The 48,923-nt window shown below is 46.4% G+C and carries 37 protein-coding genes; 18 read left to right on the top strand and 19 right to left on the bottom strand.

Annotated elements, in window-relative coordinates:
* Positions 1 to 70 precede the first annotated feature (70 nt).
* The 4 genes from IQ257_RS11925 to IQ257_RS11910 all read right to left on the bottom strand — a co-directional run bounded on the left by IQ257_RS11925 (position 71) and on the right by IQ257_RS11910 (position 6,217).
* On the bottom strand, positions 71 to 3,655 hold the full coding sequence (locus tag IQ257_RS11925) for a methyl-accepting chemotaxis protein (RefSeq protein WP_193873491.1): 3,585 nt from the start codon (positions 3,653 to 3,655) through the stop codon (positions 71 to 73).
* Positions 3,656 to 4,160: 505 nt separating this feature from the next.
* Entirely contained in the window at positions 4,161 to 4,475 is a 315-nt protein-coding gene (locus tag IQ257_RS11920) for a hypothetical protein (RefSeq protein ID WP_193873490.1), read from the bottom strand.
* Positions 4,476 to 4,735: 260 nt separating this feature from the next.
* A complete protein-coding gene (locus tag IQ257_RS11915) occupies positions 4,736 to 5,041 on the bottom strand; it encodes a hypothetical protein (protein ID WP_193873489.1) in 306 nt (101 codons plus the stop codon).
* 303 nt (positions 5,042 to 5,344) lie between these two features.
* On the bottom strand, positions 5,345 to 6,217 hold the full coding sequence (locus IQ257_RS11910) for an alpha/beta fold hydrolase (protein ID WP_193873496.1): 873 nt from the start codon (positions 6,215 to 6,217) through the stop codon (positions 5,345 to 5,347).
* 464 nt (positions 6,218 to 6,681) lie between these two features.
* Between IQ257_RS11910 and IQ257_RS11905 the strand changes: the two genes are divergently transcribed.
* Positions 6,682 to 7,839, top strand: coding sequence for a response regulator (locus IQ257_RS11905; RefSeq protein WP_193873488.1), 1,158 nt, complete (start codon positions 6,682 to 6,684; stop codon positions 7,837 to 7,839).
* 154 nt (positions 7,840 to 7,993) lie between these two features.
* Here IQ257_RS11905 and IQ257_RS11900 read toward each other — a convergent pair whose 3' ends face one another.
* On the bottom strand, positions 7,994 to 8,380 hold the full coding sequence (locus IQ257_RS11900; RefSeq protein WP_193873487.1) for a hypothetical protein: 387 nt from the start codon (positions 8,378 to 8,380) through the stop codon (positions 7,994 to 7,996).
* Positions 8,381 to 8,738: 358 nt separating this feature from the next.
* Here IQ257_RS11900 and IQ257_RS11895 point away from each other — a divergent pair, with 358 nt between their 5' ends.
* Complete coding sequence (locus IQ257_RS11895; RefSeq protein WP_193873486.1) at positions 8,739 to 9,287, top strand: hypothetical protein; 549 nt, start codon at positions 8,739 to 8,741, stop codon at positions 9,285 to 9,287.
* A gap of 47 nt (positions 9,288 to 9,334) precedes the next feature.
* On the opposite strand, the gene IQ257_RS11890 is transcribed toward IQ257_RS11895, so the two are convergent.
* The 13 genes from IQ257_RS11890 to gltB form a co-directional block, all read right to left on the bottom strand.
* Entirely contained in the window at positions 9,335 to 11,065 is a 1,731-nt protein-coding gene (locus tag IQ257_RS11890) for an ABC transporter permease (RefSeq protein ID WP_193873485.1), read from the bottom strand.
* Between the two features lie 238 nt (positions 11,066 to 11,303).
* Positions 11,304 to 12,851, bottom strand: coding sequence for a hypothetical protein (locus IQ257_RS11885; protein WP_193873484.1), 1,548 nt, complete (start codon positions 12,849 to 12,851; stop codon positions 11,304 to 11,306).
* A 134-nt stretch (positions 12,852 to 12,985) separates the two neighbouring features.
* Positions 12,986 to 14,803, bottom strand: a complete 1,818-nt coding sequence (locus IQ257_RS11880) for an ABC transporter permease subunit (RefSeq protein WP_193873483.1) — start codon at positions 14,801 to 14,803, stop codon at positions 12,986 to 12,988.
* 78 nt (positions 14,804 to 14,881) lie between these two features.
* A complete protein-coding gene (locus IQ257_RS11875) occupies positions 14,882 to 15,832 on the bottom strand; it encodes an ABC transporter ATP-binding protein (RefSeq protein WP_193873495.1) in 951 nt (316 codons plus the stop codon).
* 304 nt (positions 15,833 to 16,136) lie between these two features.
* Positions 16,137 to 17,621: a glutamate synthase small subunit gene (gltD, locus tag IQ257_RS11870; protein WP_193873482.1), complete on the bottom strand. Its 1,485-nt coding sequence runs from the start codon at positions 17,619 to 17,621 to the stop codon at positions 16,137 to 16,139.
* A 45-nt stretch (positions 17,622 to 17,666) separates the two neighbouring features.
* Complete coding sequence (locus IQ257_RS11865) at positions 17,667 to 18,233, bottom strand: Uma2 family endonuclease (RefSeq protein ID WP_193873494.1); 567 nt, start codon at positions 18,231 to 18,233, stop codon at positions 17,667 to 17,669.
* A gap of 200 nt (positions 18,234 to 18,433) precedes the next feature.
* On the bottom strand, positions 18,434 to 18,769 hold the full coding sequence (locus tag IQ257_RS11860) for a DUF5615 family PIN-like protein (RefSeq protein ID WP_193873481.1): 336 nt from the start codon (positions 18,767 to 18,769) through the stop codon (positions 18,434 to 18,436).
* A complete protein-coding gene (locus IQ257_RS11855) occupies positions 18,766 to 18,990 on the bottom strand; it encodes a DUF433 domain-containing protein (protein ID WP_193873480.1) in 225 nt (74 codons plus the stop codon). The genes IQ257_RS11860 and IQ257_RS11855 overlap by 4 nt, the downstream gene beginning before the upstream one ends.
* Positions 18,991 to 19,028: 38 nt before the next feature.
* Positions 19,029 to 19,379 (bottom strand): DUF5615 family PIN-like protein, encoded by a 351-nt coding sequence (locus IQ257_RS11850; RefSeq protein WP_193873479.1) that lies wholly within the window; start codon positions 19,377 to 19,379, stop codon positions 19,029 to 19,031.
* The gene (locus IQ257_RS11845) at positions 19,376 to 19,699 is read right to left on the bottom strand and encodes a DUF433 domain-containing protein (protein ID WP_193873478.1); all 324 of its coding nucleotides are present in this window, start codon (positions 19,697 to 19,699) and stop codon (positions 19,376 to 19,378) included. The genes IQ257_RS11850 and IQ257_RS11845 overlap by 4 nt, the downstream gene beginning before the upstream one ends.
* A gap of 162 nt (positions 19,700 to 19,861) precedes the next feature.
* On the bottom strand, positions 19,862 to 20,440 hold the full coding sequence (locus IQ257_RS11840) for a Uma2 family endonuclease (protein ID WP_193873477.1): 579 nt from the start codon (positions 20,438 to 20,440) through the stop codon (positions 19,862 to 19,864).
* Between the two features lie 81 nt (positions 20,441 to 20,521).
* Positions 20,522 to 21,181, bottom strand: a complete 660-nt coding sequence (locus tag IQ257_RS11835) for a class I SAM-dependent methyltransferase (RefSeq protein WP_193873476.1) — start codon at positions 21,179 to 21,181, stop codon at positions 20,522 to 20,524.
* Positions 21,182 to 21,297: 116 nt separating this feature from the next.
* Positions 21,298 to 25,902, bottom strand: a complete 4,605-nt coding sequence (gene gltB / locus IQ257_RS11830) for a glutamate synthase large subunit (RefSeq protein ID WP_193873475.1) — start codon at positions 25,900 to 25,902, stop codon at positions 21,298 to 21,300.
* 337 nt (positions 25,903 to 26,239) lie between these two features.
* Here gltB and IQ257_RS11825 point away from each other — a divergent pair, with 337 nt between their 5' ends.
* The 12 genes from IQ257_RS11825 to IQ257_RS11770 all read left to right on the top strand — a co-directional run bounded on the left by IQ257_RS11825 (position 26,240) and on the right by IQ257_RS11770 (position 40,557).
* Positions 26,240 to 28,876 (top strand): tetratricopeptide repeat protein, encoded by a 2,637-nt coding sequence (locus tag IQ257_RS11825; protein WP_193873474.1) that lies wholly within the window; start codon positions 26,240 to 26,242, stop codon positions 28,874 to 28,876.
* Between the two features lie 25 nt (positions 28,877 to 28,901).
* Positions 28,902 to 30,521: an ArnT family glycosyltransferase gene (locus IQ257_RS11820; RefSeq protein ID WP_322744298.1), complete on the top strand. Its 1,620-nt coding sequence runs from the start codon at positions 28,902 to 28,904 to the stop codon at positions 30,519 to 30,521.
* On the top strand, positions 30,514 to 31,494 hold the full coding sequence (locus IQ257_RS11815; protein WP_193873472.1) for a M48 family metallopeptidase: 981 nt from the start codon (positions 30,514 to 30,516) through the stop codon (positions 31,492 to 31,494). The genes IQ257_RS11820 and IQ257_RS11815 overlap by 8 nt, the downstream gene beginning before the upstream one ends.
* Positions 31,495 to 31,654: 160 nt before the next feature.
* Positions 31,655 to 33,103 (top strand): hypothetical protein, encoded by a 1,449-nt coding sequence (locus IQ257_RS11810; protein WP_228060639.1) that lies wholly within the window; start codon positions 31,655 to 31,657, stop codon positions 33,101 to 33,103.
* Positions 33,103 to 33,240 (top strand): hypothetical protein, encoded by a 138-nt coding sequence (locus tag IQ257_RS11805; RefSeq protein WP_193873471.1) that lies wholly within the window; start codon positions 33,103 to 33,105, stop codon positions 33,238 to 33,240. Before IQ257_RS11810 ends, IQ257_RS11805 begins: the two co-directional genes overlap by 1 nt.
* 178 nt (positions 33,241 to 33,418) lie before the next feature.
* Entirely contained in the window at positions 33,419 to 34,024 is a 606-nt protein-coding gene (locus IQ257_RS11800) for a DUF6658 family protein (RefSeq protein ID WP_193873470.1), read from the top strand.
* A gap of 175 nt (positions 34,025 to 34,199) precedes the next feature.
* Positions 34,200 to 35,111, top strand: coding sequence for a pentapeptide repeat-containing protein (locus IQ257_RS11795; RefSeq protein WP_193873469.1), 912 nt, complete (start codon positions 34,200 to 34,202; stop codon positions 35,109 to 35,111).
* A gap of 13 nt (positions 35,112 to 35,124) precedes the next feature.
* Positions 35,125 to 36,762, top strand: a complete 1,638-nt coding sequence (locus IQ257_RS11790) for an AAA family ATPase (protein ID WP_193873468.1) — start codon at positions 35,125 to 35,127, stop codon at positions 36,760 to 36,762.
* A 264-nt stretch (positions 36,763 to 37,026) separates the two neighbouring features.
* The gene (locus IQ257_RS11785; protein ID WP_193873467.1) at positions 37,027 to 37,401 is read left to right on the top strand and encodes a DUF1257 domain-containing protein; all 375 of its coding nucleotides are present in this window, start codon (positions 37,027 to 37,029) and stop codon (positions 37,399 to 37,401) included.
* A gap of 775 nt (positions 37,402 to 38,176) precedes the next feature.
* Positions 38,177 to 39,427: a response regulator gene (locus tag IQ257_RS11780; RefSeq protein WP_193873466.1), complete on the top strand. Its 1,251-nt coding sequence runs from the start codon at positions 38,177 to 38,179 to the stop codon at positions 39,425 to 39,427.
* 69 nt (positions 39,428 to 39,496) lie between these two features.
* Complete coding sequence (locus IQ257_RS11775) at positions 39,497 to 39,862, top strand: response regulator transcription factor (RefSeq protein WP_193873465.1); 366 nt, start codon at positions 39,497 to 39,499, stop codon at positions 39,860 to 39,862.
* A gap of 125 nt (positions 39,863 to 39,987) precedes the next feature.
* Positions 39,988 to 40,557, top strand: a complete 570-nt coding sequence (locus IQ257_RS11770; RefSeq protein ID WP_193873464.1) for a chemotaxis protein CheW — start codon at positions 39,988 to 39,990, stop codon at positions 40,555 to 40,557.
* Between the two features lie 29 nt (positions 40,558 to 40,586).
* Here the strand turns inward: IQ257_RS11770 and IQ257_RS11765 are convergent, their stop codons facing one another.
* Complete coding sequence (locus tag IQ257_RS11765) at positions 40,587 to 40,727, bottom strand: hypothetical protein (RefSeq protein WP_193873463.1); 141 nt, start codon at positions 40,725 to 40,727, stop codon at positions 40,587 to 40,589.
* Between the two features lie 74 nt (positions 40,728 to 40,801).
* Here IQ257_RS11765 and IQ257_RS11760 point away from each other — a divergent pair, with 74 nt between their 5' ends.
* The 4 genes from IQ257_RS11760 to IQ257_RS11745 all read left to right on the top strand — a co-directional run bounded on the left by IQ257_RS11760 (position 40,802) and on the right by IQ257_RS11745 (position 48,887).
* Positions 40,802 to 43,690 (top strand): methyl-accepting chemotaxis protein, encoded by a 2,889-nt coding sequence (locus IQ257_RS11760; RefSeq protein WP_228060638.1) that lies wholly within the window; start codon positions 40,802 to 40,804, stop codon positions 43,688 to 43,690.
* Between the two features lie 70 nt (positions 43,691 to 43,760).
* Complete coding sequence (locus IQ257_RS11755) at positions 43,761 to 47,072, top strand: hybrid sensor histidine kinase/response regulator (protein ID WP_193873462.1); 3,312 nt, start codon at positions 43,761 to 43,763, stop codon at positions 47,070 to 47,072.
* 121 nt (positions 47,073 to 47,193) lie between these two features.
* Positions 47,194 to 47,709 (top strand): chemotaxis protein CheW, encoded by a 516-nt coding sequence (locus tag IQ257_RS11750; protein WP_193882769.1) that lies wholly within the window; start codon positions 47,194 to 47,196, stop codon positions 47,707 to 47,709.
* A 593-nt stretch (positions 47,710 to 48,302) separates the two neighbouring features.
* On the top strand, positions 48,303 to 48,887 hold the full coding sequence (locus IQ257_RS11745) for a thioredoxin family protein (protein WP_193882766.1): 585 nt from the start codon (positions 48,303 to 48,305) through the stop codon (positions 48,885 to 48,887).
* The last annotated feature ends 36 nt before the right edge of the window (positions 48,888 to 48,923 follow it).

The raw sequence follows: 48,923 nt of genomic DNA, 5'->3' as shown, positions 1-48,923 counted from the left end.
GGGAGAAGAGAATACCTCACAAATTCCCTTGTCCTCAGTGTCTCCGTGTCTCCGCGTCCCTGTTTCCCCTCTATAGGTCTGTGTCAACTTTAAATGTGCCGACAGACTCCTGTAATTCCCGAGCCACTTCTACGGTTTTTTGCAGGGAGTTTGAAACTTTGCTAGAGGAATCAGAAGTTTGGGCTGAAACCATAGCAATTTCGTACATCAAACTACTAACAGCTTGAGAGGTTTGGGTTTGAGATACCGTCGCGTCTGAAATTAACTGCACGAGCTGGTCGATCTGGCGAGATACGTCTAGAATCTCGCTGAGACTCCGCTTGGCATCATCAACCAAGCGCGTCCCTTCAACCACTTGCTTGGTACTCTGTTCCATCGCCTCAACCACTTGCGCGGTTTCCCGTTGGATGCTCTCAACAATCTCTTCAATCTCTTGAGTGGCGACTGCTGACTTGGCAGCAAGTTGACCGACTTCTTCGGCTACAACTGCAAAACCCTGACCTTCTTCACCAGCACGAGCTGCCTCAATTCCAGCATTGATTGCGAGTAAGTTGGTTTGCAGAGCAATTTTCTCAATGATCGAAACAACTTTAGCAATCTGTTGGGACGACTCACCCAAGCGCTTCACTTTTTTGGTCGTTTCGCCAATGGTGCTGCGCAGGCTCAAGATATTCTCTACGGTCAGATCCATGGAGGCTTGACCAGTTTCTGCCGTGGCAGAAGCTGTGCTGGCAACTCCTGCGGCTTGACGAGCATTCTCTGCCACCGCTTCAATGGAATTGGTCATTTGTTCGACAGAATTCAAAATGTGAGTCGTCTCTTCTGCCTGTTTGAGGGCAGCTTCAGCCAGTTGACGAATGGCTTCCTCGTCCTGTCCAACTGCCATATTCACCTGAATCGCCGATTCTTTCACCCGCATTACAATTTGCCGCAGGTTCTCAACAATGGAGTTGAAGAAGTCAGCAACGGTGCCAATTTCACCAGTAGTCACCTCCGCCCGTACTGTCAAGTCACCTCTGGCAGCTCCTTCGACATCATTCAGGAGTTCCACCAGTTGCATTTGAATGGCTTCTTTTTGTTGGCGCTGCTCTTCTGCCAACATTTCCGCTTGTTGACGGGCAAGCTCGATCTCAGATAAGAAATTCAAACGGTCTAACGCCAAGCCCAACTGAATCGCCACCTGTTTAAAGAAGGTGATTTCCGATTCCTGCCAAAGCCGCGTACTCGAACATTGATGGGTTACGAGCAAACCGTGGAGGTTGCCAAAGGCGAGAATGGGTGCCACCATATTCGCTTTCACTTTGAAAGGTTCGAGTTGACCCAGGTAACATCTTGTCAAGCCTGCTTCATAAATATTTTCAACCGCTTTAACGCGACCGCGCTTGTATTTTTCCACATATTGATCGGCAAAACAGGGGTCAGCAATGTTTGCACCCAGCGCTTTGGGAAAACCTTCACCCACCGATTCAGCCACAATCGCTCCCTGCCAGTGGTCGTTAAAGAGATAAACAACCGCTCGGTCAGTTTTCAGAGTTCTGCGGATACCGGTGATTGCCGCATTGTAGACTTCTTCGGCAGTGACTGCTTCCCGGATAGTAGAGGTAATGTCGTTCAGTTGCTGAGCACGCTCGGTTTCCGCTTCTTTCTCCGTTAAGAAGTTCACTCGGTCTAGGGAGAGTCCGACCTGAATCGCTAATTTTCTCAAGAACTCAATTTCCGACTGCTGCCAATTGTAAGGAGCCGAGCAGTGATGAGCAATTAGCAACCCAAAGAGCTGATCTTCTTTGAGAATAGGTGTCACCAAATTGGCTTTAATTTGCAGTCGTTCCATCAATTTCAGGTGTTCTGAGTGAAAACCTGCTTCAAAAACGTTGCTAGTCGGAACAACCCGTCCTTTACGGTACGCTTCGATCAGATGCTCTCCGATACAAGAATCTTCGATTTTGTCCCCTAAGGCGCGGGGCCAGCCCGGAGTAACGGCTTCAGTTGATATATATCCACCCCAATCCGAGTTAAAGCGATACACAACAACCCGCTCGGCTCCCAAAACTTGCAGTGCTCCTTGAACCGCTTGTTGGAAAACTTCTTCTAAGTCGTAATTGGTACGAGCGCGGGATGCTGCAATGTCAGCAAATAAGGCTGCTTGATGGGTTTCTGCTGCTTGCTGTTGTAACAACCCTTTGACGCCAGTCACGAGGTTATTAAAGACTTGAGCCAGTACTTGGGTTTCTGTTGCTCCCACCAGTTGAGCCTGGACGTTCAGGTTTCCGGCAATTACTTGCTCGGCAGTACTTGCTAATTGTCTTAGAGGGGTTGCCAACCGACGGGCTAAAAATACCAGGGTTGCGGCAATGGCTCCTCCCAACAGCACGAATCCCAGAGAGAAGGTTAATGCCGTTTGAGCTCCTGTTGCCCTGAGTTCACCCAGTTCCATCGAAACGGCAATCACCCAATTGGTTTTGGGAACAGTAACGAGTTGATAGCTTCTGCCATCGTATTCAAATCGGGCATTCACTGACGTTTCCCCCAACCTTGAGGTAACTGAATCAATTTTCAGTCCCTTCAAGGGCAAGCCATCTCCTAGGCTTTGTCCAGAGTTTTGGGATTGAACACTTTCAATCAAACCTTTTGCACCCTGAGCTATAGTTTCGCCTCCCAGCACAATCGGATCGTTGCTAGCACTCTCACCATTCAGTGTGTCAACGACGGCAACGGTGCCATCTTCTTTTAGGGCGAGTAGTTGTACGGCTTGAGACTTGGCAATTCTCAACTGCTCGAGCATACTGTTGAGTACGGAACCGAACGCACTAGCTGGTAAGACGCCTTTGACAACACCGAGGAATTCACCGGAGTTGGGATCGGTAATAGTTTGGCTGAGTTCAATTCCGAAGGTGTTGGCAGATTCATCAAATGTTGGTTCGATGAACGTACCACTACTACCCGTTTTAGTGTTTTCCCACCAGGGTTCGTCGCGCTGTACAAAGTCAGACGTGGGACTGCTATAGGCTACGTTGAAACCGTTTTTCTCGGTAAAAAATAGCTCGGCAAACTCACTCGTTTCCGCTGTTTTTGCTAAGTAAGTGTTGAGAGTAGGATTGGATTGAAGTAGTTTATTAGCAGAAAAAGATTGTTCGAGTTGGTCGATGGGTAATCCTAAAAGTCCCTCTGATTGAGCAGCAGCGGTAGCCGCACGAGCCGCATTAATAACAAGGGGATTGTTGGCAATAGTGGCTGGAATTTTCTCGGCTTCATGTAGTAACTCATTAACTACATCGCTGGCTAGTAGCGCTTCACTTCGCAATACTTGCTCGGTTTGTTGTTGGGTACGTTGGGAAATAATGCCATAGCTAACGAGTCCTGCTAACCCTAAAGGCACCAGCACGGCTGGTAAAATTGTCCGCAACAATTGGGTGCGTAGGGGCGTGCTGGAGTGCCGGGATGCCGAGATGGAACCGTAGGGAAGAGAGCGCCAGGTAAGAGGTTGTGGCTGTGGCTGCCCCGCATTCGTCGTTGCTGCTGGTGAGACAGGAGCTAGTGAATATTGACTGGGATGGTAACCTTTTGCATTAGTTTGAGAAACGCCATTGAGGGCGTCATTCCCTTGTTCATTGGGTTTATTTTTGTAAGCTTTGAGGGGATCAAACTGAGCAGTCATGAAACAATGTCCTTGACGTGATAGTAAATTGGCAAAATGGCGTGGAAATTGCAGTGGAAGAGTTGGATTGAGGGCGCTAGAACTTATGAATAGGACGTTTTACGACTTTATGTGAAGTTATGCCTGTAATGGTTTGAAGCACCAAGCAGCGCAAACCCGCCTTACTGACCCAGTTATCTAAAGCAGGGGTGATCTCAAACGCTAATTCGGTGATGCAGAAAATTGGGTAGGGAGATGGCAGAAGGGGGTTTGCCCTTTATGTTTAGTAGAGAATTGGATAGGATGTAGCTTAAGAGAGCATGGAGTCCCTTCAACGTCCAGCGCCACTAGTACAGCAATGGCTGTGCTGTAAAATCTGGAAATTCAGCGATCGCTCTAGTGCAAGAAGGTAGCTATGCTGGAGGCAGAAAGCTCTAAGGAAAGAAAGCCTGTACAGTAAGCTTTTTCAACTGGATAGTTCTTGCCGCCATGCTGCACTAGTCATGAGAGCCAGGAAATAAACTCTTTAGAGTACGCGCCTGCAAGCGATGCTGGCTGCGGCTACGTTGCCACCATCGGCAATTAGCACCCCAATCGGACCGCCGACTGCCTCGCCAGCGATCGCGATTTCAATCGCTACTGCCAATATGCAAGTATCTAAATCGGCTTCTGAAGCTGGTTGCGCATCAGGATGATTGTCTTTCCATGCCTGAGCTAGGGGTACTGCCAGTTCGGCTAGCTTATTCTCAAGGTCAAATCGCCGCACTTCATCAGGAGATACGGCTTTAGAAGAGGTTGCATTCGGCTGGCTTGACTTATTTTCTGATTTGGAGAAGCTCATAGTGCTAGTACCTAAAAAACACCACATTCAGGAAGAATGAGATTGAAGCGGAAACGATAGATTACCCCGGTGGTGTCCAACCGACAGTAGAGCTGAAGGCTCAGGCAAAGGCAGTTGCTCACCTAGTGCTTTCATCCCTGAAACGGTCGAAAGTGTAAGACGGTGTATAACTTGTATTACACTTTATTCATAATAGGGCAACTTCATGAGTGTCAGCAACAAAGTCAAGACAGTTTTACCGAGTCTTCACAAAAGCAGGCTTACTCGAACAAGACTGTGACATCGCTAGATTGACTGAAGTAATTCCAGATGGCGATCGCTAAATCGCTCTCGTACTCGAGCTTCTCTATACTTTGGCAACCCTGACATTTGCCCGAACACGGTTCGATTTCACCATCGAAGGAACCCTCTGGAATTGCCAAGCAGATAGTAACAACAGGGATCTCTTTACTCCCACTCGACCCGTTATAGGTGCTGAATCTCACGGCGGCAATATAATCAATGTTGATAATCACATCTGCGAGTCGGATAAATGCCAAAATAAACTCCTCACACAGATAATCCATTAACTGCTTGATAAAGAAAATCCGGATAGCTTAGGAAGTGTACCAATTAGCTTGCTTGGTAATATTCCTCAATCTTCGGATTGGTTTTAACAGATGCACCTATTCAAGCAACAGTAAGGCATCACTCGTGAACCCTACTGTTTTGAGTCTGTAAAGACTGTCAAAACTGTAATCTAGACGTAAAACACGTAATACGCCATTAGCATGATAGGTTAATCAGTAAACCATCAGCCGTAAACTGAAGTCAGCTTCATCGAATCTTTACCTTACAGTTTGCTGATTTTCTCTAGAAGTGCAATCAGGTCATTCTGAAAAAAAATCGAGTAGCTCTTGCATCGTTTCCTGCGGAGCTTCCTCTGGTAGAAAATGACCACAGTCTAAACCCCTACCCTGCACATCCACTGCTCGTTCTCGCCAGGTTTCGAGTACGTCAAAGCAGCGCTGCATTACACCGCGTAATCCCCACAATAGCAACACTGGACACTGAATCTTCTGGTTAATGTCCGCCTCATCATGCTCTAAGTCGATCGATGCCGCAGCACGATAATCCTCACAGGTGGCATGGATGACGGCAGGATTACTGAAGCAGCGAATGTACTCAGCCATTGCTTCCTCGGTAAAAGCGCTTGAATTGGCGCTCCACAGGCGAAGCTTTTTCCTCAGATAAAATTCCGGGTCGGCACCAATCAGGCGTTCCGGCAGGTTATGGGGCTGGATGAGAAAAAACCAATGTTCGTAAGCAGTGGCTAGCACTTGATCCACGGTTTGGAAAATCGTGCGAGTCGGTACGATATCGAGAAGCGCAATTTTATCAACTCGATTGGGATGATCGAGTGCCAAGCGATGCAGTACCCGTGCGCCGCGATCGTGACCGATAACCGAGAATCGGTCAAAGCCGAGTGCCGCCATAACTTCGACTTGATCTTGTGCCGTGGCTCGTTTGGAATAGGTCAAATGTGCCGGATCGGCAGGTGGCTTATCGCTGTCCCCATAGCCCCGCAGATCTGAGCAGACTACGGTAAAGTGTTCAGACAATATTGGAGCGATCTTATGCCACATGACGTAAGTCTGTGGATAACCGTGCAGCAGTAGCAGTGGCGCTCCTTCACCGCCTTTAACTAGATTGATTGTTGCACCAGAAGTCTCTATCCGATGTTGGGTGAAATGCTCGAACATGAGCGTGTTGATTTGGATGAGTGTAGACAAATCTCAAAAAATTGAGTGCGTTTTAGGGAACGTTATGTTATGTTACTAAAATTCCAATACTATGGGGAATAACTCCTCCAAAAACAGCAATTGTAGTTTTCTCACTTCATTGACCTACGGCTGCATCTACGCTGTTCAATCAGTTACCACTTACCAGACGTATCGCTCTTGATGGAAACCCGCCGCTAACACCTTCTAAGCTTTCGGCGAAAAGGTATCAGTTTTTACTGTTCAGTTAGTGCCGAGATGATAAGAGATTTAAACTCTGCTGATGAGTACAAGGGCTACTCACTGCTTACTGTTAAATGAGTCAAGGGTGTTTGCTTGTCAGGTTTGACTCCAAGTTACGGCAACAGCTTATAAGACAACTTGACGGCTAGCATCTATCTTTTCTATTCCACTATTCCTAACAAATACTACTGAACTGGTCACTAATGACACTAACAAAGCTAACTACAGAATTAGACAAGTTGAGCAAAAATAGTGATGGAGAACTCATCATTGGAAACCTCCAAGCTCTTTGGACTTTTTACATTGTTCGCGGTCAGGTACTCTATATTACAGGTGGGTTTCATCCTGTAAGGCGATGGCATAGAGTATTAAAACAACATCGCCCTAACTGGCATTGGAGTGTTGATTACTCTCACTTGTCGGACAATCGGCTTTGGGAATGTCAACTTCTTGATCGTGGGCTCAACCAAAAGCACTTGAGCTTAATCCAAGCAAAATTAATGATTCGTACTGTTATCCAAGAATGTTTGTTTGAGTTAAGCCGCGACAACGATTTTAAAAGCGACTTGAAACCCAGTCAAAACACTATATCAACGCTTTGCCGTGTTATCGCCTTGTCTACCAACGAAATACAGACAGTTGTCACCGCAGTAACCCAGATGCAGCTACAATGGCAAGCTGCTGGTTTAAGCGAAATTAACCCAACTTTGTCGCCTATTTTACAGCAGAAAGCAGACCCGAAAAAACTCCCAATTTTAGACAAGTATCTTAACGGAGAGTTCACTTTGTGGGATATTGCTTTACAGGTCAAACAACCAGTATTGGATGTGACTTACTCCTTAATGCCATTGGTTGAGAAGGGTATTCTAAAATTCCAAGAAATTTCAGATTTACCCTTACCTAAGCCTGTCTTACAGCCTGTTGCCAAAAATCGATTTCTATTAGAAAACCAGCTAACTACATCTAACTCTAAACAACCGTTAATTGCCTGTATTGATGATAGTCCCGTGTTATCTCTGGCGTTAAAAAAAATATTGATGCCTGCTGGGTATCAAATATTGAGCATTCCAGAGCCGATGCGGGGATTTTCTCAACTCCTGGAACGCAATCCTGATTTAATTTTACTAGATCTGCTCTTACCTAATGCGGATGGCTATAGTGTCTGTAAATTTTTGCGGGAATCTTCTCTGTTTAAGAAGACGCCTATTATTATTCTAACTGCTAAAAATACTCAAATTGACCGAACTCGTGCCCAATTAGTCGGTGCAACTGAGTTTTTAATTAAGCCTCCACAGCCCCAGGAGTTGCTGCAAATGGTTCGGAAACATATCAGGCGACACGTTAAAGTGCCTAATGATTAACGCAGTGGCTACTCAAATAAAGTCTGCCTGCGAAGGTTAATAGTGATTGTGCCGGATAAACTAGCAAAAACACTAGGGAATGTTTATCTAGTGGAATCGTCTGGAGAGGCAAGGAGACAACAATCTAATATGTCTCCCCCGCTCCCCAGCTTCCTCACTGCCCTATCGGGACTTCTAGCTTGACTCGTTGAGAATCACCCAATTCGGCTGGATTGGTAAACAAATTCAGATCATCTTCTGTCGTTATAGTATCTCCCACCACCAACCGTAGTTGGTCATTAATGCGAAAGCCTGACGGTGATTGATTTGTTGGGCTTGGTTCAGAGTCGGCATCACCGTCTGCCGCTTCCAATGCTCCGTTGAAAAACGCTCCGTAATCATTAGATAGACTACGATTTTCAACAGTGCGAAGGGATTCGCCTGACAATGTGACTGAACTATCACTTGAGTCAGAGCGCCTTCCTGACTGTGCTTGGGCAATGGGTGCTAAACCGACAATGGCTATTCCTATCCCTAAAATAACAAGTGTTTTGCGTCTCATGAGCTTTCTCCCTGGCGTTGAATTGTTTAAAGCTGCTCTGTTGGATATATTGAGACGAACTAGACTGTTCTCTTTACTGTTAAGAATAACAAAAACCTATAGAGATGTTGCATGACAACAGATTTTCTCAATATTTTTCCGGTTGCCTGCCGATAAAAAAGCTAACCATTGGCTCCCCCTTCTCAAATTTATCTGTCTTCTGCAACCCTTATAGAGAAATATTTTCAGGATTCAGACTGAAGCAATGAGTTTCTATCACTTTGCAACCCCCTATTCCCCTTAATCGTGGAATAGGGGGTTGCAATTCTCCTCCCGTTATAGTACAAAAGTACTGTTATCGCAGTCGCCCATAATCCCTATGAAAAAACTGCAAGCCGGACTCCGATTGATTCAGGCAAAGTTCAGGCATCGAAAACAGCCTCCTGTCTTGAAAAAGAAACCCCAGATACTACCTCATCCTGCCTACCGCTCGCATCTAATTGCCGTGAATGCAATACCACACCACAAGAATTATCAGTCGAAAGCGCCTTTATCGTTTCCCATCCAGTCTTCTCTGGGGAGGTTACAACAACGAACTAGGAACGGTTTGAGACGTTTAGAGTATCAAGCCTCTCGCATTAACGAACTCTCTACCGAACTAGAAGCAGCCGTGTTAGAACTTAAAGCGATCGCTTCCCAAGTTAACCGAGATTTGAAGGCGCTCCAAGCAACTCAGCAACCTCGCTCTAAGGCAATCGCGCCCAAGGTTTGCGAGTACCGAGCCGCAAACCTGCCGACTGTTTACCAAAAACCATCCGGGTTATTTGTATTAACCTCACGATCTGTGGATTTATTTAAAGCGGAACGAGAAGCCAAGGTGCTAGCACAGGTATTACGGCATCGAGCAAGAAGAAAACGGCTGATCTAAATTAAATCGGTAAGATTTCTCCCCAGCACCCCAGCTCCCCGGCAAGCCTATGCAGGCAAAGAAGGACGCCCTGCAAACAGAGCTTTCGATGCTGACTCACCCAGTCGTTGCAACTGTCGTGTTAATTGCCAATTCAACACACTCAGAATACCCACTTGAATCAAAAGAGTTTGGAAAAGTAGGGTAGCCGATGCATGCTGGATGACGTTATCCCAAGCAAAGGCAGTGAACAACCATAATCCTCCCCCTTCTTGTCCGGGATAAATAGATAGGACGCTTAAAACAAAAGGTGGTAAGCCAATGGCAGCAGCCAGGGTGCCAATCGCCCAAATTCCCCGTTTGCGAGTTTTCATCAACAACATTAACTGAGCGATCGCTGCGTAGACAGCAATGATACTCACATTCAGAATCAACGCCGAGAGAGCTTGTAACTTGCTGTCAACCTCTGCCTGCCAAACCAGAATCCAAAGTGCGATAGGCAAGGCGGCAATGATTAAATTGATAGCGATCGCTAAAAGTGCCGGACTCTTGTCATTCCAGAGCAAATCTCCCACTAAGGAAGACTTCCCAGTAGTACGCCCTTGGTGTCGGTAACGTGCCCAATCCTGTAAGGCTTGCCGCTGAGGAGATAGAGCTGCAATTAAACCAGCGAACAGTACCAGATTTAAGGCAAGCACGGCATTGAGGTTGAAGAAAAACTGAGATGAGTGGTACGCTCTTGGGGGCTGCAAGGCAAAACCTACAGAAAATACCATCCAAGATGCAACAAGCCAATAACTCTGTCCCTTGCTCAACATCGTTGCATTCGGATTACGGAAGCGTCGGTTGAGTGCTTGCCCAATCCAGTAGGTCCACATACAGTAGTTGAGCAGTGCCAAGATAACAACACTAAAGCCAGTCGCTCCCAAGGGCAAGTTAAAAAATTCCCATCCTTGGATTTCTCCATAATTGAAGGGATAATTTGTATATCGGGAACCTGTCCGATCCACGAAGTAAGGCAGCAAAACTGAAGGATTAAACAGATTCAGCCAATCCATAGGACTGTGAGTGATGGGCGTGAAGTTCACAATGTACAAAAACACTAAAACTGCCCCACTACCCAACCACGCTTGAAACCCACTAAACCAAGAGGCAAACAAGCCAAACAGCAGCGCTGCACTGTAGAAGAAGGCACAGCTAGCCACCAAAACAGTCCAGAAACTGAGAATTTCCACGAGTGGTAGATGAGCAGATAAGCCCGCCCATAGATGTAACGGCACCATTAACCCTGCTGCCAGATAAAGCAAAATGGGAACGCCTAATAGTTTGCCTAGCCAAATACTCTGGGTAGATTGAGGGCTAAGTCTGATAAAATTCAGCGTGCCGCGACGTTCTTCGTGTCCCAAGTCGCTGATTAGCATATAGGTGCCTACCACCAACAGGGCAAAGATACCCATAAGACTCATGGCGATAAACAGATCTAGCCACCATAGCTGCCAGTTGATGATAAACTGACCCGCAGCATCTTTAATGCAGTAGTCATTGGGCAGAGGGGAAGGCACATAACTTCCCTGCCAATAATCGGTAGGAGGAGTTCCGATACAGTAGCGGTTGAAAGTGGAAGCAGGTTCGGGTCGATTAACGGGCAAGTTAGCTCGATAGGACAGGTACACTATTAACTGTCCCAAAGCAGAAATAACAGCCGCGATCGCACCATTGCGAACATTAAGACGACCTTTTGTTTCCCGCAATAGCTGCGGATTCCAATCACCGATGCGGTCTATCCAATTCAGTAGCATAAACGTATTTGTCCTTTATTATTCGTCATTTGTTCTTTATTCGCTGTTCTCAGCCTGATTGACTGACAAAACTTGTGAGCAGATACCCAGAAAGCCTTCACTCCAAGGGAGAGGGAACAAAAAGGTAGATCGGCTCCCCTGCCCCAGAGGGAGAGGGGTTAGGGGTGAGGGCGTTAGAGTGATTGTGAGTCAATCAGGTTCTCAGCACTGATTTAGGATGAATCCCCACTCCCCCTTCTCAATTTGGCAAAACCGGACGGTTAGCAAACAAAGATTTTGACGCCGACTCTCCAGCGCGTTGCAATTGGCGGGTTAACTGGAAGCTTAATCCTGCCAATATTGCCCACTGAGCTAATAAGCTAAAGAAGACGGTAATGATTGATACCTGTTCCAGCACAACCCAAGGCGCACCAAATACCGACACTAGCCATAAGCCTGAGAAGATAACACCTTCAGTGAACTTCGCTTGCAATGCCGATAGAATAGTTAGGGGTAAGAAAAGAGCGACACTGAGACTACTCCCTGCCCAAATCCCTGGTTTTTTCCGCATCCTCAACAACATTAATTGCACAACAAGGGCGTAGAACCCGATTAAATTGGCACTAAGGAGTAAATTTGCGATCGCTTTAATTTTGACATCGGTACTGATGGGAAGCAGCAGCAACCAAGGTAGCCAGATTACAGCCGTAATCGCTAGATTTACAGCAATCGCCACAGGTGCCGGACTCTTTTCACCCCCAATCAAATTCCGCCATGACAACGTTTTAAGGTTGACTTTTTCATACCTTGCCCAATCGAGCAACGCTTGTCGTTGCGGTGAGATTCCCCAAATCACCCCTAAAAACAAACCTAGGGTGAGTAGAGAAATCGCAAATAAGTAACCAAATAAGCTGGATTGATTAGCCCAATTCTGATTCAGTTGTGGCAAAAATAACCCCAAGAAAAAAATCTGAACGCTACCCACCAACCAATAACTATGGTGCTTGCTCAACATCGTGCCATTGGGATTACGGAACATCCGATTAACAGCTTGCCAAATCCAGTACGCGCCAACACAAATGGTAATAAACGTCCACAAGGTTAACTGCCAGGGTTCACGCCCTAGATTCCAGAAAAACCAGTGCCAATCTCCTAACTCCGTATAGGTTAGAGTATTCCAATCAAAAGTCAACTCAATTAAACCAAGAAACGAACTGCCTAACCAAAGTCCTAAAAAACTACCTGCTAAAGCTTGATAGGACGCTTGGGTTAATCCAGCATTGAGCAGAACGGCGCTGTAAAATAAGGCACAAACCGCTGTAATGAGGGCATAAAAACTGATTGTCCAAGCCAAGGGTACACCCGCCAAAAATCCTGCCACCCCATGTAACGGTACAGCTAACGCTAATCCCAGGTAAACCATGATTGGCACACCCAAGATTTTGCCCAATAAAATAGTCTGACTGGGTTGAGGACTTAAGCGAATAAAATTCAACGTGCCACTACGCTGTTCTCGTACCCAATCGGCAAGGAGTAAATACACTCCGATAGAAAAGAGTAACAAAGGCAACATCCAGTTAAGGGTTCTGAATATAGCCAGCCAGTGGAACTCCCAGGACAAGTCTGCACAGCGGTTGCCGTTATACTCATGACAGGTTTGTGTCGAGAACAACAGCAAAATGAAGGCTTGACCCAGTAAAGAGCTAGCCGCGACAATGAGGGCATTACGTGACTTAAAACGCCCTCTAACTTCTCGCAGAAACTGGGGATTTATATCACCCAATTTTTCTAGTAGTGTAAGTGTCATGAGAAATATCTCCAAATTTTAAAAGGGTCATTGGTCATTGGTCAAAGATCCGATATCAAATCCGTTGCCACATTAGTTATTATTTTTTTACAAAGGACTAATGACCAATGAAAAACATCCGTTGCCATCAATAACTAATCATTCACCGAAGAACGTCCTGCTAACAACGCTTTAGTTGCTGACTCACCCACCTTCCTGAGTTGTCGTGTCAGTACAATACACAACCCACCTACGGCAATCCACTCAATCAGTAATACTTGTAACATTAGCATTTCTGAAGCATAGGACAGCGCTTCCCACGGGTAGAGGGTAAATAGCCACAACCCACCGCCATCGTTTCCAGGGGAAATGGATAGCCACGTTAAAATTAACGGCGGTAAGAGACTTATTACCACTAATGTTCCGGCTGTCCAAATTGCCCGTTTTGGTGTTTTCATCAACAGCATGAGTTGCGCGATCGCGGCGTAGACTAATACTAAATTCAGGGTGAATATTAAACCCACAAGGCTTGTCAATCCGGCATTACTGTAGAAAATCCCAACAGACAGAGGGATAGAGGCAATAGCCAGATTAAGGGCGATCGCTAAAAGCCCAGGACTCTTTTCACCCCAGAGTAAATCGTGGATTAATGCTGATTTTCGTTCACGGCGATAACGCGCCCAATCTTGTAACGTTTGACGTTGCGGTGATAAAGCAGCAATTAAACTAACAAACACCAGCAGATTTAAGGAGAGTAAGGACGTGAAATTCAACCAGTGGGAATAGTCTTTCATTAGAGATGACATAGCAAAGCCGAGACTCGTTACCGTAAAACAAGCGGTTAGCCAATAACTCTGCCCCTTACTCAAAATCGTCCCATTAGGATTGTGGAATCGACGTTTGATGGCTTGCCACATCCAGTATGTCCATAAGGCAAAATTGAACAACACGAAAAGTATTAAACTAATGCCCGGTACACCGAGGGGGATATTAAACCATACCAAGTTCTCTATCCCATAATGCGAAAATGGATAGCCATAGTCATTTTCATTCACAAGATAAGGTAGGACTAGAGAGGGAGAAAATAGATTGAGCCAATCGAGGACATTATTTCCTATTCCTTTAGAATTGGCAATCCCTAAAAATATCAAAACTATACCACTCCCCAACCACGCTTGAAATCCTCCTAACCAAGAACTAACTAAGCCAAAGACTATCGCGCCACTAAAGAAGAAAGCACTCCCTGCAACTAAAGCAGCTAAGAAACTAAAAAGCTCTATCCCCGGAATCTGAGCCGAAAATCCTAACCCTAGATACAGGGGAACCATTAAAATAGCACCTAAGTAAAGTAAAACCGGAACTCCTAACAGTTTTCCGATTAAAATAGATAGGGCAGATTGAGGAGATAAACGCAAAAAGTTCAGAGTGCCGCGCTGTTCTTCCTTATCTAAGTCACTAATCAGCATATACGTTCCTAGTCCTAATAGAACGAACATGACAGTAACGCTGAACGAAGCGACCATGGACATTAAGTGATCTTGCCACCAAAGCTGCATATTAAAAGCATCGGTTGGACAATTACTATGGGTAAAAAGTTGCTGTTGCAGCGTGGTGATTTGTCCCTTAACCTGTGCGATGCTATCTTTCAGTTGATGAATTTTTTGCAGGTCGTAGTGATTAGAACTGCTATAGTGACGAAATTGCTCTTGGAGTTGGCGATACTCGACTTGTAGTTGATCGTAGTGCTGTTGAGAGCTTTGATAACTTTTTTGCAGGCGACAGTATATGTCACCGATATAGGACGAATTTTTAGCAGAATCCAATCGCCCCAACCAAAACAACATATAGAGTAGCTGACTAAGTAGAGACGATGCGATCGCGATCGCACTATTGCGAAATGTCAGCCGACCTTTAATTTCCCGCAATAGTTGCGGATTCCAATTGCCTATGCGGTCTAATAGTGTGAGGAACATAGAAGCTGTATCCAAAAATGATCATTGGTTTTTACAAAGGACAACCATCCGTTACCACATCCGTTACATCATTCATCATTATGAAACTTGTTGATGACCCATTTTGAGGAAGATGGTTTCCAAGTCTTCTTGGGTACAATGGAATTCAGTGAGGGAAATGCCAGCTTCAACAAGCGATCGCAATAATGTAGCACGATCGTCCGGGTTGCCTGAAAAGTGAACCCGCACTTGATTCTTTCCTGGCAGGAGTTCACAATTTTCCACGAAGGGATTATTTTTGAGTTCGGCGGTTAATGCGTCTAAATTATCCAGCGCTGATAGAATAATCTGTTGACGACTGAGGCGACGATAAAGTTCGGCTAAGGGAGCGCTTTCCACCAGGTAGCCGAGTTCCATAATCCCGACGGAGGTACACAGTTCTGCTAAATCACTCAGAACGTGAGAGGAAATCAGAATCGTCATCCCCGCTTCTTGTAGGGTTTTGATGATTTCTCGAAACTGCATCCTGGCAATTGGATCTAATCCCGAAACCGGTTCATCTAATAGCAGGAGAATGGGTTCGTGAATAATGGTTCTAGCGAGACTCAGGCGCTGTTTCATGCCTCGTGAGAGAGTAGCAATAGAGCTTTTGCGCTTACTGGTTAGTTGCACCAGTTCCAGGACTTCCCGCATACGCTGAGTGCGGCGGGGTTCTCGCAGGCGATAGAGTCGGGCAAAATAGTCTAAGTAGTCCCAAACTGTTAAATCTTCGTAAACGGGAAAATCATCGGGGAGATAACCAATGCGCTGCTTGAGTTTGGGGTTGCTTTGGTCGCGCAGGAAGCGATCGCCATTAATATAAATTTCGCCAGTAGTCGGTTCTTCTGCTGCCGCCAGCATCCGAATCAGGGTAGTTTTTCCCGCACCATTGGGCCCAATCAATCCGTAAACTTCCCCAGCGGCGACTTGCAAATCCACATCATTAACAGCAAGATGACGGTCAAATTGCTTAGTCAGTCCACGGGTGGAGATTGCCAAGTCTCGTGCCACGGGCGCTGGGGGTTCGATATATATTCTTGATTTCATATCTCGTCCTGATGAGATCTAATGTCCGATAGTCTAACCTCTCTGAAATGGAGGTATCTCTCATTCAGTGACACTTATGCAGAATGCTGTCTTAGAAATTGGGATTTATTTGCAGACTTTGCAGGCAACGACTCTACATCAGAACAAAAAGAGGGGGTTCTCAAGGCGGATTGGGTATCTTATCCAATCCAGCTTGTCACCCCCTCGTAGGACAGGCAAGATGCCTGTCCAGAGCATATATTCAAATTCCCCTCAATCAAATTGCGTCTTAAGGTAAGTCAGTACTACCCATGAGGTATAAATCGCACTCACGGGCGGCACCGCGTCCTTCGTTGAAAGCCCACACCACCAGGCTCTGTCCGCGACGGCAATCACCAGCCGCGAAGACACTGGGGATACTGGTAGCATAGTTGCCGTAGTCTGCTTTCACATTGCTGCGGGCGTCGCGATCGAGTCCGAGGGCGTCGAGCAGGGGTTGTTCTGGACCGAGGAAACCCATTGCTAGTAAGACAAGCTGGGCGGGTATAATCTTTTCAGTACCGGGGACTTGCTTGAGCATAAACCGACCTTCGGCGTTTTTCTCCCACTGCACCTGCACCGTATGAACGGCTGTGACATTCCCAGCTTCGTCACCCTCGAACTTAGTTGCGGTGGTGAGATAGGTACGCGGATCGGTGCCAAACTTAGCAGCGGCTTCCTCCTGTCCGTAGTCCATTTTGTAAACTTTGGGCCATTCGGGCCACGGGTTGTCAGTGGCACGTTCTGACGGTGGTTTGGGCAGAATTTCCAGTTGCACGATGCTGTTGCAGCCGTGACGCAGGGAGGTGCCAACGCAGTCAGTGCCGGTATCGCCGCCGCCGATAATCACGACATCCTTACCTTCAGCAGAAATAAAGCCGTTGTTCTGCTGCTTATCTAGAACTGCCTTGGTGTTGGCGGTAAGGAAGTCCATTGCAAAGTAGATACCCTGCAATTCCCGCCCTTCGATGGGCAAGTCGCGGGGACGGGTAGAACCCGTGCAGAGTACCACAGCGTCGAATTCTTTGAGCAGATTCTCAGCCGGAAAATCTTTGCCCACCTCTGTGTTGCAGATAAACTTGACACCCTCTTGTTCAAGAATTGAGAGGCGGCGCAGGACGACTTCCTGCTTGTCAAGTTTCATGTTAGGGATGCCATACATCAGCAAGCCGCCCGGACGATCGGCGCGTTCAAACACTGTCACCCAATGTCCAGCTTTATTGAGTTGGGCGGCAGCAGACAAACCCGCAGGACCTGAGCCAACAATCGCTACTTTTTTGCCAGTACGCTTGGTTGGTGGTTCAGGTTCGATCCAGCCTTCTTCCCAGCCTTTTTCAATAATCGAATACTCGATATTTTTAATCGTAACAGGTGGGTTGGTGATACCCAGAACACAGGAGCCTTCGCAGGGGGCAGGGCAAACACGACCGGTAAATTCGGGGAAGTTGTTTGTCTTGTGCAAGCGATCAAGGGCTTCGTGCCAGAGTCCGCGATAAATTAGGTCATTCCACTCCGGGATGAGGTTGTTAATCGGGCAGCCACTTGCCATACCACCGATCAGCGTACCCGTGTGGCAAAATGGTGTGCCGCAGTCCATACACCGTGCGCCTTGGGTGCGGAGATTATCCTCCGGCATATGCAGATGAAATTCATCCCAGTTGTGGATGCGATCAAGGGGGGCGAGTTCAGAGGGGAGTTCGCGGATATATTCGATAAAGCCGGTTGGTTTTCCCATAGTTGTGTCTCAATCAAGTTCAATTTTGGATTTTAGGCTGATCGGTCATGTGTCATTCATTTTTAGCCAGTTAAATACTTGTTCTACTGTTAAATTCAATTCAAGTCCATCCAGTACAATCAGATTATCGTCTTCCTGGCATAATTCGGGTTGTTGTTTGGGCTGAAAGACTACAATTGAACGATCATCGGGGTCGAGCAGCCATCCAAGTTGGCAACCATAGGTCAGACAGTGCAGGATGTTTCCTGTAACACGGTTAGAACTTTGGTCAGGAGAAAGAATTTCAATCGTCCAGTCTGGAGAGATTAACACATCATCGCTTGGTTCTCCATTCTCATCAAACTTAATGTGGTTCCAACGCAGAACAGCTACATCAGGAACAATTGAGCGACCTCCAAAGGTACAACGTAACTCCGGAAAAGCATAGGCAACTCGTCTCTCTTCGGTAACTTCATTAATGGCGTTAGTTAACTTACTTTGAAGTCGGGAGTGACGAGCCTTCGGCATTGGCTTTTGAATAATCTTACCATTAATATATTCACTAGCAGGTTTAATTTCGGGTAATTCTAGAAACTCCTCCAGGGTCAAAGTTTTAGATGAGGTTTGTACCATTTGGGCTGTCTCCAACATTGCCAAATCAGCTTTAGTCCCCGTTGCAAATGCGTTAGCGAAGCTCGCCGTAGGCATAGCTCGGCGCTAGTTCAGAGGGTAATTCGCGGATAAATTCGATAAAGCCGATTGGTTTTCCCATAGTTGTGTTTCCCTGAGGATGTTTGCCAGTGTGCTACAGCAATGGTTAGTAGATTTTAAGTTTAGCTACTTAATATCAAAATACTTTCCACGTCGCTATCTCCAAACTGGTTAATGATGTCGAAGTTGTCTCGCATAGTTTGAACAATCTTGGAAGTTAGACAGTTACCAATACGGAGGTAAATAAATTTTGGTGGATGACCGTAAAGAATACTACGCTGATGGAAATCAGAATCTTTAGAAACGATTACAAAATCATTGTCTTTAGCATATTCCCAGATAACGACATCATCAGTATTGGTAAGTGCTAAGGTTTTAACGTGTACTGAACCTGGATACAAGTCTACAATCTGAAAAATGATTCGATCAGAGAGGTTTTCGTCTAAAAGAAGTTTCACACAGATACGACAAATAATTTTTTCTCACGATCGGCAGCAAAAGCAAGGCAGGCTTTGATATCTTCTGATGTCAGTTCAGAAAAGTCTTCTAGAATCTCTGCTTCAGTCATACCACCTGCAAGATACTCCAAAATATCATACACGGTGATTCGCATTCCTCGGATACAAGGCTTTCCACTGCGTTTGCCCGGTTCAATTGTGATAATGTCCTGGTAATTCATGAGCTATCCGTTTAAATTTGTATCAGTCGTTACTGGAATCACAGGGGTAGGTAGGCAATGCGGTTAACCCAGTCTTCAGCCTCTGACGTCTGCCATATTTTTATGAGATTATTGATTACTTCGCTAACTGGCAAACTTTTTAACACGATAATTACACCTGAACTGGATTGAGTAACAAGAAATTCAGTGAAATATCTGGGCATAGTTCTTTGGTCATGAGAAACGAGAACTCTACCCTCCTCAGTTGACAAGTTCAGAACCTCTAGGTCGCTCAAGCCACTTAAGTTTGATCCGTTTGATGTTTTAAAATCAATCGTTGGTTCACGTCTCAGAATACCTGTCACGATCGCTTGGTTAAGATCTGCGTCTGCTTGAAAGCAAATTTTCATGACTGGCTGGTCTGAGCCGTGTAGAGTTTTTGATAGAGTAATGAGTTACTTTCCCTAGCTTGCTGTCTCAATGTTTCAAAAAGTTCCTCTCCCTCAGATAAATAAGCATCAATGGCTTGGCGATTAGCAAGGTAGAAAGTAATTGTTCCATAAACTTCTTCTAATGTCAGTATAGGAAATGACTGAACAATACTTTCCGGTGATTGTCCGGCAAGGAAGCCATAGATAATTGAATCTAGAGAAACCCGCTTTCCGATGATGCGGTAACATCCCTCCCGTTCTTCAATGTACTGTTTTGTCGTGAGGATTGCTGTACTCATGGTTTCTGTAGTTATCTCTTGATATTCCTATAGGTAAGTGAAATTAGTACCAGTTGTGGATGCGATCGCTCGGTGCGACTTCAGAGGGTAATTCGCGGATGTATTCGATAAAGCCGGTTGTTTTTCCCATAGTTGTGTCTCAATCAAGTTCAATTTTGGATTTTAGGCTGTTTGGTCACTGTCATTCATTTTTAGCCAGTTAAATACTTGTTCTACTGTTAAATTTAATTCAATTCCATCTAATACCATCAAATCATCATTTCCCTGACGTAATTCAGGTTGTTTTTTTGGTTGAAAGACTAGAATTGAACGGTCGTCTGGATCGAGCAGCCATCCGAGTTGGCAACCATACGTCAGACAGTGCAGGATGTTTCCCGTAACCCGATTAGAACTCTGGTCTGGAGAAAGAATTTCAATTGTCCAGTCTGGAGGAATTAACACATCATCAATCGGTTCTCCATTCTCGTCAAACTTAATGCTATCCCAACGCAAAACCGCCACATCAGGAACAATTGATCGAGCTCCAAAGGTACAACGCAATTCAGGAAAAGCATAAGCAATTCGCCTTTCCTCGGTGACTTTGTTAACGGCATTAATTAATTTACTTTGAAGCCGGGAGTGGCGAGCCTTCGGCATGGGTTTTTGAATAATCTTCCCATCAATATATTCACTAGCAGGTTTAGTTTCGGGTAATTCCAGAAACTCCTCCAGGGTCAAAGTTTTAGATGAAGTTTGTACCATTTGAGGTTGCCTCCCAGATTGCCAAATAAGCTTTAGTCCCAGTTGTGGAGGTGATCGTTCAGCGCTAGTTCAGACTTATTGTCATTTTTGAGCTTCAGCATAAATTGATTCAAAATCCCTTTCTCGCTTATCCAAATTAGGATTATAGCTTCTTGAATGCACATTTTTGAAGCCTTTCTTTTCTAAAATTGCAACCAGATTTTCTTCATCAAACATATATTTATGTTCTCCATTCATGTAAGCAGTATAATTTACATAATCTATTTTAGTTGTATTATTGTAGGCTGACTTATAGTTGAAAAAAATGCTTTTATCTAGGCGTTCTTTTTGTAAGTATGCTTCAATGTATATTCTTGCATTAGGCACACAAATCGAAAAATATCCCCCTGGCACTAAAACTCTTGAGCATTCATCTAGTAACTTTTGTATCTCTTTGAATGACAAATGTTCAAAAAGATGAGAAGAATAGATTTTGTGAATACTTTCATCCGGGAAGGGTATTCCCTTACGCAAATCCCAGTATATATCGCAATTTCTAGTTAAATCTAATGTAATCCACCCATTCTCTCCTCTTTGATCTCCTGCACCAATTTCTAAATTAATATAGTTTTCTTTTTTCAATATCTCTTTAATAAGACTATTCGACTTTTTTTCTTTTGTAAAGCTAATTATAACTTTTGCAAAACTGATTATAAATGATGGGATAACACCTTTCAGAGTCTTTTTCAATTGGTCATTCATTGCTGGTTTCCTATCTAACATTTATGTCGAGATACCGAACCCAATTGTAGTGCTTATAGCTGCCTAACAAGGGGCTTAAGCCCCTTGTTTCCTAAGTAGAATTCCGCCACAGAACCCTAACTACCCCCAATCCGGGCAACATCGCGGGCATTCTCTTCAAACGCCGCCGTCAGCGCATCATCACCGCTTAATCCCGATGCGATCGCTTTTTCAATTGCCTGCAACACCCGCTTGTAGTCCCTTGGCATCACCTTGACGAACTTCGGCATCATCTCCTCCCAGTGCGCCAGGACTTTGGATGCCTTCTGGCTACCCGTGTACTTGGAGTGCTTCTCGATCATCTGGCGAAGGATTTCGATCTCCTCAGCATCCTCAAGGGTTTCCAGTCCAACCATCTGCTGATTACAGCGCGTCGCAAAGTCACCTGCCTCATCCAGGATGTATGCCACACCGCCACTCATCCCGGCGGCAAAGTTACGTCCGGTAGCGCCCAGCACAACCACTTTACCGCCCGTCATGTACTCGCAGCCATGGTCGCCAACGGCTTCCACAACAGCATTTACACCGGAGTTGCGGACGCCAAAGCGCTCACCCGCTATTCCCCGGATATAGGCTTCGCCACCCGTTGCCCCGTAGAACGCGACATTGCCAGCAATGATGTTTTCCTCAGCCACAAAGGTAGAACTCAATGGCGGATAAACGATAATCTTGCCGCCGCTCAGTCCCTTACCGAGATAATCATTAGCATCGCCTTCTAGTTCTAGGGTGACACCTTTAGGAACAAATGCACCAAAGCTTTGTCCGGCACTGCCTTGGAAATGTAGGTGTACGGTATCCTCTGGTAGTCCTTCCCAATGCCGCTTGGTGATTTCGTTCCCCAAAATTGTACCTACTACGCGATTGACGTTCTTAATCGGCAGCGTGGCTTTGACTTTTTCACCCTTCTCGATCGCAGGTTTGCACAAGTCCAGCAACACTGTCATATCGAGGGATTTGTCAAGCCCATGATCTTGGGGGATTTGGCAATAGCGACCCACTTCTGAGTCTACTTCTGGTTGATAGAGAATCTTAGATAAGTCGATGCCCTTGGCTTTCCAATGGGCGATCGCTTTTTTCGGCTCCAGCACATCCGTGCGTCCCACCATTTCATTCAGGGTGCGGAAACCCAGTTGCGCCATCACTTCTCGGACTTCCTGGGCAATAAACTTCATAAAGTTCACTGTGTATTGAGGATCACCCATGAAATTCTTCCGCAACAAGGGGTCTTGGGTAGCCACACCGACGGGGCAGGTGTTCAGGTGGCAGACACGCATCATAATGCAGCCCAGCGTCACTAGGGGAGCAGTCGAAAAACCAAATTCCTCAGCACCGAGCAATGTTGCGATCGCTACATCACGCCCCGTCTTCATCTGTCCATCGGTTTCCACAGCGATACGGCTGCGGAGGTTGTTGAGTACGAGGGTTTGGTGAGTTTCAGCGAGTCCTAGTTCCCAAGGCAGTCCCGCGTGCTTGATAGACGTTTGGGGCGATGCACCCGTACCACCGTCAAAACCAGAGACGAGAACAACATCAGCATGAGCTTTTGCTACACCTGCGGCGATCGTACCAACGCCCACCTCAGACACCAGCTTCACACTAATCCGTGCGTTACGGTTGGCGTTCTTCAAGTCGTGGATTAACTCTGCTAGGTCTTCAATGGAGTAGATATCGTGGTGGGGGGGTGGCGAAATTAGTCCTACTCCTGGTGTCGAGTGGCGCACCTTGGCAATCCAGGGATACACCTTACGACCGGGCAATTGTCCCCCTTCTCCAGGCTTCGCGCCCTGCGCCATCTTGATCTGGAGTTCCCTTGCCTGGGATAGATACAGGCTGGTGACGCCAAAGCGACCGGATGCTACCTGTTTGATGGCACTATTTTTAGAGTCACCGAGTTCATTTTTCCAGATGTAGCGTTCCGGGTCTTCACCCCCTTCACCGGTGTTCGATTTACCACCGATGCGGTTCATGGCGATCGCTAGGGATTCGTGAGTTTCCTTCGAGATCGAGCCGTAGCTCATTGCCCCTGTCTTGAAGCGCTTCATAATCGCCTCAACTGGCTCAACTTCGTCAATCGGCACCGACTGACGGGGTTTGAATTCCAGCAGTCCCCGCAGTGTAAAGTGCTTCTGGTTCTGCTCGTTCACGAGGGCGGCGTACTGCTTGTAAAGCTCGTAATTCCCCTCCCGTGCAGCTTTTTGGAGTGTGTGGATGGTCTGGGGGCTGAACAGATGTGCTTCACCGTCCTTGCGCCACTGGTATTCACCACCAACATCTAGGGTGTGTCCGTTGACTTCCCGAGCGGGGAAGGCATGACGGTGCCGTAAAACCGCTTCTTTGGCAATGACATCTAAATCTGCGCCCTCGATCCGGGATGAAGTCCAAGTAAAGTACTTGTCAATCACCGACTGGTTCAGCCCGATCGCTTCAAAAATTTGGGCACCGCGATAGCTCTGAATGGTTGAAATACCAATCTTGGAGGCAATCTTAATGACACCTTTTGTTACCGCTTTGACATAGTTTTTACAGGCGGTTTTGTGATCGCAATTGACCAGCAAGCCTTGCTGGATCATGTCGTCGATGGTATCAAATGCCAGATAGGGGTTAATCGCACCGCAGCCATAACCAATCAGGACGGCGTAATGATGCACTTCGCGGGGTTCGCCGGATTCGAGGACAAGACCCACTCGCGTGCGCGTCCCTTCCCGGATCAGGTGGTGATGCAGGCTGGCAACCGCCAACAATGCTGGAATTGGGGCGTTGTCTTTGTTCACACCGCGATCGCTCAGGATGAGGAGGTTGACCCCTTGGGCGATCGCCTGATCTGCCTGGTGACAAATCCCCTCTATCACCTGTTCGAGTTCTTTCACACCTTCGGTTGGGTTAAACAGAATCGGCAGCGTGACTGACTTGAACTCCCCTTCATTGATACACTTGAGCTTCGCCAGTTCTTCGTTACTGAGGATGGGCGTTTTCAGTTCCAGGAGATGGCAACTTTCGGGTTCCGGTTTGAGCAAGTTCCGCTCCGAGCCAATCGTCGTTTCTGCTGAGGTGATAATTTCCTCGCGGATGGAATCGATGGGTGGGTTTGTGACCTGGGCGAACAGTTGCTGGAAGTAATCGTACAGGAGTTTGGGTCGGTCAGAGAGGATGGCTAGGGGAGTATCTGTGCCCATCGCCCCAACCGCTTCCACGCCATCACGCGCCATGGGTGTGAGCAACAACCGCAGCTCTTCAAAGGTGTAACCAAATGCCATCTGTTGCTGGATTAGAGATGGCAAATTGTGGGGATCTACATCGGTTTCCAGACCGTTGGGCGCGTCTTTGAGTTGAGCGAGATCGACCATGTGTTTGTCGATCCACTCACGATAGGGATGCTCGGTGACGATTTTGTTTTTGATTTCCTCATCGGCAACAATGCGTCCCTCTTCCATGTTCACGAGGAACATCCGTCCGGGTTGTAGGCGACCTTTCAATGCCACCCGCTCCGGTTCGATGGGTAACACACCGGCTTCTGATGCCATGATTACCAGGTCATCTTTGGTCACGTAATAACGGGACGGGCGCAAGCCGTTGCGATCGAGAACTGCCCCGATTGTGGTGCCGTCGGTGAAGGCAACTGAGGCTGGACCATCCCACGGTTCCATTAGGCAGGAATGGTATTTGTAGAAGGCTTTTTTCTCGTCGCTCATCGACTCGTGCGCTGTCCACGGTTCGGGGATCATCATCATTACGGCGTGGGGGAGCGATCGCCCTGATAGGACGAGTAGCTCGAGGGCATTGTCGAAAATCGTTGAGTCACTGCCGTCGATGTTGATGATCGGTTGAACTTTCTTTAGATCCTCGCCGAACAACTCTGACTCAAAGAGGGACTGCCGTGCGTGCATCCAGTTGATGTTGCCGCGCAGGGTGTTGATTTCGCCGTTATGGGCAATGTAGCGATAGGGGTGACTTCGCTCCCAGCTTGGGAAGGTGTTGGTGCTGAACCGGGAGTGTACCAGTGCCAAGGCGCTCTCCATGTCTGGATCGTGGAGTTCGGGATAATATAGCCCCACCTGCATCGGCATCAGCATTCCTTTGTAGACGATTGTGCGGCAGGAGATGCTGGAGGGATACCAAGAGGGGTCTACGTGGGGCACGCGAATTGCCATATGCGATCGCTTGCGGATAATGTAGAGTTTCCGCTCAAATGCCGCATCGTCGGTCAACTCTGGGGAACGCTGGATGAAAACCTGCTCCATGAAGGGTTCGCTGGATTTGGCGATATTGCCCAGGGATGAGTTATCTGTGGGGACATCGCGCCAGCCGAGAACCTGTTGACCTTCCTCAGCTACGATGGTTTCAAAAATCCGCCGACTTTTCTGGCGGGTGGCGGGATCGGGTGAGGAGTAGATCATGCCGACACCATACTGACCCATTTCGGGTAGGGTGATTCTTTCAGCGGTGGCTACCTTCTTCAGGAACTTGTGGGGCACCTGCATCAAAATACCCGCTCCGTCACCCGTGTTCGTTTCGCAACCGCATGCCCCCCGGTGTTCGAGGTTCACGAGGATTGTCAGCGCCTGCTCCACGATGTCGTGGGACTTGTTTCCCTTCATGTGGACGATGAACCCGACACCGCAGGCGTCGTGTTCAAATTGTGGATCGTAGAGTCCCTGTTTTGGTGGCAGTTTGTTGCTGTTCATTATTGATGATCCAAAAGCGGCAAATTAAATTAATGAGCCAAAAATTGGCAAAGAGGGTGCCCTCTAGAGCTTGCGAAGGGTCAACTCTAGCTAGTCTGAATTTTCTAACGAGGAAGGCTTGTCGGTGCCTGGTCTTAAGGAAATTGTCAGATCTTTTTACTCAAATCTCAGCTCTTTGTCAAGGTTACACCTTTCTTTATTCTTTACTTTAAACACTTTAAACTGAATGGCACTGACTTAAGCCCGAAACTTACTTGACTCCTCGGACACAAATTTATTAGATTTTCAGTCAATTTCATTACTTTTTTGATTTGTTTTTACCAAGGGGTAAATGACTATGAAACGATGGAGTTTACCGATCCTGATTGGCTGCTTGAGTATTTTTACTCTGGGGCAAGATGCCTTAGGGAACCAACCCCTTTTCAGACAAGAAATAGCTGTTTCTGTTGTGAGTCAAAGTTCTCCTACTGTAATGGATCGCGTCTGGGAGTTGATTGAAACTGCTCGTTCCTCCGTAAAAGCCAATCAGCAGGATAAAGCAATTAGCCTTCTATCGCAAGCCTTCGAGCTGACACAAACCCTTGAGGATACAAATACAAGAAACCCCCTTTTAGTTAAGATTATCGCGGAGTATGGAGCAATTGGAGCCTACGAAGAAGCGATCGCTCGACTTTCTACCCTGAGCTATGATCAGCCTTTACCTGATAATCAGGGCTATTCGCTGAGGATGCAAGGGGAAGTGTTGCTGACTCGCGCCTATGTCAACGCCCAAAGGTATGAGCAGGCTTTGCAATTTGCCCAGAATCTAGAGCTTGATGCTGCCAAGGAGCGAGCATTATTGGCAATTGTAGCGGGGTATGCCCGTCAAGGACTATTTGAAAAAGCAATAGCCCTCAGTCAACGGTTACAAATTGATACCTATCAGCAATACCTGGCGGTATCTGCAATTTTGGATGAGTATATCCAGCGCAATCAATACGAACAGGCGTTGGCATTTGTACAAACTCTGGCTAATACTGAGAATCAAGATAGTATAGCGCGATCGCTGGCTGAGGCAGCTTGGCGTACAGGACGCTATAATATTGCCTTACAAAGTGTCCAAGCGATTACGAATCAGGCTCTGAAGGTGCAATCCTTAAGAAGTTTGGCACAAGCACTTGTTTCCGTAGGGGAGAAAGAACAAGCCGCCGAGATTGTTTCTCAAGCTTTTGAGTTGAGTAAAAAAACAGAAGAATTTCTGCTATTTAGCTGGGTAAAAGATTTCCTTGCAACGGAACAGAAAGAGAAAGTTCAGGCAATTCTCAATACTCTTGCTGGAGAAGAGGATTCCCAAATGGCATACAACCGATCTTTAGTGGTTGGAGCGTATTTGAATGTCGGACGATACGCTGATGCGTTTGAATTTGCCAAACGTATCCCAGATCGGGTTTTATTACCATTAGCAGAATATTCTGACCCGAAAGTTGATTTATTTTATGCAATTATCCAACAATCTCTGCAAGCCGGACAGGATGAATTTGCCAAGCAGGTTGCTTTAACGCTGACGGGGAAGAAAGACCAAGTTGAAGCTTTACAAACAATTGCTAGTCATGCAATGGAAACGGGTAAAAATGAGCAGGCTGTTACCTTATTAAATCAAGCTCAAAGGATTGCTAAAACGATTGAGTCAATTTCCGTTGTACCAGAGCGTAGTCTATTCTGGATTGAGCCGAATGCTAGCCTTTTGATTGATATTGCCGATGATTATATCACGTTGGATCAAAAACAAATCGCCCTAGAAACTCTGGATGTAGCTACGCAGTCGGTACAAAACTTTGAAACGCAGTATGCCTTTGATATACCCGTCTGGACAAAAAGTAAGGCATTACATCCGATTGCTTCCAGGTATTTGAAACTAGGCGAACGGGAAAAGGCAAACGAGTTACTTTTCGTCGCTCTCCAAGATGCGCAAGCCCTAAAGGGTAATAACTATATCATCCAAGAATTGTTGGCAACTGCCACAGCCTACGCAGAACTTGGGAATCTCCAACAAAGCACTCAGGTATTGGAGAAAACCCTGCCGTTGCTGGAAACTGTAGAGCGGCAGTCAGAAAAACTCTCCTTGTTCATTACAATTGCCAATAAATTAATAACTCAGGGAAATAAGGAGCGGGGGCTTGAACTTCTCAAAACAGTCATGTCTTCACTGGAAACCCTGGAAACCGAACAGGAACAAATTTCCCTGCTCATCCAGATGATTGGCACCTATGCAGCCGCTGGCGAAAATAGTATTGCCAGTCCGTTAGCCACTCAAACTCTAACAAGGATTCAGGGTTTGGAGTCAGAGTATGAACGGGCGACAAAACTGGAAGAATTAGCAGTTGCCTCTACTCAAATCGGTTCTCCATCCTTAGCATTAGAGATAGTTCAAAAGGTTTCTGGAGAGGTGGATAGAGCCAGAATGTTATTAGCGATCGCCCAGAAGTATGCGGCATCAGGCAACACCTCCCTGGCAACAGAAGTCTTAACTCAAGCGTTGGCGGTTGCTGATAAGATTCGGGATGAAAGGCAGCGTGACGAGTTACTGGCTAATACGTCGGCTTCTCTCGTTGATTTTAACAATTTTTATCAAAACGATACCGATGATAGTTGGGACTATAACTCCGCCTCCAAGCTGGCAACATCTATTTCCAATCCCGAAACTAAAGCGAGTCTTTTAATTAAACTAGCCCTGAAGTACTCGATGTCGGGTGAAACTGAAGCATCTCGCCAAACCTTAAGCGCTGCTTTTGAGGTAGCCAAGGGAATGGAGGAGCAACTGCAATGGCGGACTTTGCGATGGGAAGTCATGGATACGGCAATGAGAGAGCAAGAGTATGATTTTGTTGAACAAATTGCTAACGAGGTTGAAGATACTGCCTATAAAGCCACTCTGCTGCGTCAGGTAGCTCAACAAAAAGCGATCGCAGGTGTTACAGAGCCACAACAGCAATAGTAAAGATGGATTGAAAGATAAAACAGTGGATCGATTTGTGCTTGTTTGGCTGGTTGGGGGACTGTTATTTCGAGGTGTTATTGCCTTTTGGCTCTACCCTGGCATTGATGAAGCCTACTACTACACCTACAGTGTGCATTTGGACTGGAGTTATTTTGATCATCCCGTTCTAGTTGCGCTCACAACTGGCTTTGGTACTTGGGTGACGGGAATTGTCTCCCAATTTACAATTCGTCTGGGAACACTGATTTTGCATACGGGTAGTTTATTTCTGCTGTACCTGACGGGTGTCAAACTTTTCGGTATCAAAGCAGCTAGACTGACGTTAGCGATCGCTACTATTATTCCCATTTTTCAAATTGGCTTCGGGGTACTCACGTTACCAGACAGTCCACTCATATTTTTCTGGTCTGCTAGTTTATATGTGGCAGCCAGAGAATTTTTCCGCGAGCCTGAGTCCTACCGCCCCAGCTATCGGTTAGCTATCCTTGGTATTCTCGTTGGTTTAGCCTGTTTGGGCAAATATCATGGGTTTATTTTAGGCTTGGGGCTTGTTGGTTTTTGCTTAACTAGTTCACACCATCGCTCTGCCTTGCTATCCCCTTGGGCAGGATTAGGATTGGGCTTATTTGTTGTTACCCTCTTTCCCCTTTGGTTTTGGAATATACAACACGATTGGGTGTCCTTTCAGTTCCAACTCAATCGCGGCGTACCCAAAAGCAGTTACAGTCTTCTCGGTGTTGTCATTGCCTTTTTATCGAGTATCGCTTATCTGTTCCCGACGATGGGATTGCCTCTGTGGTGGGTGAGTTTGCGATCGCTACTGCCCCATCGTCCTAGCAAACAATTCACCAAAGACAAGAATTTAGCAAAAAAGCAGTGGCTGATTTTGTCAGTGTCTTTACCCTTGATACTAGGATTTACCGTCATCGGTGGATATGAACCAATTTTACCCACTTGGATGATGCCCGGATTTTGGGGGATAACTCTATTGCTAGGACATCAGGCAGTACACTGGCAGCAGCAATCTCGGCGTTGGGTGCGGTGGTGGTTACAAGGTTCGGGATTAGTGATTGGTAGCAGTATGCTACTGGTTCTGCTACACGTTACTACTGGAACCTTTCAAAAATCCGGTCAATATGCCTTACTGGGAGGATTCTTACCCGCTAAAAATGACCCCTCGACAGAATTAATTGATATACAGCAACTGCGACGTGGCTTTATAGAATCCCCTATTCTGCAAACAGCGTTGCAAAACTCTAGCTTCATTTTTAGCAATGGTTTCTACCTCAGCGGCATCGTCAGCATGGCTTTAACTCCCGTCACACCTGTGCCAATTACCTCCTTTGGCGAGGATATGCGGGGTTTTGTGTTCTGGCGCTCCGCCGATGAATGGGTAGGACACAATGGGCTATATGTCACCCTTGAGCGCTTTCATCAAATGCCAGAGATAACCGACCATTATCGAGCTTATTTTGATAATGTACAGGAAATTGCCACGATACCAATCCGACGCGGTGGGGCAGTTGTGGAAAGGTTTTATGTTTATCGGACGGGAAAACTGCTCAAACCCTATCCCTTATCTTGGATAAAATTCAAATATTACCCTGCCATTCAAAGGATAAAAAGCGATCGCAATGCCTAGCTACCCTGGAATTTCTAGCGAAGCTTTCCGACATCCCCTCGATCAACAAGCCGAGGAAGCTTTGCGCGGCGTCCCTGGATTTAATTTAGTGACTCGCAAGTTTGTAGAATTTCTTTACGAGCGTCCCCAATTTGTCTATCTCATGGGCAACAGCATTCAAGTGGGACCGCGCCAGTATTCTACCATCTACCGATTATTTCGAGAATGTGTTCAAGATTTAGACATCCACCCCGAACCCACCCTCTTTGTTAACCAAAACCCCCAGGTCAACAGCTATGCTTTAGGACAAGACCATCCATATATCGTATTGAACACAGGGTTGCTGGACTTGCTGACTGAAGCGGAAATCCGTACTGTTTTAGCTCATGAGTTGGGACATATCAAATGCGGTCATACGATTCTCACTCAGATGGGCATTTGGGCAATGAATGCCGCCTCAATGCTGGGTGAAATCACATTAGGCTTCGGCAATCTCGTCAGCAGTGGCTTGATTTTTGCCTTTTACGAATGGCGTCGCAAAGCCGAACTCTCCTCAGATAGAGCCGCCTTACTGGTTATCGACGACCTCAATACGGTAATGCAGACAATGATGAAAGTGTCAGGTGGCTCTCACCAATATGGTCATGAGTGTAGCCTCAATGAATTCATTCGTCAATCTGACAGCTACCAAGAACTTGACCAAGACAGTCTCAATCAAATCTATAAATTTTTACTATACAACGGCGGTAACGGTTCCTTTCTCAGCCATCCCTTTCCCGTCGAACGCTTACGCTACTTGCGGGATTGGGCAACCTCTGAGGAGTACCGCCAAATTCGTCAGGGCAACTATCGGCGGGTGACAAACGAGGGAGCCGTAGATATCCCAACCCAAGACACCTCAGAAGACGAAGCGCAACGACTGCGGCGTCAAATCGAGGAACTCCAACAAGAAATTAATCGTATCAACTCCCAGCCCAACAGTCCGAATAGTTAGCGGTTCGTCTACCTGAGTTGTATTTGGGGAATTCCAAAAAATAAATGATCCCCTTCCGATAGGCATCTCATCTGTCAAGTCGTATATTTTTTCGTAAAAATATATATGATGAGTCTATGCTAGCTTCAATGCACTTAAAGCCGTTAAGCTTACCGTGCATATGACTAGCCACGTTGACGCAGGGTGCCATCAAGTTGCTAGTATTACAGTTTCAGCAGGGGCGCAAGCGTCCTCCGAAGTTTTCATGATCAGGGATGTTCTCTCAGAAAGTCCTCATACTGAGTCCCCTATTAGACTGAACAGGCTGAGTTTTGAGATTCAGCAAGCTCAGGAAACAATTTATGACTTTTTGTTGGAGACTGTTAGAGAGCAACCTCCAGAAAAAACATTGCAAGCCTTTAAACAGTTATTTATTGATTATGATGCATCCACAGGGAACCCAAGGGCAATTCAGGCAGTATCTGAACTGATTTTTGCCAATAACGAGCGAGAGTTTCGAGATACACTCAAACGGTCTTGCTATATCCTCATCAATAACTGGTATACCGCAAGAAATTATAACGCTAGCAAAGAACTCGTTGAACTATTTTTAGACGTTAATCTAAGCAAGAAAACCCTATCACCAACCCTGAGTCGTCAGAGAAGCTGGCTATTAAATTTTGTCAAAGGACAAGAATATTACGACCTGAAGCTATTTATCTCAAAGCATGACTCCTCAGACAAGGAATCTTGGTCTAGTCGTTACACATCTTATCTCCTCGTCCCTCAATATACGAATCCCCAAAATCCTGTAGAACAGCGAGAAGCGGCGAGAACGCTTTCCCAGAAACTTAAAGACAAATTTAAGTTTGAGTTAGCCATGTATACGGCGCGTTCTCAATCGGCTGTTCACAAAGCTCAAATTCCCGCCAATCCTACGGGACTTGGTGATAAAGTTTTGCATTTTATTAAAATGATTGTCGCTAGACATGGCTCCTTCAGCTATGAAAATTTGGCTCATATTTTCCTTGAACAAACCAGAGGCATTTATTACGATAACTTTAAAGGGTGCTTGCAGAACTATTTAATTTTTTCGGTTGAAAACAAAGATTTTGCTAAAACTTTTAATCAAAAACTCGCTGAAAAACTGGAAAGTCTATACAGGGATTATCATGAAGATCCAATCGATGATGCCTTGCTCCTGAGAACCTGCAACCGACTCATCGAATACCTAACCACCGAAGATCAACAAGAACCTTCACCCCTATTTATTTTATTAATGTCTCAAGGGCATCACCTAACCCTCGTGATTGTCCTGCTCAAACTTATCTTAATTTGTCCTAACGCTCGCGTTCATTTAGAAACCTGTATTGCGAAGCTGATTCAATACTATTCCACTTACCCAGAAGAGGAATGTAAGTGGGTTATTATTTTCTTTGAAGTTTTCAAAATCACCTTTGCTATTCATGCTGATAATGTCCAGTACAATTTGATTAAGATGGACAACAAAACAGCAAGCGATCGCTCTGATACAGCCTTAGATGCTTACCGCGTTTTTTCTCAACTGCGCAAATGCGCTACTCAAGACGCAGATGCAGAAAAAACCCTGCCTGAGTTTTCCAAGGAATAATGTACTGCTCCTCACCCATACCAGTACAATCTGTCATCGGTGTCACTCTCTCTCCAGTTAGAAAATCACAGGTTTTCAGTACAACCCAAATGCCACCTCAGCTAGAGGACGCGATCGCTTCTGCATCTGTACGATAGAGGACGGTTAGCAACATAAAGTTGGGAGTAGTGCGTGAAATAAACATTTAACCAACGTTTTGAAAAAACGGCATCTTAGACAAATCTTAACTATACTGCGAAAGGGATAAGTCCTGGATGTAGCTGTTGGCGCTTTATCAATCTAAATTCAACTTCAACACATTAAGGAGGTTTTATTATGAATCGAGTCATTACTTGGTTCCAGAGTATCCGGTGGGTTCGACTGGTAACAGTCTTTATCGCGGGTATGTTCGTGTTTGTTAGTACAGCTTGCGGCGGTCAAAAAGTATCAGCTAAAACTGCTGATCAAGTTCGGGAAGACGTTCCCGGTAGTGCTCTAACATCTCCCTATAAAGGTGGGATGAATAACTACAGCGATGTCGATCCTCGAATGAATACTAGCGACACGCAAGCTAAGACTAAGTCGCTAATTAATCGGGTAGAAAAGAACCTTCAGAAGGATAAGTATGAAGATGCTCCCTCTGTAGGCAAACAAGCTCAGAAAGCGGCGGGTAATATCCGAGATGCGGCTCAAAATCGAGCTGAAGACATATCCAAAGGAACTCAACGAGGCATCGAAAATATCAAAGGTAATACGGCGGATACTGCTGAAGATGCAGGTAAATTCGCCAAGCGCTCGGCTGAAGATGTAAAAGATAGCGCTCAACGGACAAGTAGAGAGGCGGCAAAGTCTACCAAGCGAGCGGCTGAAGATGTGTCTGATACCGTTCAAGACAAAGCTGAGGAAGCGGCTAAGTCTGCCAAACGTGCGGTGAATGACTAGTTACCGTAATTTCTGCTAATTGAGTCTGAAGAAATCTAACTAGTCTATACGTCCTAGCTGTTGTGTACTTGCAAACCACGACAGCTTATTTTTTTAGGGATTAACTTTGTGATTACTGAAGAAGCCAATATGATGATAGTGTTGCCTCTACAGGTGAACAGATACAAAATAGGCAATGGCAGACTATCTCAATCAGCCTAGAAAAGATGATGCGGTTCTGGGAACTCAAGCCTCAAGTTCTGTGGGAGAGGCGGTATTGGGGGGAATAGAAGGGGTTCGGTGGCGATTCACTGTGTCAGAAGAGTCGAGACATCCAGAACGCCTCCAGGTAAGACTTACGGCTCTCTATGATGCCCTCAATTACGGTCAAGTTGGTTTAATGGTACTGATTCAGGCGTTAGAAGATGACTTGTGGCAGATTCATCAAACAGCTTTTTCGTTATTACAGAAACACGCACCCATTCAAGCAGAATCGGCATTAGCCAACTATAGCAGCAGTCTGGGTAGTAAACTCCTTCAATGTTACGCAACTGGAGAACGTAATTTTGGGCAAGCCAATCTGAGCGGGATATGCTTGCAATGGGCTGATTTAAGTGACGCCAATTTCCGCGAGGCTAATCTGAGTGGGGCATATTTGAATCACGTCGATTTGACAGGTACAGATTTGAATCAAGCTAACTTGAGTCGAGCCATCTTAATGGGTGCAGAACTTAGTCAGGCAGACTTAAAAGAGGCTAATTTGAGTCAAGCATCCCTGCATCGGGCTAACCTGAGTCGGGCAAAGCTGAAGGGGGGTAATTTAAGAGGGATAGACTTAAGTGAAGCCAACCTGAATGAGGTTAACTTGAGTCAAGCGATCGCTACTTGGGCTAATCTGAAAGAGACCGATTTGAGTCAGGCTAATCTGAGTGGTACTAATCTTGTGGGAACTAACCTGACAGGAGCAAATTTGGGCGATGCCCATTTAGGTGACGCTAGACTGAAGGGGGTAAACTTGACCGATGCTAACCTAATGGGTGCCTTTTATAACGATAAGACGGAGTTTCCAATTGGGTTTACAGCCTACGGTCAAATGACCAAAGACTAATGACTAATGACCAATGCTCACTAACTCTGATCGTCTCAATACCACAAATACGACCCAAGGTCAAGACAATCCTCATCAAGCTTTGGTTGAGCAACTGGATTTGATGATCCGGGCGCGTTATCCCCTACTTTATATTGTTGGCGTTGAAGAAGAACCCATTGAGGAGGTTTTGCTCTCCGTTGCCTCGCAATCTCAGCCAGAGCGCCAAGTGTTGCTGTGGGATAGTGTTCGGGGTTGGGATGATAATGGGGCAGATAAGGGTTCGGTGATGGGGGCGCTGAGTCGGATTGGCAAAACTGACCCCCAGGCGAATACTCTATTTGTATTGCGGGATTTACACTTTATTCTGAAGAATCCCCAGAGCGATCGCAATGCGCCAGTTATCCGAGAACTCAAGAACCTCACCAAGGAACTCAAACGTTCTCGTAAAACCTTAATTCTCACCAGTCATACCTTAGAAGTGCCGCCGGAGTTGAGTGAGGAAGTCACGGTAATTGATTTCCCCTTACCCAATACAGAGGAAATTGATTACCTAATTAGCGCACTGGTATCCCCAGAAAAGCTGAAAGTTCTGGGATTGGCGCGGGAACAGTTAGTTAAAGCCTGTCAGGGATTGAGTCGTGCCAGAATTGCACGGGTGTTGGCGAAGGCGCTGGCGGCAAAACAACAGGTGAATGAAACCGATATTGATGGGGTATTGGAGGAGAAAAAGCAAGCGATTCGCCAAACGGGGATTTTAGAATTTTTCACCGCACGGGAATCCCTCAAGAATGTGGGGGGGTTGGAGAATCTCAAGCAATGGGTGCGGATGCGCCAGGATGCGTTTACGGAAGAGGCGCGGCGCTACGGTATCCCCAATCCCAAAGGGGTGTTGCTGGTGGGAATTCAAGGAACCGGGAAATCTCTATCTGCCAAAACCATTGCCCATGAATGGCGATTGCCGTTGTTAAGGTTAGATACGGGGCGGTTATTTGGTGGAATTGTCGGGGAGAGTGAGAGTCGCGTTCGGCAGATGATTCAAATTAGCGAAGCGATCGCTCCCTGTGTACTATGGATTGATGAAATAGATAAGGCGTTTGGTAATATCGCTGGTGGCGTTGATGGCGATTCGGGAACGTCTCGGCGGGTATTCGGTAGTTTGATTACCTGGATGCAGGAGAAGACAAGTCCAGTATTTATTGTGGCAACGGCTAATAATGTGCGAATTTTGCCTGCGGAGTTATTGCGGAAGGGGCGATTTGATGAGATTTTCTTCTTGAATTTGCCCACGGAACTGGAACGGCAGGAGATATTTAAGGTACACTTACAGCCGTTGCGCCCTTCCAGATTACGGGAGTTTGACTTAGGGCGAATGGCACGGCAGGCAGAGGATTTTAGCGGTGCTGAGATTGAGCAGGTTATTATAGATGCCATGCACCGAGCTTTTGGAACTGTGGTGAATGGGCAGCGCCGGGACTTTACCACTGAAGATATTTTACGGGCAATTGAGGAAACCGTACCCTTAGCTGCGATCGCCCGCGATCAAATTGAAGCCCTAAAACGCTGGGCAGCAGAGGCAGGGGCAAGAACGGCGTCGAATGATACTCAGTTAGTAGAGGAGTTGAAGCAGTTTACAATTCAGCGCGGAATAGGACCGCTGGAAGTCGATTGATAAGGGTATCCTTATAACATACACCCATCATCCGTAGTTACATGATATAGACAGATGCCTGTTCTACAAACCGACACTTCCGTTAAGATCATGTCACACTTCACTTCAATTAAAACCCAGATTAAAGATGTCAACGGCAGATGGCACGATTCGGGTAGTCGTGGCAAAATGGGTATAGTATTTTCTCTCCTATCCTTTTTTTCAATAGGGTTGTGACTTGTTAACCCAAAATCCAAAATCCAAACTCTAAAACCTAAAATCCCTATGTCTCACTTTACAACTATCAAAGTTCAGATTAAAAATGGCGAAGTTCTGCATCAAACGTTGCAGGAGTTGGGGTATCAAGTTGAGTGTGATACCTGGGTAAGGGGTTATCACGGTGATACCACTCAGGCTGAGTATGTAATTCGGCAGTCGAATGGCTACGATTTAGGTTTTCGCTGCAATGGGGAGAACTATGAATTGGTAGCAGATTTTTGGGGGGCGAGGATTAATCAGCAGGAGTTTATCAATTCAATTAATCAGAAGTATGGGCACAAAATGCTGATGCATTCGGTGCAGGAGCAGGGGTTTAATGTGGAGGAGGAAGAAACGTTAGACGACGGAACAGTTCGGGTAGTTGTGGGACGGTGGGTGTAGTGACTGAGTTCGGGAAATAAGGTTCCAGATACGGTTAACTCACAAATTTAATTTTTCGGTAACAATAGGGCTTGCGTAGTGGCGTACATTGAGTTTTCTTACCTACTCCCTACTCCCTACTCCCTACTCCCTATTCATTATCTTTTTTTTATTTTGTATTGAATATTTTTTAATGAGTCAATGTAGCTGATCCGATTCATAAAATAGCTACCCCCTCCTAGAGAATAATCTCTTCGTATCCGAGAATACATCCTCGCTTTACCCCAACTTCATTTCTACTCCTATCTAGGGATAATTTGGTAAAGCTTTGTAGAACCTTGGCTATAATTTTTGATGAAGAGTCACATTGCTCTCGACAAACATCTAGAATTAAGTTAGTCTGTATGACGAGGCGTAAGACGTGTAAGACGTTCTCTATAAAATTAACGCCTATTGGATAAAAACAGAGAAACTACAGCCATATTTCTCTGTTTGCCAAAAGAAGTTGAGAGTGCTAAGGGCTTCTACCTTTTCCGAATTAATTGTGATTCTATAAACTTCTTGGAGAGTCAAATCGGGTCATTTGCCAACGCAACATTAAAGGCGCTCCAAGAGCCAGCTTCAGGTATGCACTACTTCATTAATGCAGACAAAAATCTTTGTCTTTGTCTAACAAAAAATTCAGGGTAATGTCACCACAAAAGCTTTCTAGAGATTGAATGTCAAGGCTATTCAAGCCTTACAAGATTTAATTCCTCAAGCTTTTACTGCTCCTTAGTTATGGGAAGAGTTACTGATGGCAGCTCAACCAATTCCCTCCGTTGTTTCTACCAGTTCGTTAGCTGCACTCAAGCCAATCCAGATTCTTAGAAGCTTGCAGCGGCTTTTGCTAAGTGGTCAACTTTTGTTCACACAAGCACAAGGACAACAATGGAGCTTTTATCTCTATCTGGGCAGGCTCGTCTATGCAACAGGCGGAATGCACTCCGTTAGACGGTGGCATAGAAATTTAGCCGTTCACTGTCCCCAAATTGCCAGTCATGGTTCAACATGGCAGCGTGATTTGACTAGTATCGATGCCACCAATTGCTGGGATTATCAGTTGTTATGTTTATGGGTTCGGCAACAAAAAATCAGCCGAGAACAAGCCGCTAGAATGATTCGCTCTATCATTGTTGAGGCGTTGTTCGATCTCGGACAAACGGCAAATTTGACCCATCAAACCCAGAAAAACCAGTCGCTCCCCGTGAAACTGGTATTGATTGAAATAGAGCAGGTTATTGCAGAACTTCAACCACTTTGGCAGGCTTGGCAGAGTACTCCACTGGTTAGCTGTTCTCCAAACCAAGCACCTGTAATCAAGCAACCTGAGCTATTGCGAAAAAACGGATCGGAGCAAGTTTACCAAACACTAACCCATTTGCTTAATGGGCGGCGCACCTTACGCGACCTAGCAGTGCAATCCAAGCGGGATATTGTCGATGTAGCTCGTTCCCTCCAACCCTACGTGCAAGCGAAATGGGTAGAACTCATTATTATTCCTGATTTGCCCGTTCCCACACCGACAACTACGCCGATTCCTCCGAGAACGGCACCTACAAGGGTAAATCCTGTTCCTTCAAGAACACCACCCACAACGGCAAATCCAACAACTACCAGTTCTACCAAAGCCTTGGTTGCCTGTGTCGATGACAGTCTTTGGGTAATTCGCACGATGGAAAAGGTAATCGCAGCAGCAGGCTATCAGTTTCTGGGAGTCAATGATCCCTTGCGAGCGATTCCAATTCTCTTAGCACGCAAGCCGAATTTAATCTTTTTAGACTTAGTAATGCCAAATATCAATGGGTATGAAATTTGTACACAGTTACGCAAGCTTTCTTGCTTCCGTCAGACTCCGATTGTAATTTTGACAGGCAAGGATGGCGCAGCCGACCGCATTCATGCCAAATTTGTCGGAGCTTCTGACTTTTTGAGCAAGCCCCTAGATGCTAGGAAATTGCTCGATGTGCTTCGCAAGCACTTAAGCCAGGGTGTAACTGTTCATTAGTTAGGGACTTGCGACAACTAACTGCCCTTAACCAACCACTTTCTGCTCGTTATTCGTGAGGTAAATTCCATGGGAACCGCTCTAATTGTTGAAGATTCTATGACCGATATGCAGATTTTCACCAGTTGCTTGCAGCAAGGTGGAATCAATGTTGTATCTGCTTACAGCGGCGAAGAAGCTTTATCCAAAATCAACCAACACCGACCCGACATCATTGTTCTTGATATTGTTTTACCCGGTCGCAGTGGGTTTGAAGTCTGTCGTGACATTAAAACAGCGGCATCAACCAGCAATATTCCTATTGTTATCTGCTCTACAAAAGGAGGTGAAATGGATAAATTTTGGGGCATGAAACAAGGAGCGGATGCTTATCTAGCCAAACCCATTGATCAAGACGAATTTCTGCGTACTATCAAGCAGCTCATCCGAGTCTAAACCTGACAGGTTATCCGTGAAAGGTTGATTCGTAACCCATAAAGGTTGACGAGGTGTTAGATGGTGAGTTTAACGCCTACCATTTAACACCTACCTCCCACTACCGAATACCTAACACCTTTATCATGTTTGACTCTTTATCAGCTCAAGCTCCCCTGTCGTTATCTCTACAGACAAAAGCTTCATCGTCTGTACCTGCATCAGGTGCCACCGAGCAATTTTTGCGGTTTCATATGGAACCTGATACCAACGTACTGGTGCCAGTTCGACAAGTAACGGAGATACTGAGCATTCCCTTGGGACAAGTTGTGCCGATTTCTCACCGACCTGCCTGGGTGATGGGCGTCTACAACTGGCGAGGTGAAATCCTGTGGATTGTGGATATCGGACACCTAATCGGACTCACCCCCTGGTATCAGCAAAATACCCATACTTCAATTCACACAGCAATTGTACTCCACGTTCGCTCTAACCTAACACCTTCTACTAATACGAAGAGTCAGATGCTAGGACTAGTCGTTAATCGAGTAGAAGATATTGAGTGGTGCGATTCCGATTTAATCCAGTCTCCGCCCTCATCCTCAGAAACACCAAAACTCACGCCTTTTTTGCGCGGATACTGGTTGAAATCAACGGGTGAAATGTTAGCCGTTCTTGATGGTGCAGCTATTATTGCGTCAATGCCTAAAGTGTGAGGTTTAGTGGAAATTCTAGAAATCAGCAGTTAAAACTCAGAAGTCAGAAAATTATTTGATAGCCGACGTTCTGAAGTTCTGCCAACCATCCGCTTAGAAGCGGAACCATCTATCCATTGCAACCCATGAATTGCAAATTGCGCTTGATGCGTTACTCCCGGTAACGCCACGTTTTGCTGCCTTTGTCTTACACGTTATACATCTTACAATCTGCTCCCTAATTTTGAATAATGAGGTTTGTCTCATGACTAAAATGTCTCCCAATCCTACGTCCCAAAACAATACAAACAGTAAAGGTTCAGCCTCTAAAGACCTTGCCGTTAACGGTCACATGGCGAAAGAAGACTCTTTTCTTGCCGGTCAAGTTCTCCCCTCTAAACAATCAAAAGCCATCAAACCATCTGAACAACAGTGGGCAGGAAGCAAGATAACGTCTCAAACCAGTTCTCTCCAAACGCGACCGACACGTTGGTGGCAAGGTCAGAATCTGCGAGCCAAAGCCACCATTATCGCCATTGCCATTGGTACGATTCCGGTTGTGTTAACGGGTATCACTGGTTACTATTTCGCTGACCGCTCTATCTATCGACAAATTTCTACAACCAAAGTAGCGCGTGCCACTGGTGCGGAAGACAAGGTTGCCCGCTTCATGCGGGAGCGTTACGGGGATATTCAGATATTAGCGTCTCGTGACTTTCTGACCGATCCGGAATACAGAGATAAGATTACTCAGGCGGAAAAGGAAGCCGCCTTCAACGAGACTATCGAAGCGTACCGGGTCTATGACTTGATTTCAGTCGTAGACCTGAAAGGAAACGTAATTCTTAAATCGAAGAGCGACCCCCTCCCGAACCAAAGCGAGCGTGAATATTTTAAGAAGGTACTCGAAACCGGTCAGCCCTACATTTCTAGCCCCATTGCTCCTGCTGTTTCTGATTTACCAGAAGAACCCATTATTAACATCGGAGCACCGGTTAAAGATAAAGTCACGGGCAAGATTATCGGAGTGATCCGCGCTCGTCTGCCCATGGCTAGTATCGATGAACTGATTCAAAACTTCGGTACAGAGGGTGACGAATATTATCTGATTGACCCCGCAACCCAGAAAATTTTCGTGGCTTCCGAAGGGGAGGAGGATAAACTTCTCAAAGAATCTGAACCTGTTTTTCCAGGCTTGCCTAAACTCGTTACGGCAGGGGATACCGGCAGTTCAGTCTTTACCGATGAGCTAGACAAGACGAGGAAACTGTTCGCCTATGCCAAGTTTCACCCCCTAGAAGGCTTACCCGATTTGGGGTGGCAAGCGGTCATTGCTACGCCGACTAAGATTGCGTTTGATCCACAGGATCAGTTATTCTTGACCCTTGCAATTGGTACAGTGGTAGCCGCTTTGGGGGTGGCGGCAGTTGCTACTTTAATTGCCAACCGAGCCACACTACCAATTGTGACAGCCGCCGGTGCGGTGAGCAAAATCGGTCAGGGAGAACTAGACACCCGCTTGGAAGTGGAAGGGGAAGACGAACTCGCCGAGTTGGGTTCTAACATCAACAACATGGCTCAACAGTTAGAGGAGTTTGTGCGGGAACAAACCCTATCGGCTGAACAAGCCCGCTTGTTGGCAGAAGTTACCAGTGTGCGTTCCTTTGGTGAGCAAGCCGTTCAAGATATTTTCGATACCGTTGTGGTGGGCGCTCGCAAACTCTTTAATGCTGACCGTATCGTTATGTATCGCTTCAAGTCAGATGGCAGTGGCGAGGTTGTTGCCGAATCAGTGGCGTCTGGCTGGCCCCACGCCCTCAACAGCAACCTCAAGCACCCCCCCCTTGCCCAACACTTGCTGGAAGTTTTTAGCGAGAGCGGGATGCTCGTGACGAATAACATTTCGACAGGGGGTTTCCCTGCTGATCACTTAAAATTCACGGAACGCTTGGAAGTCAAAGCGAGTTTAGATGCTCTGGTTTTCAACCAAGGTCAGCCCTTTGGTTTCTTGAGCGTTCACTACTGCACCGATGCTCACGAGTGGGAGCCTTCTGAAATAGACTTCCTGAAGCGCTTGGCAGAGCAAATGCGACTCGCTCTAGACCGCGTTACCCTACTTGAAGAAACGCGAAACCTGGCGGAAGAACAGCGGGAGCTGAAAGAAAGTTTGCAAAAACGAGCCTTGGAACTCCTGAAAGAGGTAGACCCGATTAGTAAGGGAGACCTAACCATTCGAGCCAGGGTAACGGAAGACGAAATCGGCACAATTGCAGACTCCTACAACGCTACCATTTCTAACTTGCGGAAAATTGTACTTCAGGTACAAGACGCTGCGGGTAAAGTAGCCGACACCACCACCCTGAACGAAGCGTCGGTACAATCCCTAGCGGCGGAAGCCTTGCGACAAGCCGAAGAAATTGGGTCAGCTCTTGAGCAAGCTCAAGAAATGGCTCAATCCGTGCGATTGGTTGCAAACAGCGCCGAACAAGCCATGGAAGCTGTACAACAAGCCTCCCAAACGGTGGAAGAAGGGGATTTGGCGATGAACCGTACTGTTGATGGTATTCTTGGCATCCGAGAAACAGTAGCAGAAACGGCGAAAAAAGTCAAACGTCTAGGGGAATCGTCCCAAAAGATTTCCACCGTCGTTAACCTGATTAGCACCTTCGCCGCCCAAACCAACTTGTTGGCGCTCAACGCTTCTATTGAGGCAGCACGAGCGGGTGAAGAAGGTCGGGGCTTCGCGGTGGTTGCCGACGAAGTGCGATCGCTGGCACAACAATCAGCAGATGCAACCAGCGAAATCGAAAAGCTCGTTGCTGGTATTCAGGCAGAAACGAACGAGGTGGTAGCCGCCATGGAATCGGGTACTGAGCAGGTGGTTGAGGGTACGAAACTCGTGGACGAAACCCGCACCTCCCTGAACAAAATTACCGCTGCATCCGGCAAGATCAGCAACTTGGTAGAAGCCATTACCCAAGCCACTTTGTTACAAGCTCACGCCTCTGAATCTGTGACCCAAACCATGAACAACGTGGCTAAGATTGCTGCTCAGACTTCAACAGAAGCTAGCAACGTATCGACCTCATTTGAAGAACTGCGAAAAGTTGCGCAAACCCTGCAACAGGAAGTCGGTCAGTTCAAGTTGAACTAGTTATTTGTCCTTTGTCATTAGTCATTTGTCCTTTGTCAAATGACTAATGACTAATAACCAATGACCAACCATGTCAATTAATCCTGATATTCGCGACCAAGCCTATCAGTTTTTTATTGCAGAGGCTCCCGATCTCTTGCAGGTAATCGAGGCTGGTTTGCTTACTCTTAAACAAGAGCGCAGCACGCCCAAAGTTCATGAACTCATGCGAGCCGCCCACTCCCTGAAAGGTGGAGCCGCTAGCGTCGAACTTGAGGCGATCGCTACAATCGCTCACCGTCTAGAAAATATTTTCAAGGCGCTTTACTCGGAAACCGTCGAAATTGATACCGACCTAGAAAACCAACTCTTACAGGCTTATGATTGTCTGAGCTTACCCCTAAAATCACAAATTTCTACAGGTCAATTTGACGTTGAGAAAGTCTTAGCTAATTCTATTCCCGTCTTTGACCAGATTGAGGAACGACTAGGGGATGCCCTGAAGGAAACAGACACCTATATTCCTACTTCGGCAGAATTAGGTGTTAGCCTCGCCGCGTCAATTTTTGAAGTGGATGTGGCTGAGGGATTGGAACGCCTAGAAGCAATTGTGGCTCACCCCGATAACTATGAAGTCGGGGGCGAATTGCGAGCGCAAGTCGAGGTGTTTTCTGGGTTTGCTGAGTTTCTGAGCCTACCGGGGTTTGGCGCAATTGCCCAAACAACTCTACACGCCCTCGATACTCACCCCAACCGCGCCTTAGAAATTACGCAACTGGCATTGGCTGATTTTCAGCTCAGTCGAGAAGTGGTACTAGGGGGTGATACAACCGAGGGGGGGAGTCCCTCTGCGGCTTTAGTTGCCCTCGCTGATGCTACTGCTGAGACAGAACTGGCTGCCTCAGAATCAACTCTCTCCGGTCTGGCGGAATTCTTTAGCGACTCTGCCGATACCCAAGAAGTCGTTGAGGTGGTCGTTGAGCTTCGCCGAAACGCAGAATGGGTAGCAGACGATGCTCCGATGACTATCGGAGAAACATTCTCCTTAGAAGAGGTTTTTGGCAGTGCTGTTCCTCTTGCTGAAACAGAAGCTAATCCAGAACTGGCAGTCGAGGCAGACGTTTCCCCCATTACAAAGGATACACCAGAAACTCTAGAAGTAGCCTTTGAATCGATTCAGGAAATGTTCGATCACCTGCCGTCTATCCAGGAAGTTTCTCAGTTAGATTTGGTGGGTTTTGCATCATCAGCAAACAGTAGTATAGTTCCGGTAGAGCCAGTATCGGGTATAGTATCCCAGTCGAGGCAATTAACAGGCGATACTCTCACACCCACATCGCCAATCAATCGCCAAAGTCAGGTTTCTCCCACCCCTACCCTTTCCGTGCGGGTTGATTTAGACCGACTCGAGAGGATGAATAACTTGGTGGGTGAATTAGCAATTAACCGTAATGGTCTTTCTCTGCAAAACCAGCAATTGCAGGGTTCGGTGCGGGAATTGCTGAATCGATTTTCTCGATTTCAGGGAATCGTGAACTATTTGCAAGAGTTATCCGACCAAATGCTGATGGCTCCAGAACGTTACGGAATTGCCTGGAGAAAGCCGGACGGCAGAAATAGAAAGGGTAACGGGGGTTCGGGACGATTCCCGAATCCGAACGAGCCAACGGATAATTCTGTTCATCCTGCATCTGTGGCAGTTCATTCTTTACCGGACTTTGACACCCTAGAAATGGACAGCTATGGGGCTGTGCATTCCCAGATTCAGGGAATTCTTGAGGAAATGGTGCAGCTTGAAGAATCGGTTAATGATATTGCCCTGTTCGCTAAAAAATCCGATCGCACTCTGGAAAACCAGCGACAAATGCTAACTCACCTGCGGGATGAGTTGATGTGGGCGCGGATGTTACCGATTGGGGAAGTACTTAATCGATTCCCTCGGGTATTACGTGAGTTGTCTACCACTTATACCAAACCGGTTAACCTGAAACTGGCGGGTACGGGGGTACTGGTGGACAAGGCGGTGCTGGAAAAGCTCTATGATCCGCTACTGCACTTGCTGCGGAATGCTTTTGACCATGGGATAGAATCCCCTGACATTCGGCGTCAGCAGGGGAAATCGGAGCAAGGTCAAATTGAAATTCGGGCGTATCATAAGGGAAGTCAAACGGTTATTGAAGTCAAAGATGATGGTCAAGGACTCAATACCGACCGGATTGGTCGTCGGGTAGCGGAACTGAACTTGTTGTCTGCCGACCAACTGACGACTACTTCTCCGACTCGCTTATGGGAATTCATTTTTGAGCCAGGATTTTCGACAGCGGAGCAGGTGAGCAAACTGTCTGGGCGGGGAGTTGGGTTGGATGTGGTGCGGACGCAACTGCGAGCGGTTAAAGGTACGATTTCTGTGAACTCTTTACCCGGACAGGGAACAACCTTTACCTTACGTCTACCCTTAACACTCACGATCGCAAAGTTACTGGTCTGTTTCATCCGTTCGACAGCTCTAGCTCTGCCATCGGACAGTATTGAAGAAATTGTCATTCCCCGAGCGGGTCAAGTCAAACAATCGGGTTCTCAGCGCTTTTTGCACTGGCGGGGACAATTGGTTCCCGCGTATCGACTCGTTGACTTGTTGGACTATGGCTGCCCCTTACCAGAAACCACTGCTAGTAAAGCCTTGGTTGCTGTCCCTGCTCCGGAGACGTGGGCATTGCCGATGCTTCTGTTGCGCCAAGGGCATAAGGTGTTTGCTCTAGAAATTGATCGTCTGGTGACAGAGCAAGAATTGGTAATCAAACCCTTTGGTTCTGTTATCGCTCCTCCCAGTTATGCCTACGGCTGCACCATTTTGGGCGATGGTAGTGTGATTCCGGTACTTGATGCTATTGCTTTACTGGAATTTTCCCACGGGCAAACGACGGAGGCAACTCCGAATACTAGTTTGGATCTGTCTAATGACAGTGTGGTGGATGGATCTGGGGGATTCGATGCTAGCAGAACGATTCAAGCTCCTACGGTATTGGTAGTTGATGATGCCGTTGCCCTGCGGCAAACCCTAGCGCTGACGTTGGAACGAGCAGGCTTGCGGGTTTTGCAGGCACGGGATGGGCTCGAAGCGATCGAACGGTTGCGGCAAAGTGCATCAGTGCAGTTGGTGATTTGCGATGTTGAAATGCCCAATATGAACGGGTTTGAGTTTCTCACTCAACGCCGCCAAGACTCTCAACTGTCCCAAGTTCCCGTCGCCATGCTCACTTCTCGCAGCAGCAACAAGCATCGATGGTTAGCCATGCAGCTCGGTGCTAGCGCTTACTTTACCAAGCCTTACCTTGAACAAGAGTTTTTACGGGCGATCAAAGACATCATCCGTGAAAACAACCCGAAAGCATCTATTCAATAGAACTCTTGCTACTCCCCACTCCCTACTCCCCATTCCCCACTCCCCACTCCCTACTCCCCATTCCCTACTCCCTATTTCTGCAAAAACTAATCATCACGTTTTCTCAAGTACTTTCTAGACTATGAATAGTAATTTGGTCAACTCCCAATCTGATGAGTTTCAACAAACAAAGCCAGAGAAAGCTCCATCTATTCTGAAATTAATTGTGTTTATCATTGGCAACCTCAATCTCGCTTTACCGATTGAATCAGTCTACAAGGTGTTGAATCGCACCCCTGTGTATGGGAGCGGGATTAAGCAAGTGGGAGTCTCTCATATTGATAATCAAGAAATCACGGTACTCGACTTGTATCAGCGATTTTTCAAATCTGAGCAACCCTCTGACTCTGAGCAACGGGGTTATCTAGTCACCGTGCAGAGTAAAATGGGTGAGCTTTACGGTATTCCCGTTACTGATACACCGATCTTAATGGATGTACCGCTATCAGCCGTTCGCCTTTTACCCGAGTCTTACCGCCGTTCTGAGACAGTAGATATCGCCCGTCATGTTGCTGTAATTCCCCAAGATTCAGCATCGCTCACTGTCTTTTTGCTAGATACTGAGCTTTTGTTGACTAAGATGACTAAGGATTTATGAGTTAAGCGATCGCACGTTTTATTTTAGAGGGAAAAGGGAAGGTTAACGATTTGTTCTCTCCTTTCCTCCTTCCTCTAACGCAGAAATGTTAAATTCAGGGATATCCTATCCCTAAAAATAGATACGTTACACCTATAACAAACCAAGTTTTCTCAACGGAAAACTATTTTTTTAGCCAATAAACCTAACCGATAGTTTCACATATATAGCAGTGGACACATATCTTAGGACAAACTCTGGTAGAGACGTTCCGCCGGAACGTCTCTACTAAATTCATATATGTCCTAACCGTCTTGGCAGTTGCTATAAAAGTTTGCAAATAGCCGAATTTGTTTAATAGCTTATCACCAAATTATTTCGATATATTAACTAATTGCCGCAAGACATAAGCCATTAATGAGGATGATTTTTTGCTTGAAAATTATGCAATTTTGATAAAAAATTAATAAAATAGGCAAGTGAGCATAAATGACTAAAAATTTGGTAAACACTCACTCTTACCCGTAGCCAACAGATATTGCTGCCCATCTCTGGCATTTTTGGCAAGAGTAGAGGAATAATAAATAGCAGCGCCGTAATTTAGGAGCTAGACAATGGCACGAACTGCCTCAACAATGTTGCCCTTAGGCACCAAAGCCCCAAATTTCCAATTGTCGGATGCCGTATCCGGCAAGACCATTTCCCTAGAGACATTTGAGGGCAAGCAGGCATTACTCGTGATGTTTATCTGCCGTCACTGTCCCTTCGTCAAGCACATACAGGGGGAACTCGCACAAATTGGTAAGGATTATGCCAATGCTGATGTCGGTATTGTGGCAATTAGCGCCAACGATGCCGGCAACTACCCAGACGATGCCCCGGACAAGCTCAAAGAAATGGCACAGCAGTTGGGATTTACCTTTCCCTTGTGCTACGACGAGAGCCAAGAAACTGCCAAAACCTATACAGCCGCTTGTACCCCAGACTTCTTTCTCTTCGAGAGCGATCGCAAATTAGTCTACCGGGGTCAACTTGATGATAGCCGTCCCGGTAACGACAAACCCATTAACGGGAAAGATTTGCGAGCTGCCATTGATGCAGTATTGGCAAACTCTCCAGTTGACTCCGACCAAAAGCCCAGTATCGGTTGCAACATCAAATGGAAGCCTGGGAATGAACCCGCTTATTACGGTGCCTGAAGAAGGAAATGATGGAGACAAGGGGGACAAGGAGAC

The sequence above is a fragment of the Coleofasciculus sp. LEGE 07092 genome, assembly GCF_015207375.1.
Classification (GTDB): domain Bacteria; phylum Cyanobacteriota; class Cyanobacteriia; order Cyanobacteriales; family Coleofasciculaceae; genus LEGE-07092.
The sequence above is the reverse complement of the archived record's forward strand: the minus strand, read 5'-3'. Positions and strand labels throughout refer to the sequence as shown.

Coding starts and splice junctions, on each gene's coding strand:
- IQ257_RS11925 (WP_193873491.1), bottom strand. CDS start 3,655: ATGACTGCTCAGTTTGATCCCCTCAAAGCTTACAAAAATAAACCCAAT.
- IQ257_RS11920 (WP_193873490.1), bottom strand. CDS start 4,475: ATGAGCTTCTCCAAATCAGAAAATAAGTCAAGCCAGCCGAATGCAACC.
- IQ257_RS11915 (WP_193873489.1), bottom strand. CDS start 5,041: ATGGATTATCTGTGTGAGGAGTTTATTTTGGCATTTATCCGACTCGCA.
- IQ257_RS11910 (WP_193873496.1), bottom strand. CDS start 6,217: ATGTTCGAGCATTTCACCCAACATCGGATAGAGACTTCTGGTGCAACA.
- IQ257_RS11905 (WP_193873488.1), top strand. CDS start 6,682: ATGACACTAACAAAGCTAACTACAGAATTAGACAAGTTGAGCAAAAAT.
- IQ257_RS11900 (WP_193873487.1), bottom strand. CDS start 8,380: ATGAGACGCAAAACACTTGTTATTTTAGGGATAGGAATAGCCATTGTC.
- IQ257_RS11895 (WP_193873486.1), top strand. CDS start 8,739: ATGAAAAAACTGCAAGCCGGACTCCGATTGATTCAGGCAAAGTTCAGG.
- IQ257_RS11890 (WP_193873485.1), bottom strand. CDS start 11,065: ATGCTACTGAATTGGATAGACCGCATCGGTGATTGGAATCCGCAGCTA.
- IQ257_RS11885 (WP_193873484.1), bottom strand. CDS start 12,851: ATGACACTTACACTACTAGAAAAATTGGGTGATATAAATCCCCAGTTT.
- IQ257_RS11880 (WP_193873483.1), bottom strand. CDS start 14,803: ATGTTCCTCACACTATTAGACCGCATAGGCAATTGGAATCCGCAACTA.
- gltD (WP_193873482.1), bottom strand. CDS start 17,621: ATGGGAAAACCAACCGGCTTTATCGAATATATCCGCGAACTCCCCTCT.
- IQ257_RS11865 (WP_193873494.1), bottom strand. CDS start 18,233: ATGGTACAAACCTCATCTAAAACTTTGACCCTGGAGGAGTTTCTAGAA.
- IQ257_RS11855 (WP_193873480.1), bottom strand. CDS start 18,990: ATGAATTACCAGGACATTATCACAATTGAACCGGGCAAACGCAGTGGA.
- IQ257_RS11850 (WP_193873479.1), bottom strand. CDS start 19,379: ATGAAAATTTGCTTTCAAGCAGACGCAGATCTTAACCAAGCGATCGTG.
- IQ257_RS11845 (WP_193873478.1), bottom strand. CDS start 19,699: ATGAGTACAGCAATCCTCACGACAAAACAGTACATTGAAGAACGGGAG.
- IQ257_RS11840 (WP_193873477.1), bottom strand. CDS start 20,440: ATGGTACAAACTTCATCTAAAACTTTGACCCTGGAGGAGTTTCTGGAA.
- IQ257_RS11835 (WP_193873476.1), bottom strand. CDS start 21,181: ATGAATGACCAATTGAAAAAGACTCTGAAAGGTGTTATCCCATCATTT.
- gltB (WP_193873475.1), bottom strand. CDS start 25,902: ATGAACAGCAACAAACTGCCACCAAAACAGGGACTCTACGATCCACAA.
- IQ257_RS11825 (WP_193873474.1), top strand. CDS start 26,240: ATGAAACGATGGAGTTTACCGATCCTGATTGGCTGCTTGAGTATTTTT.
- IQ257_RS11815 (WP_193873472.1), top strand. CDS start 30,514: ATGCCTAGCTACCCTGGAATTTCTAGCGAAGCTTTCCGACATCCCCTC.
- IQ257_RS11810 (WP_228060639.1), top strand. CDS start 31,655: ATGACTAGCCACGTTGACGCAGGGTGCCATCAAGTTGCTAGTATTACA.
- IQ257_RS11805 (WP_193873471.1), top strand. CDS start 33,103: ATGTACTGCTCCTCACCCATACCAGTACAATCTGTCATCGGTGTCACT.
- IQ257_RS11800 (WP_193873470.1), top strand. CDS start 33,419: ATGAATCGAGTCATTACTTGGTTCCAGAGTATCCGGTGGGTTCGACTG.
- IQ257_RS11795 (WP_193873469.1), top strand. CDS start 34,200: ATGGCAGACTATCTCAATCAGCCTAGAAAAGATGATGCGGTTCTGGGA.
- IQ257_RS11790 (WP_193873468.1), top strand. CDS start 35,125: ATGCTCACTAACTCTGATCGTCTCAATACCACAAATACGACCCAAGGT.
- IQ257_RS11785 (WP_193873467.1), top strand. CDS start 37,027: ATGTCTCACTTTACAACTATCAAAGTTCAGATTAAAAATGGCGAAGTT.
- IQ257_RS11780 (WP_193873466.1), top strand. CDS start 38,177: ATGGCAGCTCAACCAATTCCCTCCGTTGTTTCTACCAGTTCGTTAGCT.
- IQ257_RS11775 (WP_193873465.1), top strand. CDS start 39,497: ATGGGAACCGCTCTAATTGTTGAAGATTCTATGACCGATATGCAGATT.
- IQ257_RS11770 (WP_193873464.1), top strand. CDS start 39,988: ATGTTTGACTCTTTATCAGCTCAAGCTCCCCTGTCGTTATCTCTACAG.
- IQ257_RS11760 (WP_228060638.1), top strand. CDS start 40,802: ATGACTAAAATGTCTCCCAATCCTACGTCCCAAAACAATACAAACAGT.
- IQ257_RS11755 (WP_193873462.1), top strand. CDS start 43,761: ATGTCAATTAATCCTGATATTCGCGACCAAGCCTATCAGTTTTTTATT.
- IQ257_RS11750 (WP_193882769.1), top strand. CDS start 47,194: ATGAATAGTAATTTGGTCAACTCCCAATCTGATGAGTTTCAACAAACA.
- IQ257_RS11745 (WP_193882766.1), top strand. CDS start 48,303: ATGGCACGAACTGCCTCAACAATGTTGCCCTTAGGCACCAAAGCCCCA.